Source organism: Novosphingobium sp. GW821-FHT09E05, from assembly GCF_059416165.1.
The window spans coordinates 1,746,443-1,802,086 of record NZ_JBWKOQ010000001.1; the positions used below are offsets into that span (position 1 = coordinate 1,746,443).

Consider the following 55,644-nt stretch of genomic DNA (forward strand, 5'->3'; position numbering starts at 1 on the left):
AAGCAGGCGGTCGCCGAGACCTACCGCAACATCAGCGCGGTCGGCGGGCTGCCGCTGGCGATCACCAACTGCCTCAACTTCGCCAACCCGCAGCGCCCCGAGATCATGGCGCAGATCGTCGGCTGCCTGAACGGCATGGGCGACGCCTGCCGGGCGCTCGACTACCCGATCGTCTCGGGCAACGTCTCGCTCTACAACGAATCGAAGGCCACCGGCGGCGGCTCGGCGATCCTGCCGACCCCGGCGATCGGCGGCGTCGGCCTGCTGCTCGACCACGACCAGATGGCGACGATCGCCTTCAAGGCCGAAGGCGAGGATATCTATCTCTTCGGCGGCGAAGGCACCCACTTGGGCCAGTCGCTGTGGCTCAAGGACATCGCCGGGCGCGAGGCCGGTGATGCGCCGGTGGTCGACCTCAAGGCCGAATGCGCCAACGGCGGCTTCGTGCGCGGCTGGATCGGCGAAGGCAAGGTAACCGCCGTCCACGACGTGAGCGACGGCGGCCTCATCGTCGCGCTCGCCGAAATGGCGCTGGCGAGCGGCCTCGGCTGCGCGCTGGACGCCGACCTCACCACCGCTCAGGCCTTCGGCGAAGACCAGTCGCGCTACGTGCTGACGGCTCCCGCCGGAACCGAACTGCCGGGCGCGGTGAAGATCGGCACTGTGGGCGGCACCACCGTCGCCGGCGTCGAGATTGCAGCGCTGCGCGAGGCCAACGAAGCCTTCTTCAAGGACTGGATGGAGGCCTGACGGCTCGATCCTCCCTGTTTCGCGAAACGGAATGGGGAGGTGGCAGGCCGCAGGGCTGACGGAGGGGTTTCTACCCCTCCACCACTGACTGCGTCGGCGGTCCCCCTCCCCATCGCTGCGCGACAGGGAGGATTTTCAGCTCGACCCGCCCGCCAGCACGTTCACGCTCAGCGCCAAGATCCCGAGGTTGAACGCGAAGGCGAACAGCCCGTGGAACGTCGTCACCCGCCGCATCGCGGTCTTGGTGATGGTGATGTCGGCGGTCTGGCAGGTCATGCCGATGACGAAGGCGAAGTTCACGAAGTCCGAGAAATCGGGCACGCACTCGCCCGGGTAGTCGAGCCCTTCGTGGTCCCCGCCCTCGTGCGGCGCATAGTAGAGCCGGGCGTAGTGAAAGGCGAAGATCAGGTTGGCGAAAGTCCAGCTCGCCAGCAGCGTCAGCACCAGCAGGGTGATCCCGCCCGCGCCGAGCGAACCGCCGTCGAGGATCAGCAGGCTGAGCGCGACCAGCACCACCACGCTGATCAGTCCGCTCATGAACAGCAGCAGGAACTGTCCCGCATCGTCGCGCCGCGCCTGCATGCGCATGACTTCGGGCGTGCTCGAACGCCACAGCGGGATACAAGACGCCGCGAAGACGAAGACCGCGAGGTCGAACCCGGCGATGATCGCCTCGCCCCGGTGCAGGGGCAGCAGCGTGAACGCAGGCCCCGCCAGCGCGAACACGGCGAGGAACAGCAGGTAACGCGGATGGCTGACCTTGACCGACATATGCGCTCCCTGCGGTGCTCCTTGCGGGCTTAAAGCATGAAGCGCGGTCCGGTTCGACAGCACATTGTTTAGGGCGTGTTTGGGGCGGTTACGGGAAGGCGCCGCTCCCGGTCCCGTCAGCCACCCCTCGTCGCCCCCGCGTAGGCGGGGGTCCCGCTTTCTTGCGCACAAGAACAACAAGCGGGGTCCCCGCCTATGCGGGGACGACGAGTCTCGGGGGTTGGGCGAGGATTACCCCGCCACTGGTGGGCAGACCGAAGCAATCCATCGTTACTGGACCCAGTCGCTCTGCGGAATACCCAGCAGGCGCAGGACGCTGGTGAGGTCGCCGCGGTCGATCCAGCCGTTGGCGGCGGCGCGGGCCTTGGGCTTGGCGTGGTAGGCGATGCCGTAGGTCGCCGCTTCCAGCATCGGGATGTCGTTGGCGCCGTCGCCGGTGGCAAGGCTGGTGGCGCCCTCGGCGAGGTTAGCCATCTCGGCGAGCAAGGTTGCTTTCTTGACCGCCGAATCGACGATGGGGCCCGCCAGCCCTCCGATCAGCTTGCCATCCGCGACCTCGAGGCGGTTGCCGACGACATGCTCGAAGCCGAGCTGCTCGGCCACGGGATCGGCGAAGTGGTGGAAGCCGCCGGTGACGAGCACGGTACGGCAGCCCAGCTTCTTCAGCGTCTCGACGAGCACCTTGGCGCCGGGCATCGGCCTGATGCGCGTGGCGAGGCATTCGGCGATGGCGTCGGTGGAGAGGCCCGCCAGCAGGCCGACGCGCTCGCGCAGGGCCTGCTCGAAGTCGAGCTCGCCCTGCATGGCGCGCTCGGTGATCGCGGCGATGCGGTCCTTGAGGCCCGCGAAGTCGCCGAGTTCGTCGATGCATTCCTGCCCGATCATGGTCGAGTCCATGTCCGAGATGAACAGGCGCGGCACGATCGGCTCGTCGGCGGTGACGAGGCCGTCGGTGGGCGAGAAATGCCCGTCCAGCGCCGTGCGCAGCGCCGCCGCGTCATCGTCGGGCGAGTCGATCTGCAGGGTCTGGCCGCAGAAATCGAGCATCGAGGCATCGGCGATGCGCACCCCCGCCTGCTCCATCTGCGCCCTGGCGGCTTCGAGTCTTGCCGAAAGGTGGTCCGGTTCTGCTATCAGCCGGGCAATGAGCACTGCGAATTCCCTCAATACACCATACGATATCGCCGCCGGAGACCGGCCGCCGCTGGCGCTCATCGCAGGGCCGACCGCCAGCGGCAAGAGCGATTGTGCGGTGGCGCTGGCGCAGGAACTGGAACGGCGCGGCCGCCGCGCGGTGGTCGTCAACGCCGACAGCTCGCAGGTCTACGCCGATCTCACCGTGCTCAGCGCCCGCCCCACGGCCGAGGAAATGGGCGGCATCGAGCACCGCCTGTTCGGCGCCTGGGATGGTGCGCAGAGCTGCTCCGCCGCCGACTGGGCCCGCGCCGCCGCCGCCACGATCGCGCAGGTTCATGCCGAGGGCGCGGTGCCGATCCTCGTCGGCGGCACCGGCCTCTATATACGCACGCTGCTGGACGGCATCGCCCCCGTCCCGCCGATCGACCCCGAGGTGCGCGAGGCCGTGCGCGCCCTGCCCGTGGCCGAGGCCTACGCCGCACTGCTGGTCGAAGACCCGGAGCGCGCCGCCCGCCTCGCCCCTGCCGACAGCGCCCGCGTCGCCCGCGCGCTGGAAGTCGTGCGCTCGACCGGCCTCGGCCTCGCGCACTGGCAGGCGCAGACCAGCGGCGGCATCGGCGGCGAGGTCACCGTCCACGCAGCGATCCTCCTGCCCGAGCGCCAGACCCTCTACGCCCGCTGCGACATGCGGTTCCAGCGCATGGTCGAGCGCGGTGCCCTTGCCGAAGTCGAGGCCCTGCTGACGCGCCGACTGGACCCCGCCCTCCCCGTCATGCGCGCCATTGGCGTGCCCGAACTCGCCGGAGTCGCGCGCGGCGAAGGGACGCTCGACGAGGCGATCGCGCGCGGATCGCAGGCCACGCGCAATTACGCCAAGCGCCAGTTCACCTGGCTGCAGCACCAGCCCCCGGCGGAATGGCCGCGCATATCGTTTCAAAATTACAATGCTGACACCCTGAATGACATTTTATTTCGCCAAATGGGGTTGACCTGACATATCGCTCTGCCTAGAGGCCGTCTCACCTTGCTGATTGGAAGTGATGCAGGGAGGAGAGGACGGCCCGGTACGGCATTGTCGTGCCGGGTCAGTTTCATTAGAGAGCGCGCGGTGCTTGCCGCACGCTAAAGTCCGTGGGAACGGCCGTTCCGAACGGACGGGCGCTCTCGGGGACAACGGCCGTCACTGCTTCGTATAAAGGCACGTCTCGGTGAGGCCGCGGAATTGAGAAGGAATGTGTTGTGAGTGAAGAGCGCAGCGGCGCGAACATCCTAGTCGAAAGCCTGGTCCGACAGGGGGTCGAATTCGTATTCGGCTATCCCGGCGGCGCCGTGCTCCCGATCTACGATGCCCTGTTCGGTGACGAGCGCCTGCGCCATATCCTCGTGCGCCACGAAGCCGGTGCCGGCCACGCCGCCGAAGGCTACGCGCGTTCGACCGGCAAGCCCGGCGTCGTGCTCGTCACTTCGGGCCCGGGGGCGACCAACGTCGTCACCGCGATCGCCGACGCGTTCCTCGATTCGATCCCGCTCGTCGTCATCAGCGGCCAGGTCCCGACCGGTCTGATCGGCTCGGACGCGTTCCAGGAAGCCGACACCGTCGGCATCTCGCGCCACTGCACCAAGCACAACTACCTCGTGAAGGACCCGGCTGACCTGGCTGCGGTCGTCGACGAGGCGTTCCAGATCGCCACCACCGGCCGCCCCGGCCCGGTCCTGATCGACATCCCCAAGGACGTGCAGATCGCCTCGGCCGCGTGGTCCGACGCGCCGATCCAGCGCCGCCAGCGCTACGCGCCGCGCACCGAAGGCTCGGCGCAGGAGATCGCGCAGGCGGTCGAGATGATCGCGGCCGCCAGGGCGCCTGTCTTCTACACCGGCGGCGGCGTCATCAACGCAGGGCCGCGCGCCAGCGAACTGCTGCGCGCGCTGCAGGCGAAGACCGGCGCGCCGGTCACCTCGACGCTGATGGGCCTCGGCGCCTTCCCGGCCGACCATGCCGACTGGCTGGGCATGCTGGGCATGCACGGGACCTACGAGGCCAACCTGGCGATGAACCAGTCGGACCTCATCATCTGCGTCGGCGCCCGCTTCGACGACCGCGTGACCGGCCGCCTCGACGCCTTCGCGCCGAACTCGAAGAAGATCCACATCGACATCGACCGCTCCTCGATCAACAAGATCGTGCGCGTCGACCTGCCGATCGTGGGCGACTGCGCGACCGTGCTCGACCAGATCCTGACCGAGTGGGGCAGCCGCAAGGGCCAGGACCTGACCGCCTGGAAGGCCCGCGTCGACACCTGGCGCGAGAGGAAGAGCCTGTCGTTCCCGGCCAATGCCGATGCGATCATGCCGCAGCTGGCGATCCAGCGGCTGTACGAGCTGACCAAGGACCGCGATCCCGTGATCTCGACCGAAGTCGGCCAGCACCAGATGTGGGCGGCGCAGCACTTCCCGTTCTTCAGCCCCAACAAGTGGCTGACCTCGGGCGGCCTGGGCACCATGGGCTACGGCCTGCCCGCCGCCATCGGCGCGCAGTGCGGCAACCCGGACAGCCTCGTCATCGACATCGCCGGCGACGCCTCGATCCAGATGAACATCCAGGAACTGGGCACCGCCACGCAGTACCGCCTGCCGGTCAAGGTGTTCATCCTCAACAACGAATGGATGGGCATGGTCCGCCAGTGGCAGGAGCTGACCTACGAGAGCCGCTTCTCGAACTCGTACTCGGACAGCCTGCCCGACTTCGTGAAGCTGGCCGAGGCCTATGGCTGGAAGGGCATCCGCATCGAGGACGAAAGCCAGCTCGACGCCGGCATCCAGGCCATGATCGACCATCCCGGCCCGGTCATCGTCGACTGCCTCGTCCACAAGGAATCGAACTGCTTCCCGATGATCCCCTCGGGCGCATCGCATGTCGACATGATCCTCTATGGCGACAACGTCGCCGGGACCATGGACGACGAAGCCAAGGCGCTGGTCTGAGGGACGGAACGGAACAATGATGCACATGCACCCCGAAGCCGAGGAACGGCACGTCCTGACCGTCACGGTCGACAACGAGGCGGGTATCCTCGCCAAGATCGCCGGCCTCTTCACCGCGCGCGGCTACAACATCGACAGCCTGACCGTGGCCGACATCACCGACAACCACGAAGTGAGCCGGATCACCATCGTGACGCACGGCCCCCCGAGCCAGATCGACCAGATCCACGCCCAGCTCGAACGGCTGGTGCCGGTCCACAAGGTCGTCGATCTGACCGAGCTGGGCCCGCACGTCGCGCGTGAACTGGCGCTGGTGAAGGTCGCAGGGGTCGGCGAAAAGCGCGTCGAGGCGCTGCGCATCGCCGACGTGTTCCGGGCGCGCCCGGTCGACACGACGACCGAGAGCTTCATCTTCGAGATGACCGGCGCGCCGGACAAGATCGACAGCTTCGTGGCGCTGATGCGCGATCTCGGCCTCGTGGAGGTCGGCCGCACCGGCATCGTCGCCATGGCCCGCGGGCCCGAGGAAGCCTGACAATTCTCTTCGCTGCTTTCGCGCTCGCGGAAGCCCAATGACCGCGCGCCAGAGCGCACACACATCTGGCCATGCCGCGCGCAGGCCGCCGAAAAGGGTACTGAAATGAAGGTCTATTACGACGCCGACAGCGACATCAACCTGATCACCGACAAGAAGATCGTCGTGCTCGGTTACGGCAGCCAGGGCCACGCCCATGCCCAGAACCTGCGCGATTCGGGCGTCAAGGAAGTCGCCATCGCGCTGCGCGAAGGGTCGGCCACCGCGAAGAAGGCCGAAGGCGCCGGTTTCAAGGTGCTCTCGAACGTCGAGGCGGCCAAGTGGGCCGACATCATCATGATCCTGGCTCCCGACGAGCACCAGGCCGCGATCTACGCCGAGGACCTGCACGCCAACCTGAAGCCCGGCGCGGCGCTCGCCTTCGCCCACGGCCTCAACGTCCACTTCGGCCTGATCGAGCCGCGCGCCGACATCGACGTCATCATGATCGCGCCCAAGGGCCCGGGCCACACCGTGCGCTCCGAATACCAGCGCGGCGGCGGCGTGCCCTGCCTCGTCGCGATCCACCAGGACGTGACCGGCAACGCCCACGACATCGCCCTCGCCTACGCTTCGGGCGTCGGTGGCGGCCGTTCGGGCATCATCGAGACCAACTTCCGCGAGGAATGCGAAACCGACCTGTTCGGCGAGCAGGCCGTGCTCTGCGGCGGCGCCACCGCGCTGGTCCAGGCCGGCTTCGAGACGCTGGTGGAAGCCGGCTACGCGCCCGAGATGGCCTACTTCGAGTGCCTCCACGAGCTGAAGCTGATCGTCGACCTGATGTATGAGGGCGGCATCGCCAACATGCGCTATTCGATCTCCAACACCGCCGAATACGGCGACATCAAGACCGGTCCGCGCATCATCACCGAAGAGACCAAGAAGGAAATGAAGCGCGTTCTGGAGGACATCCAGTCGGGCCGTTTCGTCAAGGACTTCGTGATGGACAACCGCGCCGGCCAGCCCGAGCTGAAGGCCTCGCGCCTCGCCGCCAAGCGTCACCCGATCGAGGAAACCGGCGCCAAGCTGCGCGCCATGATGCCCTGGATCGGCGCCAACGCCCTGGTCGACAAGTCGAAGAACTGATCCTTCGGGGCAGTGAACCGGAAAGCGGGCGGGTGGTCGAAGGACCGCCCGCCCGTTTGCGTTTTGGGGTTCTCCTGCCGGAGCGTGATCGTCGCGACCATATCTCCGTCATCCCCGCGAAGGCGGGGACCCATCTGGTGATGCCTCGTGTCGCACCGTCGTCAGCTGGGTTCCGACAAGGGTTCCTATCCCGCACTGGGTCCGCTCGAAGCCCCCTCACCGCCGCGTCCTTGTCGGCGCATGAAAGTCCGGTGGCTTGCCCGCGACCCAGCGCACGAAGCGCGCGATCTCTTCCACCTGCAACAAGGGCGGTGCATCAGGCCCCAGCTTGGCCAGCTGCGCATTGCTGAGCGCCGCGTGGATCGTGCGGTGGCAGATGGGATGGACCGGCACCGTCTCGCGCCCGCCCCGGCTCTTCGGGACGGGGTGATGCCACTCGACGCGCCGCCCGAGCGGACGCGCACAGAGCCAGCACGCCTGCGCTTCGCCGTTCATGCCTTCACCGCTCGTTGCATCGTCGTGGCACCCTGCCCCGCCATTAGTAAGTTATCAAAGTTTCAACCTTAATCAGGCCTTCATTAACGTTGGTTCACGCCCGCAGTTCGCCGGGCGGCTGAAGGGTTTTGGGTTCATGACGGCATTCGGTCGGCGTAACGGTGTAGGCGGCATGGGCCAGGGCGCGCGTCCCGCGTTCGGTGTGGCCAAGCCTCTCAAAGGCACCGCCGACAAGACTCCGACGACGCCCGGCGCTCCGATTCCCGGCGGCGACCAGTTCCCGCCCATCCCCGGCGACGCCCCCGTGCAGACCACGGCTCAGGCCATGCGCGAGGATGCGCTCTCCCGCCTCGCCGACCGCGCCAACGCGGTGCACGAGCCCTCGGAGCAGAACGGCTTCGAAGCCTCGATCCACAAGATCAAGGAACAGGTGCTCCCGCGCCTGCTCGAGCGGGTCGACCCCGAGGCGGCCGCGACGCTGACCAAGGACGAGCTGTCCGAGGAATTCCGCCCGATCATCATCGAGGTCCTGGCCGAGCTCAAGATCACCTTCAACCGCCGCGAGCAGTTCGCGCTGGAGAAGGTGCTGATCGACGAGCTGCTCGGCTTCGGACCTCTGGAGGAACTGCTCAACGACCCCGACATCTCGGACATCATGGTCAACGGGCCGAATCAGACCTACATCGAAAAGAAGGGCAAACTCCAGCTCGCCCCCACCAAGTTCCGCGACGAGCAGCACCTGTTCCAGATCGCCCAGCGCATCGTCAATCAGGTCGGTCGCCGCGTCGACCAGACCACGCCGCTGGCCGACGCCCGCCTCAAGGACGGCAGCCGCGTCAACGTGATCGTGCCGCCGCTCAGCTTGCGCGGCACCGCGATCTCGATCCGTAAGTTCTCCGAGAAGCCGATCACCATCGACATGCTCAAGGACTTCGGTTCGATGAGCGAGAAGATGGCCACCGCCCTCAAGATCGCCGGCGCCAGCCGCATGAACATCGTCATCTCGGGCGGCACCGGCTCGGGCAAGACGACCATGCTCAACGCCCTGTCGAAGATGATCGACCCGGGCGAGCGCGTGCTGACGATCGAGGATGCGGCGGAACTGCGCCTGCAGCAGCCGCACTGGCTGCCGCTCGAGACCCGCCCCCCGAACCTCGAGGGCCAGGGCGCCATCACCATCGGCGACCTCGTGAAGAACGCCCTGCGTATGCGCCCGGACCGCATCATCCTCGGCGAAATCCGCGGCGCCGAATGCTTCGACCTGCTCGCCGCCATGAACACCGGCCACGACGGCTCGATGTGCACGCTTCACGCCAACTCCCCGCGCGAATGCCTGGGGCGCATGGAAAACATGATCCTGATGGGCGACATCAAGATCCCCAAGGAAGCCATCAGCCGCCAGATCGCGGAGTCGGTCGACCTGATCGTACAGGTCAAGCGCCTGCGCGACGGCTCGCGCCGCACCACCAACATCACCGAGGTGATCGGCATGGAAGGCGACGTCATCGTCACCCAGGAACTCTTCAAGTTCGAGTACCTGGACGAAAGCGACGACGGCAAGATCATCGGCGAGTTCCGCCCCTCGGGCCTGCGCCCCTATACGCTGGAAAAGGCGCGCCAGTACGGCTTCGACCAGGCGTTCCTGGAAGCCTGCCTCTAAGCGCGGCGCGCACGGCCCGGCGCGCGCTTCAGGGCGCGCCCGTGCCCCACACCTTGTCCTCGCGCACGAAGCCCTTGTGGCCGGCGGTGTCGAAGGGGCACCAGCCGTCCTTGCAAGGGCCCAGCAGGCCCACCACGCCAGGCTCCACCCGCCACAGCATCGGCGAGCCGCTGCTTGGCTCGGCGTGCATCTCGATCAGGGCGCCGTCCTTGACCATCCCGGCGCGCTGGCGCGAGAGCAGCAGGTCGCGCATCCAGCCCTTTTCGCCGTCCGGGTCCTGGATCAGGCGCCACGAGCCTTCGCGGCGCAGGACCTTCACCGGCAGGTGCGGGCGGCGATAGACCCAGTCGATCCGGTACGAATCGCCCGGTCCCACCCTGAGGTTAGCGATGTCGGCATCGACCGACGCCCAGTAGGGCACCTTGTCGTCGTCGGCGGCCCGGGCGGGCGTCGTGGCGATCAGGCCGAGCGCGCTCAGCGCGGCGAGCGGCAGCAGGAAAAGGCGGCGGTTCATCATCCGGTGCATACCGCGCGGGCGGACCCTGCTTCAAGGCTTCTTGACCCCGACCCTGTGGACGGCATAGCCCATTGCCTCATGGTCCAGCCCAGCGACACCGCCCGCCCCATTCCGCCGCGCCCCCGCGTGATCGTGACGCGGCGCCTGTTGCCCTCGGTCGAGGCGCGCATGGCGGAGCTTTTCGACGTCGTGCTCAATCCCGGCGACGTGCCGATGAGCCGCGCCGAACTGGAAGCGGCGATGCGCGACTGCGACGTGCTGGTCCCCACCGTCACCGACACCATCGACGCGGCGATGATCGCGCAGGCCGGGGAACGCCTCGGCATGATCGCCAGCTTCGGTGCGGGCACCGAGCACATCGACATCGCCGCCGCCCGCGCCCACCGGATCATGGTGACCAATACGCCCGGCGTCTTCACCGACGACACCGCCGACCTGACGCTGGCCCTCATCATCCTCGTCTCGCGCCGCTTCAGCGACAATGTGAAGACCCTGCGCGAAGGGCGCTGGGCCGGCTGGGGGCCATCGGTGATGCTGGGCCATGCGCTGGGCGGCAGGACGCTGGGCATCGTCGGCATGGGACGCATCGGACAGGCCGTGGCCCACCGCGCCCGCGCCTTCGGCATGGATATCCGCTACCACAACCGCCACCGCCTGCCCTCCGCGGTCGAAAACATGTTCTCCGCCCGCTACGAGGCCGAGCTCGACACGCTCGTGTCTCAGGCGGACATCCTGACATTCCACTGCCCCGCCGGCCCGGAAACCACGCACCTCATGGACGCGCGCCGCATCGCGCTGATGAAGCCGGGGGCCTGCCTGGTGAACACCGGGCGCGGGCAGCTGATCGACGAGGAGGCGCTGATCGCCGCCCTCTCCGAAGACCGCATCGGCGGCGCCGGGCTCGACGTCTTCGCGCGCGAGCCGCAGGTCGATCCGCGCTTGCTCGACCTGCCTGGCCTCGTGGCCATGCCGCACCTCGGCAGCGCCACTTACGAAGGACGCGGCGCGGCGGGCGAGCGGGTCATCGCCAACATCCGCTTCTGGGTGGACGGCCACCGCCCGCACGACATGGTCCTGCCCTGACCTCCCCCGCGTTGTCCCCGCATCGGTGCGGCAATCGCTTGTCTCGGGTTAATTTCCTGATCTAACTCCCCGTAAAGAGGTTGCCCGGTATTCGGCGTGCGACCTCAAGGGGATACCGCCTGATGACCAAGCAGCGCCTGCTGCCGATTGCCGCCATGATTGCCTTGCTGCCGACCGCCGCGTTTGCGCAGGACGGCCGGCTCGACGTGGCCGACGGCGGCGACACCGCATGGCTCATGGCATCGGGCCTGCTGGCCATGCTGGCCCTGCCGGGACTGGCGCTTTTCCATGCCGGGCGGGTGCGGGGCCGGAATGCGCTGTCGGTGCTCGTGCAGTGCGGAGCGATCTTCGCGGCCGTCTCGATGCTGTGGATCATGGTCGGCTACACCCTGGCCTTCGGTGAGGTCGGCAGCGGCTGGCTGGGCCAGGGCAATGCCTGGATGCTCCTGAACCTCGGCAACGTGCGCGTGGGCACCGCCGTGCCCGAGAGCGCTTTCGCGCTGTTCCAGATGGTCTTTGCCGCCCTCGCCCCCGCGCTCATGGTCGGCGCCTGGGCCGAGCGCGCGCGGCTGGGCTGGGTTCTCTCGTTCGCCGCGTTGTGGAGCCTCGTCGTCTACGCGCCGGTCGCGCACTGGATCTGGGGCGGCGGCTGGCTGGCGCAGGGCGTGGGAACGCTCGACTGGGGCGGCGGCATCGTCCTGCATACGAGTGCAGGCGTCTCCGCGCTGGTGATCGCAGTGATGCTGGGGCGGCGCAGAGGCGTCGTGTCGGGACAGGTGACCCCGCACGGCCCGGTCCTGACGGTCGCGGGCGGCGCCCTGCTGTGGGTCGGCTGGCTGGCGCTGAGCGGCGGCTCCGCGCTCGCCGCCAGCGACGACGCGGCGGCGGCGATCATCTCCATGCACGTCAGCGCCGCAGCCGCCGCGCTGACGTGGCTGCTGACCGAGCGCATCGCGAGCGGGAAAGCCAGCGCCAGGAGCTTCGCGATCGGCGCGCTCGCCGGTATCGCCACGGTGAGCCCGGCCGCCGGCTACATCTCGCCGGGCGCGGCCTTGCTGTTCGGGGTTTCCGGCGCGCTGGCCTGCCATGTTGCGATGCGCTTCGTGCACCGCACTCTCAGGATCGACGATGCACTGGGCGTCTTCGCGATCCACGGCGTCGGCGGCATGCTCGGGTCGCTGCTGCTCGCGGTGTTCCTGTCGGAGACAGCGGGCGGCGTCGGATACGGCGAGGGCATGAACCCGATCGCGCAGTTCGTGGCGCAGGGTGTGGGCATCGCGGTGGTGGCGGTGTGGTCGCTCGCAGGCACCGTCATCCTCGCGCTCATGGCCTCGCTGGCCTTCCCGATGCGCGTGTCCGAGGATGCCGAGCGCGAGGGCCTCGATGCCACCACCCACGGCGAAAGGGCCTGGAATTTCGATTGACAGCGATGGGCCGGAGCCGGGACATGGCGCCATGAAGGCATACTTGCGGCATATCGGGCAGACTCTTGCGAAGACCGTCGATTTCCGCGGGCGATCGCGGCGAGGAGAGGTGATCGACTACATCGTCATCTCGGCAGCGGTGCTCATCATCGTCAATGGCCTCGCCGGGGAACTGGCGCCCGTTGCGGTCAGCCGGTGGACCGCCTTCGCCGTCCAGTATCTCATCCTCGTCCCCGCCGCCGCGCTGATGGTGCGCCGCTTCCACGATTTGGGATGGAGCGGCCGCTGGAGCCTCGTGCTGCTGGCGGTCGCGGTGCGGAACCTGATCCTCGACCTGCTGGCGCTGATCGGCGGCTGGGACGCCCGCCGCGTGGTGGAAGGCGCCCTCGCCTACATCGACTGGGTGCTCTTCCTGCCGTTCGCATTGCTGTACCTGCTGCTGCTGGTCGTGCCCGGCAAAAAGGGTCCGAACCGCTACGGTCCGAACCCTCGTGACATTGCTGCCGTTGACGCTCGAGAAGTTGCCCCCGCGCAGACGGGGACATCTTCCTGATCAGTCGCCCGTCAGGATGCGATCGACCAGTTCCTTGACGGTGGGCGTGAAGCCGTTGGAATAGAACGGATCCTGCTTGAACTTGTAGGCCGCATGGCCGGCGAACATCAGGTTCTCGTCGACCGGCTGGCCGTGCGCGATGTCCTGCAGGGTCTTCTGGATGCAGAAGCTGCGCGGGTCGGCGAGGCGGCCGGTGGTATAGTCGTCATGGTCCTTCCACGACGAGAACCCGCAGTGCGACAGGCAGCCCATGCAGTCGGCCTGGTCCTGGCGGATGACGTCGCGCTCCTCCGGGCTGACGAAGACGATGGTGTCGTCGGGCGTGCGCAGGCCGTCGGTGTGGCCCTGGCCCGACCAGGCGCGCGCACGGTCGAGGTCCTTGGGGGCGACCCAGAAGTTCTTGCCCTTGACGCCGACGTCGAGGCGCACGGTATGCTCGCCCGCCTCGACCTTGGAATAAGGGATCTGGCGCTCGGAGCGCGCTTCGAGATTGCGCAGGAACGGGTTGCGCACGGCCGACGAGTAGAAGCCGGTGGGCGAGAAGCGGTGGAGCAGCACGTCGCCGGGCTCGAGTTCGCGCAGGGCGTCCTTCCACTCCTGCGGGATCGGGCTCTCGGTGGTGAGCAGCGGGCGGGTGCCGTACTGGAAGGCGATCGAGCCCAGTTCCGGGTTGTCGATCCAGTTCTCCCAGTCGCGCAGGAACCAGACGCCGCCGGCCATGACGATCGGCAGGCTGTCGGGGATACCCTCGCCGCGCATGGTGTCGCGCAGCGCCTTGACGCGGGGGTACGGGTCCTCGGGCCTCAGCGGGTCCTCGGCGTTCGACAGGCCGTTATGGCCGCCGGCCAGCCACGGGTCCTCGTAGACCACCGCGCCGAGCAGCTGCGGCACCTTGTGATAGGCGCGCTTCCACAGCGCCCGGAAGGCGCGCGCGGAGCTGACGATCGGCAGGTAGTTGACGTTGTAGCGGGCCGCGATCTCGGACAGCTTGTAAGGCATGCCCGCGCCGCAGGTGACGCCCGCGACCATGCCGCGGGTCTGCTCCAGCACGCCTTCGAGGATCGGCTGGGCGCCGCCCATCTCCCACAGGACGTTGATGTTGATCGCGCCCTTGCCGCCGGAAATCTCCCAGGCGCGGCGCACCTGCTCGACCGCGCCGTCGATGGCGTAGTCGATCAGTTCCTTGTGCCGCTCCTTGCGCGTGAGCGCGTGGTAGACCTGGGGCACGATCTTGCCTTCGGCGTCGTAGCTGTCGGCATTGACCGCGCTGACCGTGCCGATGCCGCCCGCCGCAGCCCATGCGCCCGAGCTCATGTGGTTGCTGGCGGAAACACCCTTGCCGCCTTCGACCAGAGGCCAGACTTCGCGACCGCCGTACAGAATCGGCTTGAGACCCTTGAAACTCATCTTCTCTTTCGTCTTTCCCAGGCGTTGCGCGTCAGCCCTGCGATCCATCGGTCTTCGGCGGCGCTTCGCCTGTCATGCGGCAGGGCTTGATATCCGCCGGCTCCGGCCGCGATCCCGCGACCTCGAACTGCGCATAATAGCCCCGCAATTCCGGCTTGCGAACAAATTCCGTCAACCGCAATCCCACTGACGCGAATTCGCAGAACAGCAGCGGCGGTGCAATCCCGTGTGCGTCCGTAGGGCGATCTACGTCGACCACGACCACCCGGCCGCCCTTGCGCAGCGCCGGACGCAGGCGCCACAGGAAGGCGTAAGGCTCGGAAACCTCGTGATACATGTGGACCAGCAGGATCCGGTCGAAGCTGGCGGGCGGCAGGCGCGGATCGTCCGGGGTTCCCAGAGTGATCGAGACGTTGCCGATCCCCTCGCGCATGACGCGCGCGGCCAGCCGCTCGTTGGAGGCGGCGTCGATGTCCTCGGCCAGGACGCGGCCACGGCGGCCGACGCGCTGCGCGAGACGGGTGGTGTAGTAGCCCTCGCCCGCGCCGAGGTCGGCGACGCTCATTCCCGGCGCGATCTTCGCAAGGTCCATGACGACCTGCGCCTCGTGCGCCTGGTCGCGCTGGGCTTCCGAAGCGAAAGCGATGCCTCCAGCCTTCGAGACCGGCCGGTCAGGCGTGGGAAACGCGCGCGCCGTGCCCGCCCGGCCGTCATCGGCAGGCGGCTGCTGGCAGGCGGCGAGCACCAGCACCAGTGCAGCGGAAATGAGGAGAGCGGCGCGGAACATGCGGCCCCTTAGCGACTCGAGGCCGCGTTGGCAAAACCCTTGAAAAGGCAGGAAGGGGCGCGGCGTCCCTCAGGGAGACGACTGCGCCCCGAACCGGCCCCCGTTACGAAGCGCCCTCAGTCGGCATCCTCGACGTCGACCTTCTCGCCGGTCACGCGCTGCGAAAGCGCGGCCGCCATGAAGGGATCGAGGTCGCCGTCGAGCACGTCGTCGGGCGAAGTCGAGACATAGCCGGTGCGCAGGTCCTTCACCTGCTGGTAGGGCTGCAGCACGTAGGAGCGGATCTGGTGGCCCCAGCCGATGTCGCTCTTGCTGGCGTGCTCGGCGCTGGCGGCTTCCTCGCGGCGGCGCATCTCGGCCTCGAACATGCGCGCCTTGAGCATGCCCATGGCGATCTCGCGGTTCTTGTGCTGCGAGCGGTCGATCTGGCTGGCGACGATGATGCCGGACGGCTGGTGGGTGATGCGCACCGCCGAATCGGTGGTGTTGACGTGCTGACCGCCCGCACCCGATGCGCGGTAGGTGTCGATCTTCAGGTCCGAGGGATTGATCTCGATCTCGAAGGTGTCGTCGATCACCGGGTAGACCCAGACCGACGAGAAGCTAGTGTGGCGCCGCGCCGCACTGTCGTAGGGGCTGATGCGGACGAGACGGTGGACGCCGCTCTCGGTCTTGGCATAACCGTAGGCGTTCTCGCCCTTGATGAGCAGGGTGCAGCTCTTGATGCCGGCGGCTTCGCCCGCATGGTAGTCGACCAGTTCGACCTTGTAGCCGCGCCGTTCCGCCCAGCGCGTGTACATGCGCTGGAGGATTTCGGCCCAGTCCTGGCTTTCGGTGCCGCCCGCGCCCGCGTGGACTTCGAGGTAGGTGTCGTTGGCGTCGGCCTCGCCGCCCAGCAGCGCCTGGATCTTGTCGGCATCGGCGCGGTCGGCCAGCGCCTTCAGCGTGGCCAGACCCTCGGCGATGGTGTCCTCGTCGCCTTCCATCTCGCCCAGTTCGACGAACTCGGCGGCGTCGGCCATCTCGGCGCTGATCTGGTTGACAGTGCCGATCGAGGCCTCGAGCCGGCGGCGCTCCTTCATGACCGCCTCGGCCTCCTTGGGCTTGTCCCAGAGAGTCGGGTCCTCGACCCGCGCGTTCAGCTCGTCGAACCGGCGCAGCGCGCGGTCCCAGTCGAGGAACTTGCGGACCAGTGCGAGGGCCTTCTCGATACGAACAATGTGGGCCTGCCCCTCGGCACGCATGATAGGAACTCCAACGAAACGCCAGCGGCCGCGCATAACGCAGCGACGCCGGATGTAAAGCGCGCGCGAATTCACGCGCGGAAAGGCGGCGCTATTACCCGCAGGTGGGGGTGGTGTTCAAGCGGGTTGGTCGGCGGGGACGGGATTGCCCTCGGTGAGGACGGCAATCCGCGGCCATGGCGTCCGGCAATCGAGAGCTTCCCCTCCCGCCAAACCGCCAGCTAGTCCCCGTCGCCCCCGCGAAAACAGGGGCCCCGCTCGTTGGCTTCGGGCGGGAGGCTGAAAAAGTAAGCGGGATCCCCGCCTTCGCGAGGATGACGGGGATGGAACTGACCTGCGGGCTTCGAGGCGCCGTACGAGGATGCGTGCCCTTACTTGCTCAGCTTGCGCACCGCTTCCAGCGTCAGCTTCACATGGTCGCGGTAGTCGAGCTCCGAGTGGACCATGGTGATCTTGCCATCGCGCGCGATCACGTAGCTGGTCCGGTCGGTCATGCCCGCCGGCATGCCATCACGCTTGAGCGCGACGTCGTATTCCTTGATGATCGCCGGCGTGGCGACAGCGACGGTGAACTTGTCGCGGCAGGCTTCGGTCGAGAACTTCTGCAGCGTCGGCAGGTCGTCCGCCGACATGCCGACCACCATGGCGCCGGCCTTGGCGAAGTCGTCGCTGGCCTCGGCGAAGGCGTGGGCCTCCAGCGTGCAGCCCTGCGTGAACGCCTTGGGGTAGAAGTACAGCACCACCGGCCCGCGCTTGAGCGCCTGCTTCAGGTCGAACGAGAGGACCTTGCCCCCCTTCGCGCCCTTGGTGGCGAAGGCCGGAGCCTTCGCGCCCACGGGCAGGCTGGCGTGGGCAGTGCCGGTCGCGAACAGCAGGGTCGCGATGGCGAGCGAAGCAAGGAGGGTCTTGTGCATCGCCGCAGTCTGGCCGGACAGCGCACGGCTGTCCAGCGGGATGCGCGCGGCGCTTACTCGATGTAGCCGAGCACCGTGCCGACTTCGTAGGTCTCGCCGACCTGGGCGACGATCTTGAGCGTCCCGCTGGCGGGGGCCTCGACCTCGTTGGTCGACTTGTCAGCCTCGAGCGAGAACAGCGGCTGGCCTTCGCTTACCGCGTCCCCGTCCTTGGCGAGCCATTCGGCGATCTGCCCCTCTTGCATCGAGAAGCCGATCTTCGGGAGCAGGATTTCAACGGCCATGGGTTTAAAGTTCCTCGTTCGGAGCCCGCGCGGTGTGGTCCCGCACGCAGCAAGCATTTGCGTGATGGGTAGCGCACTGTCCGGGGCAGGCAAGCATGCGCGCCACATATCCGTCTCGGCGATGGGTTGCGTAAGCCGGGACGGATATGACTCAGCCCTCCCCGCGCCCATCCTCATGCGCCATCCAGTGGACGAAGCGGTGCAGAGGATACATCGCATCGTGCGGGTTGCCGATGGTCGAGGGGCCGGCCTCGCCCAGATGCACCACGCGCTGGGCACCGCCCGCCGCCAGCCGATCGCGGTAGTCGGCCATGCGGTGGAACGGGTAGAAGCCGACCGTCTGGGTGGCGACGTTGATCCACTTCACCGCATCATCGAGACGCTCGACCCGCACGACGTTGGCGGTCTTGTTGATAGGGTGGAAATCGACCGGCTCGTCGGAGCGCACGACGAGGCCCTTGCCGTCGGTCCTACCCCAAACGCCGTATTCGTCGTCCATCAGGATCATCATCTCGACCGCCTCGCGCATGTCCATGTCGAGCGGGCGCACGTCCCCGCTCTCGGCGGCGCGGCGGGCGATGTGGAACTGAAGGCGCTCGCAGAAGCGGTCCACCTGATCCTGTTCGCCCTCGACGAACTGGAACCGGCTGGCGACGCAGGCCTCCTGATTAAGCGTCATCACGTCCGCCGAGCACAGGTCCGCCACCCGGTCGATGGTCGCATCATCGACCAGCCCTTCGCGCCCGACCATCGAGATCGAGGTCTTGGGATCGAAGGAAACGAGTTGAAATCCCGGTCCCAGGTACTTGATAACATTGTTGATCGCGTCCCCGCCGCCCCAGGCGACGATCTTGTCGAAGTACTGCGGGCGGTAGAGCACGCGCTCGGTCGCATCGTCGCCGCCGCGCCAGTAGACCGCCGACATCGACTTCACGATCGGATGCTCCGGGTCGATGTCCGCCATCGTCCGCAGGATCGCAACCATGGTGAAGGGATCGGCGCTGCTCATCTTGAACAGGTTGATCGCCTTGACCATCGCGCCTTGCGCCACCGACTTCACCGCGACGCCCGGCGAATTGCCCGGCAGCACATGGATCAGGCGCGGTGCGAAGGCGCGCACGAAGCTGCGGCGACCGGTGAAGTCCTGCTTGGGCACCCATTCGTCGAGCGCGCGCGGGTCGGGGAAGTTCTGCGCCACCTCGGCCATGAGAATGCGCTTGTCGAGATAGGCGGCGGCATGGCGCGCGGTGTTCTCGACCACGGCGCGCGGGAGGATGTGCGTGCGGCACATCCGCTCGATGCATTCCTGCATGTGGTCGTTGCCTGGGGCGACCAGCCGTTGGCCGGTTTCGACGAGGAAATCGATGATCTCGGCAAGCGGCACGTTGAGCAGCGGCGGCACCTCGGTGCGCGGCGGCACCGCGCGGTCGAAGGGTATCCGCGGTGTCGCGAAGGTCACGCCGAGGTCGCGCGACTTCTGGATCACCTCGGTGCCATGCAGCACCTCGCCGCGCAGGAAGAACGGTGCCGAGACAAGTTCTTCGGAATCAAGCGATTGGATCACGGAGTTCATGCCACACCTCGCACATAGGCGTCGACCGTGCCCGCACAGCCGATCTTGTCGTCGCCTTCCAGGTCCGCGTAGCGGGCAATGTCGTCGCGGATCGAGGGACCATGATTGCCGCAGGCGCAGGGGCTGCGGTCGAGCCTGATCCTGTCGCCGGTGATGACCCCGCCCCAGCGTCCGTCGAGCGAGAGGTCGAAGAACGCAGCGCGCCCTTCCATCTCGCCTTCGGTGTGATCCAGCGCAGCGTCGCCCGCCTTGTCGAGCAGGATCGGCACGATCCACGGCGGCACGTGATAGCGCCCGCCCTCGCGGCACTTGGGCATGCCAGAGTTCAGCTCCTGCATCGAGTAATTCTGGAAGTGGCGATCCTCGGGAATGTTGAAGGTATCGAAGACATATTCCTGATAATCCACGGGAAGCTGCGCGCGCTTGAGCCCGCCGCCGACGTAGATCGAGTTGTCGGGATCGAAGTCCTCGCGCCCGTACCCGGCATCGCGCACGGCCTTGGCGACCGCCCAAAGCCCGCTCCACAGGCCCGAGAGCTGGAGCTTGAGGTGGCGGTTCTCGATGATGAACTGCGCGGTTTTCGGGATCGCCTCCTCCACAAGCCGGGCGCGCTGCGCCGAGGTTTCCTCGAACGCCGCGATCTCGTCGGGGCGGGCGGTGCCCTCGGCGATCTTCTTGCGCATGACGACCATCGAGGTCAGCGAACCCACCGTGATCGGCGGCACCGGATAGTTCCAGCGCGGCCACTCGGGATTGGCGAAGGCGTCGTACTGCGCCTTGGCTATCGTCGCGTTCTTGGGAACCGTGGCGACCGGCGCACAGCCGACAATGAGACGGTCCTGCGCCGGCATTACGCCCGAACCCCAAGAGAACACGTTGACGGTGTCGATCGTCGACCAGTCCATGTCCTTCTGCGAGGCGATCAGCATGGCGGACTTGCCGGTCGTGCCACTGGAGCACGAGATGAAGTAGCCCTTCTCCGCCAACCGCGCGATCCAGTCGTCAATGCCCTCGATACCGTCGAGATCGACGCCCTCGATCGGGTACGGCGACACGGTGCCGAGCCATTTGGTCAGCCGGTCCCAACGCTCGTCCATGAGGTAGCTTTCGGGATATGACTTGTACGCAGTGTGCGGGAACAGGACCGGCACGATGTCGGCGATCGCCTCGATCTTTTCGATCCCTGCATCCCGCGCCCGCAGCGCGAGCAGCTTGATCGCACCGCGGCGTTCCTGAAACCGCTCGTCGAGCGCGGCCACCTGCGTCTCGCGCAGTTCTCCGGCCGAGAACGTGAAGCGCTCGGGGTCGGCCACAAGGGCCATGAGTTTGTCGGCAGCGGCGCCCATCGGCTCGTCTCCTCTCCATGTGACCGCCTGCCCTTTCACTGGACAGTCCGGCCCGACTCGATTAATAGCATCTGATGCGTTTCATTATTCACGAGTCACTTGGCGACGCAAGCCAAATCGGGTCCACTGGCCCCATGCTCGACGACACGCCTTCCGAAACCCCCATCCGCGCCGGCCGCCCCACCCGCGAGCAGGCGCAGGCCCGTCACGTTGCGCTGCTGGACGCCGCGCTCGAGCATTTCCTCGACAAAGGGTACGAAGGCGCCACGATCGAGGCGATCGCCGCCGACGTGAACATGACCAAGCGCACGGTTTATGCGCGCTACCCGGACAAGACCGCCTTGTTCCGCGCCGTCATCCGCCACGGCACCGAGCGACGCGCGGTCGGCTTCGGGGTCATCGAAGCCACGCGCGGCGGGACGCTGGAGGAGACGCTCGTCGCGATCGCCATGCTGCGCATCGATCTCGTCAGGGAGGCCGACGGAGCCAAGCTGCAACGGATCATCAACACCGAAAGCTACCGGTTTCCGGACATCTTCCAGATCTATTACGACATCGCCGCCCTGCCGACGGTGCGCTTCCTGGCCGAAATCCTCGCCGAGGAGACTCGCGCCGGGCGCCTCGCCATCGACGACCCGATGCTTGCGGCCAAAGTGTTCATGAGCATGGTGGTCGGCGGCCCGGTGCGTTTCATCCTTTCGGGCAACGAACTTGGACGCGAGGACATCGACCGGCGCGTCCGCTTCGCGATACGGCTGTTCCTCAAGGGCGCTGAGCCGCGATGATGTAGGTTTGTCCAATAGCGGCACGGCAAACGGGCGCAGGATGGGAGAGAGCCGAAGTGACCTATTTCCGCGAATTCCGGGTGAACGGGACGACGCTCCTCGGCGCGATGCTGGGGCTCGCGCTCGGCTCGGCGATGAACCATTATATGACCAACCTCTTCGCGCCGGAGCTTATCGCCGAGTTCGGGTGGGACAAGGCGCAGTTCGCGCTGGTCGGCACACTGGGGCTGGCGAGCATGTTCGTGGTGCCGTTCTGGGGCCGCTTCGCCGACCGCCACGGCGCGCGCCTGTCGGCCGCGATCGGCTTCGTGGCGGTGCCGCTAAGCTTCCTCGCCTTCAGCCTGATGCGCGGCAACATCTACGAGTTCTTCGCCATCACCGTGTTCCAGCACCTGTTCGGCGTCTTGACCACGACGCTGGTATTCAGCCGCGTCATCGTCCAGCGCTTCGACCTCGCGCGCGGCATGGCGCTTTCCGTGCTGATGAGCGGCGCGCCGCTGGTGGGCGCCATCGTCGTGCCCCTGGTGGGCGAAGTGATCGACGCGCAGGGGTGGCGCGCGGGCTACCGCCTGCTCGCGCTGATCTCGGCGATCGGCGGCATCGTGGCGGTGACGCTGGTGGGCCGGCGACCGCGAGGCACCGCCGCGGCGCCCGAGCGCACCGCCCAGCGCCTCACCCGCGCCCAGTTCGGTGCGCTGCTGCGCCACCCCGCCTTCATCCTGATCGTGGCGGGCATGTTCTTCTGCAACGTGCCGACCGTCATCGTCTCCTCGCAGTTCAAGCTGGTGCTCATCGAGAGCGGCGCGCCGGGCAAGCTGGCGACCTGGCTCGTCTCGCTCTACGCGGTGGGCGTGGTCGTCGGCCGGTTCCTCAGCGGCCTCGCGCTCGACAAGGTTTCGGCCCAGACGGTGGCGCTGGCAGCATTGGGACTGCCCGCGATCGGGTTCCTCATCCTCGCCTCCCCGGCCGAGCATCCCTGGCTGCTGGCGGGCGCGGTGCTGCTGGTCGGGCTGGCGCAGGGCGCGGAGGGCGATATCGGCGCCTATCTCACCTCGCGCACGTTCGACATTGCCAACTTCAGCCTGATCTACAGCTTCCTGATCGCCGCGATGGGGCTTGCCGGAGCGGTCGGATCGGTGCTGCTGAGCATGACGCTGGGCGCGACCGAGCGCTTCGACCTGTTCCTCGTCATCGCTGCCGCCCTGACGATCGTGGGCGCACTCTGCTTCTTCATGACCGGACGCGGCGGCAGGCCGCAGATTGTTGATACAATGCCTGAGATGACCGTCCCTTCCCTCTGATATAGCGAGATATCCCCAAATGACCAAACCCGTCTCCAGCCAACGCTGCGTCGTCGTCACCGGCGCCAGTTCCGGCATCGGCAGGGCCAGCGCCGAGGCCTTCGCCCGGATGGGCTGGCACGTTATCGGCACCGGCCGCGATCCCGCGCGCTGCGCCGCTGCCGAGACCGAACTGCGCGCCGTCGCCGCGCCGGGAGGGCGCGTGGACTTCCTGCGCGGGGACTTCGCCGAAATGGCCGACGTGCGCCGCGTCGCCGCCGAAATCGACACGCTGACGGACCGCGTCCACGTCCTCGTCAACAACGCCGGCGGCGTGCGCGACGGGCTCTACATGTCGTCCGAGGGGCTGGAGTGGACGTTCGCGGCCAATCACCTTGCGCCGTTCCTGCTCACCCGCGAACTCCTGCCGCTGCTCGAACGCGCCGCGCTGGACAGTGCGGCCGGAACCGTCAGGGTCATCGCCGTCTCGTCGCTCGGGCACATGCAATGCGCGGCGATGCGCTGGGACGACCTGATGATGCTGGAGGACTTCAGCGCCGGCCCGGCCTATTGCCAGGCGAAGCTCGCCAACCTGCTGTTCACGCGCGAGTTGAACCGCCGCGCCCGGGGCAAGGGCATCGTCGCGCAGGCGATGCATCCGGGCAAGGTCGGCTCCAATTTCTCCAGCCACGGCGAAGCCTCGCTCCAGGCGTATATGGCGACGCAGGACCTCATCCCGCCGCAGCAGCCCGCCCGCACGATCGTCTGGCTGGCGACCGCGCCCGAAGCCGGGCAGGACGGCGGCCGCTACTTCCACGACATGGCCGAGGCGGAGCCCGGTCCGCAAGGGCTCGACGACGCGGCGGCCGCCCGGCTGTGGCTGGAAAGCGAGCGCATCCTCGATACGGTCTGACCATCGAAGCAATATGTCGCCCCGCGCCTGCTCGTTGCGGAAAAAGGCAGGCACGGGGCGACAAGTGCGACCCATAAGGGCTGTCGCCGGGGCATGGAGCGGAGGAGGGATGGCTCTCCACGCCGTGACCGCGATGCGCTGGCGGTCATGTGCGACAGGTCAGGTATAGGGCGTGAGCAAACGATTGTAACCTATACTTTCTGCTTAGCGGAGTTCCGCGCCGCCCCGGCAATCCCTCGTCAACCATGTCGCCCGCGCTTGACCGTGCGCCCTCGCCCGCCCCAAGGGCTTGGAACATCCTCGACCACGGGAACCGCCATGACACTCCCCAGCTCCATCGACCGCCCCCGCCGCAGCGCGCTCTATCTTCCGGCCTCGAACGCCAAGGCCATCGCCAAGGCCCGCACCCTGCCCTGCGACGTGGTGATCCTCGACCTCGAGGACGCGGTTGCGCCGGAGGCCAAGGAAGAGGCCCGCGCGGCCGCCATCTCCGCGGTGGCGGAAGGCGGCTTCGGCCACCGCGAAGTCGCCATCCGCGCCAACGGCATCGACACCGAATGGGGCGCCGCCGACCTTGCCGCCATCGCCGGATCGAAGGCGGACGCGGTGCTGGTCCCGAAGGTGGACGGCCCGGCGGACATCGCCCGCTACCAGGCGGCTCTGGCCGAGGCGCCCGCCTCGCTCCAGCTCTGGGCGATGATCGAGACCTGCGCGAGCGTGTTCGCGCTGGAGCCGATCGCCGCCATGGCCAAATCGACCCGCCTGTCGCTGTGGATCATGGGCACCAACGACCTCGCCAAGGAAATGCGCGCCCAGCTCACCCCGGAGCGCACGCCGTTCCTGCCGTTCCTGTCGATGGCGGTGGCCGCCGCGCGGGCGCACGGCGTCGCGATCCTCGACGGCGTCTGCAACGAATTCCGCGACCTCGGCGCCTTCGAGGCCGAAGCGCGGCAGGGTCTGCTGTTCGGCTTCGACGGCAAGAGCCTGATCCACCCGGCGCAGATCGAGCCGTGCAACGCGGTGTTCTCGCCGGGCGAAGCGGACCTCGCCTGGGCGCACGGGGTGATCGCAGCGTTCGCCCTGCCCGAGAACCAGGGCAAGGGCGCCATCCGCGTCGACGGCAGGATGACCGAGCTGCTGCACCTCGAACAGGCGCGGCGCATGGTCGCCGTGGCGGAGCGGATCGCGGCGGCGGGGTGACGGTTTCGTACTCGCCCTCCCCGGCCTGACCGGCGGCCGCTGGCCGAGCCGCGCCGATCTTTCGGCAAGGCGGCCGGTGACAGGGCTACGGACGAATCCGAACCGCCTGAATGCCATTTCCCTCGCCCCCGCGTAGGCGGGGTCCCGCTTCCTTGCTCCGCGCCAGAAAGAACAAGGGGGGTCCCCGCTTTCGCGGAGACGACGTTTTTGGTTCGGATTCGATTCCGAGCTCCGGCTTTGGGTCGAAGCGCTTAACGCCCCCTCGAACCCCTTACTTCGCCTCGCGCTCGACCTTGCCGATCGGTCCCGCCTCGTTGGCGACGACCTTGAGCACCGCCGCCCAGGCATCGACGTTCTGCTGGAGCGCCGCCGGATCGACCTTGTCGAGCGTGTCGTCGGGGGTGTGGTGCAGGTCGAAGTAATGCGTGCCGTCCTGGCCGAGGTCGATCACCGCCAGCTTCTGCGCGGCGATGATCGCCTCCACGTCGGCGCCGCCATCGGCCGCGCCCTTGTGGGGGACGATGCCCATCGGCCAGAGCGCCGCATTGACCTTGTCCGCCAGCGCCTTGTCTTCGGGAGCGTGGCTGAACAGGACCTGCCACACCCGGTCGGCGCCGAAGTCGCTTTCCATGGCGAGGGCGTGCGCTTCGCTGCCGTGGCGGCGGGCGTAATCGTCGCCGCCGCCGCCGGCGATGCCGGTTTCCTCGTTGCCCGACCACAGCACGCGGATGGTGCGCAGCGGCTGGCCGCCCTGCTGTGCCGCCAGCGCCGCCGCGCTGATGATCGCGCAGCCCGAGGCATCATCGACCGCGCCGGTGCCGAGGTCCCACGAATCGAGATGACAGGCGAGCACGATGATCGGCAGCGAGGGATCGCGGCCCGGCAGGTCGGCGATCACGTTGCCCGAAGTCGCGTCGGGGAACGGCTTGCCCATGAGAGTGAGGTCGATGGCCATCGGCTTGCCGCGCGCGGCGGTGCGCGCGATCAGGTCGGCGTCGGGGTTCGAGACCGCGCCCGCCGGGATCGGCTTCACGTCCTTGGCGAAGATCGTGACGCCCGTGTGCGGGTTGCGGTGGCTGTCGGTTCCGGCCGAGCGGATGACCACGCCCGCCGCGCCCTTGCGCGAGGCGATCGTCGGCCCCTCGCGCCGCACATTGCCGTAAGGGCCGTAGCCCGAGCCGTCCTGCGCCGCGCGCATGGCATGGTCGATGAAGGCAACCTTGCCCTTGAGCGAACCGTCGGGTGCGGCTTCCAGCGCGGCGAGCGTGGGGAAGTAGACCAGTTCCGCCCTGAGGCCGCCCTTGGGCGTGGGCACCGAATAGCCGAGCGCCGTGATCGCCAGCGGCTGGGCGAACGGCGCCGTCAGGCTCGCGCTTTCGGGGCCGCGCTGCCAACCGAGGGTCTTGAACTCCTCGACCCGCACGTTCTGGAAACCGAGCGCCCTGAGCTTCTGCGCGCCCCAGTCGCGCGCGCGGTCTTCCGCCGACGAGCCAGCGGGCCGCGGGCCGATTTCCGTGGTCAGGCCCTCGACGATGTCCCATGCCGTGCCCGAGCTGTTTGTCGGCGTGGCGAGCACCGGGGCGGCGGCGGACAGGGCGGCGGCGGCAAGCGCGATGCGCAGCGTGATGGCGGTGTTCATGGTGCAAGTGCTAACCGACCGGCAACGCCGTGCCAAGGTGCGGTCAGGCACCGTTCCGGACCATGTGGAAAACCATGTCCGATGACGCTTGCGGCCGGTCTCGCGAGCGAACACAACGCCGCCCATGCTCGCCTCCCTCACCCGCCTGCAGGCGCTCGCCGTGCTTGTCGCCATCGTGCTGCTGGCGGCGCTTTCGCTGACGATCCGGCCGGAGGAAAGCGGCCCCGCGATCACGGGCGACGGGACCTACTCGGACGTCCGGCTCTACAAGGACATCGCCGGAGCCGTCGCGGGGGGCGAAGGCTATTACCACGCCGCCACCCGCCTCCACCGCGCGCACGGGTTCCCCACCCGTCCCTTCGTCACCGTCCGCCTGCCGACGCTCGCCTGGATCGAGGCGGGGCTCGGCTGGAGGGCGACGCATTGGCTCCTCGCCGCCTTGCTGGGAGGTACCGTCCTCGCCTGGTTCGCGGTGCTGCGAGCGCTGGCGAGCCCCCCCGAACGCATGGGCGCAGCGCTGCTCATCCTGGTCGGAGGCGCGATGGCCGGAAGCGCCGATCTTGTCGTGACGCACGAACTCTGGGCAGGCGTGCTCGTCGCGCTGGCGGCCGCGCTGCTGGCGCGCGGGTTGTGGGTTCCGGCGCTCGCGGCAGCCGCCTGCGCGCTGGCGATCCGCGAACTGGCGCTGCCTTTCGTGCTGGTCGCCGGGTTCTGGGCTCTGCGAGACGGGCGGCGGCGCGAAGCGGGATGCTGGGCGGCCCTGCTCGCCGCCTATGCGCTGGCGCTGTTCCTGCATCGCGCCGCCGTCGCCCCGCTGTCGCTGCCGAGCGATGCTCTGTCGCAGGGTTGGGGCGGCATGCGCGGTCTCGCCGCGCCCCTGCGGGACATCGCCGAGGTGACGCTCATCAACCTCCTGCCCCCGCCGGTATCGTACCTGGCGGCGCTGCTCGCGCTGTTGGGCTTCCTCGGAGCGCCCCTGCCGATTGCGCGGCTGACCGCGCCCTATCTGGTCGCTATTGCGGTGCTATCGGCAGCTTTCGCGCGCCCGGTGAACTTCTACTGGGCGATCCTAACGGTGCCCACGGTCATGGCCGGGCTCGCCTTCCTGCCCCGCCTCGCGCAAGACCTCGTCCGCGCCCTGCGCCGCCCCGCCTGACTTGATACCCCGCCAGCCGCGCCCATCTTGCGGGCGCAACGCCGGGCCTGTAAGGGCCGGTCCAGGAAATTACCGTATCGCATCTTAAATCCGAAGGACGCCCATGGCCGCCCAGTACGCCTATGTCATGAAGGGCATGACCAAGACTTTCACCGGCGCTCCCAAGCCGGTGCTCAGCGACATCTCGCTCCAATTCTACCAGGGTGCCAAGATCGGCATCGTCGGCCCCAACGGCGCGGGTAAATCCACGCTTATCAAGATCATGGCCGGCATCGACACCGACTACACCGGCGAAGCCTGGGCCGGCGAGAACATCACCGTCGGCTATCTCGAGCAGGAGCCGGAACTCGACCCGACCAAGTCGGTGCTGGAGAACGTCAAGGACGGCGCGCGCGAGACCGCCGACCTCGTCGACCGCTTCAACGAAATCTCGAACATCATGGGCGACCCGCCGGAAGACGTCGATTTCGACGCGCTCATGGAGGAAATGGGCGACCTGCAGGGCAAGATCGACGCCGTCGATGGCTGGACGCTCGACAACCAGCTCGAGATCGCCATGGAAGCGCTACGCTGCCCTCCCGGCGACTGGCCGGTGGCCAGCCTCTCGGGCGGTGAAAAGCGCCGCGTCGCGCTGACCCGCCTGCTGATCCAGAAGCCCTCGATCCTGCTGCTCGACGAACCGACCAACCATCTCGACGCCGAATCCGTCGAGTGGCTGGAGCACCACCTCAAGGAATACGCGGGCGCGGTGCTGATGATCACCCACGATCGCTACTTCCTCGACAACGTGGTGGACTGGATTCTCGAACTCGATCGCGGGAAGTACTTCCCCTACGAGGGCAACTACTCGACCTATCTTGAGAAGAAGGCCAAGCGCCTCGACCAGGAGGACCGCGAGGAATCCGGCCGCGCCAAGGCGCTCAAGGAAGAACTCGAGTGGATCCGCCAGACCCCGGCCGCGCGCCAGACCAAGTCCAAGGCGCGTATCCGCAAGTTCGAGCAGCTCCAGGAAGCCCAGTCCGGCCGCAAGCCCGGCAAGGCCCAGATCGTCATCCAGGTGCCCGAGCGCCTCGGCGGCAAGGTCATCGAGGTCAAGGACGTGTCCAAGGCTTACGGCGACAAGCTGCTGTTCGAGAACCTCTCGTTCATCCTGCCGCCGGGCGGCATCGTCGGCGTCATCGGGCCCAACGGCGCGGGCAAGTCGACGCTGTTCAAGCTGATCACCGGCAAGGAAACCCCGGACACCGGCTCGATCGAAATGGGCTCGACCGTGCACCTGGGCTTCGTCGACCAGAGCCGCGACCACCTCGATCCCAAGAACAACGTCTGGCAGGAAATCTCGGAAGGTCATGACTACATGACCGTCAACAAGCACGAGATGTCGACCCGGGCCTACGTCGGCGCCTTCAACTTCAAGGGCGCGGACCAGCAGAAGAACGTCGGCAAGCTCTCGGGCGGTGAACGCAACCGCGTCCACATGGCCAAGATGCTCAAGCTCGGCGGCAACGTCCTGCTGCTCGACGAACCGACCAACGATCTCGACGTGGAAACGCTGGGCGCGCTGGAAGAGGCGATCGAGAACTTCGCAGGCTGCGCCGTGGTCATCAGCCACGACCGCTTCTTCCTCGATCGTCTAGCCACCCACATCCTCGCCTTCGAGGGCAACAGCCACGTCGAATGGTTCGAAGGCAACTTCGCCGCATACGAGGAAGACAAGCGCCGCCGCCTCGGCGACGCTGCCGACCGTCCGACCGCGCTGGCTTACAAGAAGCTCACGCGCTGACCTGAGCCGTCACGGCTGGCCGATTCAACAAGCCGTCGTTCCGGAACCGGGACGGCGGCTTGTTCATTTTCGTATAAATAAACCTGAACGAACAGCCTCTCTGCGGTTCACCTGCGCGACAGCGCGTATCGTTTAACAAGGGTTTACGAAGAGAGCCGCGATCGCCGTCCGGTGAATTCGGTTTGGAGACCGGAACAATGGCTGCAATGAAAAACATGAAATCGGGTGTGCTGCTCACCGTTGGAACGCTTGCAATGGCGGCCACCAGCATCTCGACACCAGGCATGGCCGCGCCCAACGACGACCGTGGCCGTGCCGAGCGCCCCGAACGCGGCGCTCCCCAGCAGCAGCGTCAACAGCCCCCCCAGGCGCGGCCACAGAGGGAAGCGCCCCGCGCCAACGATGCTCCGCGTGGCAACTGGCAGGGTGGAAACGCCCGGCCGCAGCAGGCGCCTGCGCAGGCACGTCCGCAACAGGCACGCCCCGTTGCGCAGCAGGGCGGCGCCAACGAAACCCGGCGCAACCTGCCGGGCTGGGCTGGAGGTACGCGCAACGGCGAACCGGTCAGCCGCACCAACCCCGCGCAAGGTGGCAACTATCGTCCCAATGACCGGAATGACAACCGCGGCAACGACCGCAACAACGATCGTGACCGCGACCGTGGGCAAGGTTGGCAAGGCAACGACCGCGGCAACGGCGGTTGGCAGGGTAACAACGGTCGCAACAACAACGAAAGCTGGCGCGGCAACGGCCGGGGCAACGGCAACGAGAGCTGGCGCGGCAACGGCAATCAGAGCCGCAACTGGGATCGGAGCGGCTGGCGGCGTGACAACCGTTACGACTGGCAAGGCTACCGCGACCGCAACCGCTCGACTTACCGGATCGGTCGTTATTACGCGCCCTACCAGAACTATTCGTACCGCCGCCTGGGCCTCGGCTTCTCGCTGAATTCGATGTTCTACGGCAATCGCTACTGGATCAACGACCCGTGGCAGTACCGCCTGCCCGCCGTCTATGGCCCCTACCGCTGGGTTCGCTACTACGACGACGTCCTGCTGGTCGATACATACAGCGGCGAAGTAGTGGACGTGATCTACGACTTCTTCTGGTAAACAGGAAAACGGAAAACCCCCGGGTTCGTGGAACCTGGGGGTTTTTTCTTTACCACCGGTTTCCTTGACCTCCCGCCCGCCCGCCAATTGATCTGTTCGCGCGGACAGGTACTCTGTCACATAGATGACAACTCCCGCCCATCCCGATCGCAAGGCCCTCGCGAGCATCGGCGCCGCCGTACGGGAACGCCTTGCCGGGGATCCGTCGGCAAGGCGTTTTCCCGAGGATCGGGCGGAAGTCTACGTGATCGACGATTTCCTGCCGCTCCCGGACTGCGGGCGCCTGATGGAACTGATCGATGCGGTCGCGTGCCCCTCAAGCCTCATCGACGGGGGGGATTGGCCGGATTACCGCACCAGCTACTCCGGCGACATCGACGCCATGGACGTCTGCGTGCAGGACCTCGAGGCCCGCATCGCCATGGTCACCGGCATGGCCTCGGGTCTGGGCGAAACCCCGCAGGGGCAGCGCTATCGGCGCGGGGAGTTCTTCCGCGAGCACTGCGACTGGTTCGACACGGCGTCGAGCTACTGGCCGCACGAAAGGCGCTGCGGCGGGCAGCGCAGCTGGACCGCAATGCTGTACCTGAACGCCGTGGACGAAGGCGGGATAACCGACTTCACCCGCGTCGCACTCAGCATTCCGCCTCGCGCGGGCGCCCTGCTGCTGTGGAACAATGCCTTGCCGGACGGCACCCCCAACCCCTGGACGATGCATGCCGCCCGGCCTGTGGTTCGCGGGGTCAAGTACGTCGTCACCCAGTGGTTCCGAACGCGCGCCTGGCAGTAGCCCGTCAGGCTTCCCCGCCCCGCGCAGCGTCGTCGCGGCGGACGAGGTATTCGAACAGGTGGTCCATGCGCTTGTGCAGGCGCAGGATCTCCAGTTGGGTGCGCAGGTTGACCTCGTAGTCGTGGCGTGCGGCGATGCGGTCCTTGTCGGACTGGCGGTTCTGGCTCATCATGATGACGGGCGCCTGGATCGCCGCCAGCGTCGACAGCATCAGGTTCAGGAAGATGTACGGATAGGCATCGAAGGGATGCAGCCCGAAGGCCTCAAGCACCTCGCTGTTGATGAGCATCCAGCCGAACAGCACCGCGCCGAACGCGATGATGAAAGCCCACGAACCGCCGACCGCAGCGACCCTGTCGGCCAGCCGGTCGGGGAAGGTCGCGTGGAGCGAGGCTTCCTCCTGCGCGTCGAGGCCCATGACCGTGCCCGAGGCAATGCGTTCGAGCACGCGGCGCTCCTCGGCATCGACGTCCCCCAGCTTGCGGCCGAGGAGTTCCTCGCAGAGTTCGCCGGCCGTGCGGGGAACGCCGTTCATCAGGCGGATGCCAGCGCTTCTGCGATCAGCTTGCGCGTCTCGGGCACGCCGTAAAGCGCGATGAAGCTGCCCATGCGCGGGCCCTGCGGGCTGCCCAGCAGCGTCTCGTACAGCGCCTTGAACCAGTCGCGCAGGGTCTCGAAGCCGTAGGCCTCGTCCTTGCCGATCTCGTAGACCATGTTCTGCAGTTCCTCGGCCGAGACGTCCGGTCCGGCAGCCTCGAGCTGCGCGTCCAGCGCCTTCAGCGCCTTGGCCTCGGCGGCGGACGGCGCGCGGCGCTGGAGGGTCGGGGCGATGAAGTCGCGGTTGGTGGCGAGCGCGGCGCGGACCATGTCGGCCAGCGCCGGGTGCGCCTCGGACGTGGCGTCGGCCACGTAGTTGCCGAGGTACGACCACACCTGCTCCGCCGTCGCGTCCGCGCCGAGCACGCCCACGAGGTTGAGCAGCAGCGAGAACGTCACTGGCACGGTATCGCCCGCGCCCTCCCGCTCGCCGTTGGTGCGCAGCAGGTGCCACACCGGGTTGCCCAGCTGCTTGTCGAGCGCCTGCCCTTCAAGGTTGCCGCGGAACTGCCAGTATTCATCGACCGCCTTGGGGATGACGCCGACGTGCAGCTGCTTCGCGCTCTTGGGTTCGCGGAACAGGTAGAAGCCGAGCGATTCCTCGGTGCCGTAGGTCAGCCACTGCTCGATGGTCAGGCCGTTGCCCTTGGACTTGGAAATCTTCTCGCCGTTCTCGTCGAGGAACAGTTCGTAGATCAGTCCCTCGGGGCGCCTGCCACCGAGGACCTGGACGATCTTGCCCGACTGGGTGACCGAGTCGGTCAGGTCCTTGCCGCACATCTCGTAGTCGACGCCGAGCGCATACCAGCGCATCGCCCAGTCGACCTTCCACTGCAGCTTCGACCGGCCGCCGAATGCCGACTGCTCGACGACCGTGCCATCCTCGTCGGTAAAACGGATCATGCCGGTGGCCGGCTCGAGCACCTCGACCGGCACCTGCAGCACCGCGCCGGTGGTGGGCGACACCGGCAGTACCGGCGAATAGGTCCTGCGGCGCTCCTCGCGCAGGGTCGGCAGCATGACGTCGAGGATCGCCTGGTTGCACTCCAGCACCCGCGTCAGCGCGGCGTCAAAGCCGCCGGAGTTATAACGGTCGCTCGCCGAGACGAATTCGTAATCGAAACCGAACCGGTCGAGGAATTCGCGCAGCATCGCGTTGTTATGGTGCGCGAAGCTCTCGTGCGTACCGAACGGATCGGGAATGCGGCTCAGCGGCTTGCCGAGATTGGCGGTGAGAAGCTCGGCGTTCGGAATATTGTCTGGCACCTTGCGCAGCCCGTCCATGTCGTCCGAGAACGCGACCAGCCGCGTCGGCGCGCCGCCCGTCAGCGCCTCGTAGGCGCGGCGCACCAGCGTGGTGCGCAGGACTTCCTGGAACGTGCCGATATGCGGCAAGCCCGAGGGGCCGTAGCCGGTCTCGAACAGCACCGGCTCGCCGCCTGGCTTGCCCTGCGGAAAGCGCTTCAGGAGCTTCTGGGCCTCCTGGAAGGGCCAGGCCTTGGACACGCGGGCGGCTTCGATCAGGGCATTTTCAGTCATGGCGCGCTCATTGGCGAAAAGCGCGATTTTCGCAAGTGTGGAGTGGGTACGGTCGTCGTCCCCGGCTTGACCGGGGGCCGCTGGCAAGGCCGCACCCACCTCGCGGGAAGCTCGGGCAGCTGCCGGCGACGTCTCGCCTCAAGGGTGCCCGGCGGTCCCCGCTTTCGCGGGGACGACGCGATAATCAGCCCCGCCAGGACCACTCATACGCCAGCGGTGCTTCGCGGAACGCGAAACGGTCGATGTGGCTGGCGATCACGCCAGTGAGCCGCTCGACGTCGGCGCGGTCCTGGCCGGTGATGGCGATGGCGATGCCGGTCTCGTCCGCCGCCATCGTCGCGACGGCGGTGGGGAAGGTCACCGTACCGGTATCCCCCTCCACCTGCGTCTCCAGCTTGTGGCTCCAGTGCTTGCAGAGCTGGCGCACGTACTTGCCGCCGCTGTCGGTCTTCACCGTGGCTTCGATGGTGTTCAAGCCTCGATCCTTTCGATCTTGCGGGTGGCCTCGTCGATGATGTCGGCCACCTTGAGGATCAGGTCGCGGTCGGCCCCGTCGTGCGACAGGCGGTCGAACACCGAGGTCTTGAGCGCATGGAAAGCGCGGCGGACCGGAGCGGGATCGACCTTGTCGCGCCGTGCGGCCAAGGCAGTCAGGCGCTCCTTGAGTTCGGCGATCTTCTCGGCATCCGCCTCGACCTTGGCGCGGCCCTCGTCGGTGACGCCGAAAGCCTTGCGTGCCGTCTCTTCGGCGACCGGCGCGATCAGGCCCGATTCTTCCATGTAAGTTAGCGCCGGGTAGACCACGCCCGGGCTCGGCGCATAGTCGCCGCCCGAAAGCGCCTCGATTTCGCGGATCAGGTCGTAGCCATGGCGCGAAGCCTCGGCGATCAGCGCTAGCAGCAGGGTCTGAAGTTCGGACTGATCGAACAGGCGCTTGCGCCGTCCGCCACCGGGGCCGCGACCACCGCCGCCGCCGCGCGGACCCCCGGGAAAGTCTTCCCCGAACCCGCGACCGCCGAAGCCACCGCCAAATCCGCCGCCGAATGGACCCGAGCCGAAGTGCTCACGCTCCATTCCGTGCCTGCCACGGCGACCGAACATCGCGCGGACTTCCTCTACGCCCTGCATTGCCGCGGCCATCATGGCCTCGCGATCGCGGCCATGGCCAAATCGGCCGCCTCTGCACCCACGGCCATGGCCGCGTTCGTCGTTCATATTTCTCATCTGGGTTTTCCTGTCTTGCATGATGGCTCTAAGATATATCTAGAACAGTCCAACGCAAGAACAAAAAGTGTAACCGGACGTAATTATTGCGTGCGCATCGCCCGCCCCGCCGTTTTCAATCCCCGCGCTCGTCCCTAAGACGGAGGCCATGGCCGCCCTGTTCCTTCCCGCGCTTCACGCCAGCCACGGCGGCTGCTGGCTGCGCGAAAGCGGCGGACCGCGCACGATCTCCAAGGGTGAAGCGGTGATGGCGGCGGCGGACACCCCGCAGCTGATCCTCAACGCACCGCTGCTGGCGACCCGGCTGGGCTACCCGGACCTCTCTGGCCTCGACCTGCTCGAACTCTACGCCTTCGTGCATCCCGCACGCTTTGTGGTGCCCACGCCCAAGGGCCTTGCCCATGCGCTGGGCCTCGCGGAGCCTGCCGGCGACCCCGACGTGCCCCGCCTCCTCCAGGAAGCCGCCGGCGCCCTGCTGGAGATGTGCGAGAGCCCTACCTGGCCCGAGCGCGAAGGCGCCTGGACCTCGCTCCAGTCGCTGATCCGCATGCGCTGGCCCTGGGCCACCTTGCTCACGCCGCGCATCGCCCGCCCGCATCAGGCCGAGCGCTGGCTGTTCACCAGGCTGCCCGAGTGGGAGGAAAGCCCCGAGCCCGCGCAGCCCCGCCAGGTCGTGCTCGACGAGACCGAAGTACTGGCCCGCCTCGCCCACCTCACCGGCTCGACCGCCGAACAGCGCCCCGGCCAGCGCGCCTATGCCGCAGAGGCCGCCCACGCCTTCGCCCCGCGCGAGCGTTCGGGACGGCCGCACGTCCTGCTCGCACAGGCCGGCACCGGCATCGGCAAGACCTTGGGCTATCTCGCACCCACCTCGCTGTGGACCGAGCAGTCCGGCGGCACCGTCTGGGTCTCCACCTACACCAAGGCACTACAACGCCAGCTGCGCCACGAAAGCCGCCGCGCCTGGCCCGAGCGACGTGCCGATGGCACCCGCCCGGTCGTGGTGCGCAAGGGCCGTGAGAACTACCTATGCCTCCTCAACCTCGAGGACGCGTTGCAGGGCGGCTTCTCCGGCCGCGCGGCGATCCTCGCGCAGTTGGTGGCGCGCTGGGCCGCCTACACCCGCGACGGCGACATGATCGGGGGCGACCTGCCCGGCTGGCTCGGCACCCTGTTCCGCCAGCGCGGCATCGCGGCGCTGACCGACCGGCGGGGCGAGTGCGTCTACGCGGGCTGCCCGCATTACCGCAAATGCTTCATCGAGCGCGCCACCCGCGCCAGCGTCGGCGCCGACCTCGTGATCGGCAACCATGCGCTCGTCATGGTCAACGCCGCTCGGGGGCGAGACCCGGCCTCCCGTCCCACCCGCATCGTCTTCGACGAGGGCCATCACGTCTTCGACGCCGCCGATTCGACGTTCGCCGCCGCGCTCACCGGAGCCGAGGCGATCGAGCTGCGCCGCTGGGTGATCGGCCCGGAAAAAGCCGCCAAGGGACGCCGCCGGGGCCTCGCCGCACGCCTCGCCGACATCGCCAGCTACGACGAGGCCGGCGGCAAGGCGATCACCGACGCGCGCGCCGCCGCCGAAGCCCTTCCCGGCGACGGCTGGCTCCAGCGCATCGGCGAGAACGCCGCCTCCGGCCCGCTCGAGGAACTGCTCGCCGCCGTGCGCGCCACCGTCTACGCCCGCGACGAGAGCGGCGGGCAGGACGCCGGCTATGCGCTGGAAACCGAGGCGGCCGGCCTCGAAGGCGCCTTCGTCGAAATCTCGCAGGCCGCGCGCATGGCCCTCGCCGACCTGCGCCAGCCCCTGATCCGCCTCGGCATGCGGCTGGAAGCGCTGCTGGAGGAGCCGCCCGACTGGCTCGATGGCCCCGGCCGTGCCCGCATCGAGGGCGCACGCCATTCGCTCACCTGGCGCGTCGATACGCTGGCGGCGTGGGAATCGCTGCTGAACCGCCTCGGCGGCGCGGCCGACCCCGAGTTCGTGGACTGGCTCGCGGTCGACCGCTCCGATTCGCGCGAGTTCGACATCGGCATCCACCGCCGCTGGCTCGACCCCATGAAGCCTTTCGCCAAAGTCGTGCTCGAACCGGCGCACGGCGTCGTGCTCACCTCGGCGACCCTGCGCGACGGCGACGACTGGACCAAGGCCGTGGCCCGCTCGGGCGCCGCGCAGATCGACGTCGCCCCTCGACTTTCCACGCACCAGAGCCCGTTCGACTACGCCGCGCAGGCCGAAGTCCTGATCGTCACCGATGTGCCCAAGGGCGATATCCCGTCGCTAGCAGCGGCTTATGGCCGCCTTATCGAGGCGTCGGGCGGCGGCGCGCTCGGCCTGTTCACCGCCATCCGCCGCCTGCGCGCGGTCCACGGCCGCATCGCCGACCGCCTCGCCCGCGGCGGATTGCCGCTCTACGCCCAGCATGTCGACCCCATAGACACCGGCACGCTGGTCGACATCTTCCGCGACGATCCCGCCGCCTCGCTGCTCGGCACCGACGCCCTGCGCGACGGGGTGGACGTGCCCGGCCATTCGCTGCGGCTGGTGGTGATGGAGCAGGTCCCCTGGCCGCGCCCCTCGATCCTGCACCGCGCGCGGCGGCTGGCGAACGGCGGCGGCGCCTACGACGACACGATCATCCGCGCCCGGCTGGCGCAGGCGTTCGGCCGCCTCATCCGCAGCCGCGAGGACCGCGGGCATTTCGTCGTCCTGTCCCCCGCCTTCCCCTCACGCCTGCTCTCCGCCTTCCCGGCGGGCACGCCGATCCGGCGGGTCTCGCTGGAAGAGGCTTTACAGCGCGTGGCCGGCCATGCTTCAGGAGCCACGGCGGGCGCGCCCGGAGAGTCGGCTGAAGACTCGCGTCCGCTTATCTGATCCGCTCCCACGAGATTGGCCAAATCCTGATGAAGACCCTGGGCATTTTCCGCCACGCCAAATCGGACTGGAACGATGCGCGCCTGCGTGATTTCGACCGTCCGCTCAACAAGCGAGGCCGCGTGGGCGCCGGCGTCATGGGCAAGCACATCAAGGACTACGGGCTTGAGAACCACGTGGGCTGGAAGCGCATCCTGGCCTCGCCCGCAGTGCGCGTCACGCAAACCATCGAACTGGCCGGGGAAGCCGCCGGCGAGACCCCGCCGGTCACATGGGACCGCCGCATCTATCTCGCCAATTCGGCAACGCTGCTGGAAGTGCTGCGCGAGCAGGACGAACATGGCGCGCCCGGCTCGATCCTGCTGGTGGGCCACAATCCGGGGCTTGAGGACCTGATCTTCGACCTCGTCCCCGATGACGGCAGCAACCCCTTGCGCGACGTGGTCGAGGACAAGTTCCCCACCGCCGCGTTCGCCGTCCTGCGGCTCGACATCGCGCACTGGGCGGAACTTGCCGAAGGCTGCGCCCGCCTCGTCCATCTCGTCCGTCCGCGAGATCTCGACCCCTCGCTCGGTCCGAACATCGAGGACTGACGGCGCCAGCCAGGGCCGCTTGCGAACAGCCGCGACGGCACGCCTCCGCCCCACTCGCCTGTCGCACCGGGGGCCAACGAGCGTTGCGCTGATCGCTCCTGCGGTTTGCCCCGGCCCCCAGCCCGGCCTAGCTCAATTGCAGCCAGGATACCGCGGGAGAAGTCATGGATTTCCAGTTGCAGGGCAAAGTCGCCGTCGTCACCGGAGCGACCGCCAACATCGGCCGTGCCATCGCGCTCGACCTTGCCACCGAAGGTGCCATCCTGATCCTCGTGGGCCGCGATGCGAAGGCCGGCGCGAGGCTGGTCGAAGATTGCCGGCAGCGCGGCGCCGCCGATGCGACATTCGTGGAAGCCGACCTGCTGGACCCTGCCTCGCCCGACAAGGTGCTCCGAGCGGCCGAGCAGTTTGGTCCGGTCGCGGTGCTGGTCAACAACGTGGGCGGCAATGTCGACCAGGGCCTGTTCGTGAACAGCGACCCCGCCAAGTGGATGGCCGACATCGACCTGAACTTCGGCACCGTGCTGCGCATGACCCACGCGGTGCTGCCCGGCATGATCGCGCGCGAGGCCGGCGCCATCGTCAACGTCGGGTCGACTGCGGCGATTGTGGGCGACTACATGTTGCCGGTTTACTCCGCCGCCAAGGGCGCGGTGCACAGCTTCACCGTGGTGCTCGCCAAGGAAGTCGGCCAGCACGGCATCCGCGTCAACGCCATCGCGCCTTACGCGACGATCCCCACCGACCCGGCGAGCCTCAGCGCCGGGAGCCGCTTCAATCCTGAAACCGGGTTGTTCTCCAAGGGCGCCGCCAGCGTCAGCGAGGAAGACCGCGCCTTGCGCCAGCGCCGCACCTTCGTGGGCAAGCCCTTCGCCGCGCCTGAGGAGATGGCCGCGATGGCTACCTTCCTCGCGTCGGGCCGCGCCAGCTTCATCACCGGGCAGGTATATCCCGTCGACGGGGGCGCGCTGTTGTAACGACATACCTCCTCCGTTCGTGTCGAGCGAAGTCGAGACACGAACGGAATGGGGCAGGATAACAACGGGAGAGAACGAGATGGCCATCGACGAAACCGCACTCCAGTCGCTGCTCGACAAGGAGGCGATCCGCGAACTCGTGCTGCTCTATTCGCGCGCGATCGACCGGCAGGACATCGCCCTGCTGCGCGACCTCTACACCGAGGACGCCACCGACAGTCACGGCGATACCTTCGACGGCCCTGCGGATGGCTACTGCCGCTTTATTGAGGGCGCGTTTCCCTACATGCCCTATTCGGGCCATCACGTATGCAACCACCTCATCGCGGTCGAGGGCGACGAGGGCGACGGCGAGGTCTATGCGCTGGCCTACCACCTCATCCCCGGCCGCGACGGCGGGCGCGAGGAGGACTTCATGGCAGTCCGATACATCGACAACTACCGCCGCTGCATAGACGGCCGCTGGCGCTTTGCGAAGCGCGTGGTGACCTACGACTTGAAGCTGCGCCGCCCGTTCGACGGCGGCGGGTTGCTAGGCCTTCGCGAGCGCGACCCCAGCTACGAAGTCTGCACCCAGCCGCTGTTCGCGCGGGGGCCGAGGGCCTGACGCCGTCTTTTGGCAACCAGCCCCCTACGCAATGACAGAGTGACGTGGGGGAGGAGGGTGCACGTCGGCACCGCCTCCTTTCCCCCGGACGATGCAGCCTTTTCCCCTCTGGCTCATTGTCAGGGCCGACGGGACAGGCGCCAGCAATCGTGCGCGCCTGCCGTCTCCGGGGAGGAACTGCGTGCCAGCAAGCGGGTCAAAGACGGTGAAGGTCGGCATTCTCAACGACATGGCCGACTTCTCCGAACCGGATGATGGCGGCCCCATCCCCGGCGACGTCACCGGTTGGCTCGAGCGGGAAATCGGCGTGCTGCGCGACGCGGGACGGATCACCGCCCCGGTCGAGTTCGTCCATGCGTATGGCCTCGGCCTCCCCTCGGGCACCGCCGAAGCGGTCGAGCGCGCCTATCGCCAGCTGGCCGAGGCAGGGGTCGCGCTGATCGTGGGCCCGGCGATCGGCGACAACGCACTCATCGCCACACCGCTCGCCGAACAGCTGCGCATTCCCACGATCAACTGGGCCGGCGCCGAGCGCGCGCGCGGGCGCTACATGTTCCACCACCAGGTCGGCAGCCACGAGGACGAATCGCTGGTCATGGCGCGGCACATGGCGACGCTGGGATGCAAGCGCCTCGCCGTCGCCTACGACATCTCCCCGATCGGCACGCGGCACCTCAAGTACCTCGAGGATGAGGCCAAAGTGCTGGGCATCGCAATCGTCGCCAAGCACGGCCTTTCCCCGCTCGCCGACGATGCGGCCGAGACGGTCGACGCCTTGCTCGAAAGCGGCCCGGACGGGTTCGTCTACCTCGGGCTCGGCGTATCGGCGCCAGCGGTGGCGCGCGAGCTGTCGAGCGATGGCTGGGACGGACCGAACATCATGAACACCGCTGGCCTGCGCGGCTATCATGGCGACTTCGCGCGCGACTGCGAGGGCTGGTTCTACATCGACATGCATTCGGACACGAACGCGACCTTGCAGGCGCAGATGGCGCTGCTGGATGCACCGAGGCAGCAGGCTCTCGCCGTCGCCAAGGGCCACGACATCGGCCGTCTCGTCGCCGAGGGCCTCGCCCGCGCCACCGACCTCTCGCGCGAAGGCGTTCGCGTCGGGCTGGAGCAGGTGAAGTGGCTCCCCGCCGCCGAGGGCCACGAAGGCACCCTGCTCGGCTTCGGCATCCAGGACCGCGGCGCGCTCCACGGGCGCTACCTCGTCGTGCGCCAGTGGCTCGGCGGCGAGACGCGCGAAGTGGTCGCCTGATCAGGTCCTGACGTGGGGCGCGGTGCCCTGCGTGCCGACGATTACGCGCTGCAGGACCCGCCGGCTCACGCTGCCGATATTTCCCCGCGCGTGCTGGAGGGCGATGTTATCCCAGAAGATCACGTCTCCTCCGCGCCACGTATGCTCCAGCGTCCGCGCGGGATCGTAGAGCACCGCGAAGACCGCATGGAGCGTGCGGCGGCTGTCGTCCCGGTCCATGCCCTGCAACCGCGCAGTCTGCAACTCGCTCACCCAGAGCACGTCGCGCCCATTGTGCGGGTTGCGCAGCACCGCCGGACGCACGCCTTGCCGCAGCGCCTCAGGTCCGTCGCTGTCACAGGCGGCGACGTCGAGCACGGTGTAGTGCGGCGAGATCATGTCCTGCTCGCGCGCCTCCAGCGCCCCGCGCAGATCGACGGGCAAGGCCACCAGCCCGGCCTCGGCGCTGGCGAAGCGGGTGGAGGACGCATCGTCCACCACGTCCAGCGCATGGAGCGAGAGCGCATCGAAGGGATGCTCGGTATAGGCCGCATCGGAATGCCAGGCGAGCGGCGAGGCGCTGGGTCCGCCTGCCTCGTTGGACATCGTGCCGTCCTCGCCCTCGCGCAGCAGGATCGGCCCGAGCAGCGCGCAAAGCTCGCGCTGGCGCGCCATCGTCAACGCCTGCCCCCGCGCGAGGACGAGCGCATGGTCGCGCCACAGGTCGCGGAAATGGTCTTCCTGCGCGGCGGTCAGCGGGCGTGAGAGATCTTCCAGAACCTCGACCCCGAAGGGCTCGATGCGGCGGAAGTCCAGTCTCGCGGCCATGGCCTGCTCCCTACATGGACGGCGCGTAGCCGCCGTTGAGCGGATAAGTCTGCCCGGTGATCCACTCCGCCGCGCCCGAGCACAGGAACGTCACCAGCCCCGCCACGTCCGAAGACTTGCCGTAGCGGCGGATGGTATAGCGCGCCAACTGGGTCTTGGCGTGGTCGCTGGCCATGACTTCGGCCAGCTTCTCCTCGGGCATGTCGGGCATCAGCGAGGACAGCGAGACCGCATTGCTGGTCACGCCGTAGCGCCCCAGTTCCTTGGCCAGCGAGCGCACGAAGCCCTGCGCGCCCGCCTTGGCCGAGGCGTAGACCGCCAACTTGGGCTCACCGACGCGGCCCGAGTCCGAAACGATGGTGACGATCCGCCCACGCTTCGCCGCGACCATGTTGGGCACGAAGGCGAAGCAGGCGTTGTATACCCCGTAGAGATTGGTGCGCAGGTAACGATCCCAGGCGGAGGGGTCCTCCTCCCAGAAATTGAGCGTCGGGCGTAGCGAACCGCCCGGCCCCGCCATGCCGGCATTGTTGACGAGGATCGTCGCAGGCCCGAGCTTTTCCTTGATCGCAGCGTCCGCGGCCTTGATCGCGTCGAGGTCGCCCACGTCGAACGGCACCGCGAGCGCGGGTACGCCCATCGCGCGGATCTCCTCGGCCACCGCCTCGGCACGCTCGGGCACGAAGTCGTTCACCGCGATGCCGCCCGCATTGTGGCGTGCCAGTTCCAGCGCGATGCCGCGCCCGGCGTTCTGCCCGGCGCCGGTGACCACGGCGACCTGTCCGTTGAGGTCGAGAAGATCATGCGTGCTCATGTTCGTACCGCTCCCAATGCCCATTGCAGGCCTTTTAGATAGTATATACTCTCTAGTTATAGCGAGTCCCGGCGAGGGCCCGCGCAGGAGAGGATCACCCGGACGATGCAGCCATCACAGCCCGGTCCGCTCTCGGAGTATCTGGCCGATCTTGAAGAAGCCGTGGCGCAGATTGCCAAGACCTGGCGGCCCGACGATCCCGAATATCGCGCCGACGTTTACCGGCAGATCGTGATGCAGTTCTCCTACGCCTACTTCGCGTTCTTCCACGCCAGCGCCGAGCATCCGGACTGGGCCCCGCTGTGGAACCCGGTCTACACGCTGCAGCCCAACCCCGACGACATCTACCTCCAGAGCCCGGTCAGCCCCGCCTGCCGCTACCGCGTCAGCGGCACGCGCGGGACGGTGAAGATGATTACCTTCAACACCCAGATGAACAACGCCGGCTACCCCGGCCCGGTCGACATGACCGGTGAGCATTACGCCGACCTCGACGACCGGCAGCTGGCGATCGAGGCAGACGGCAGCTTCGAGATCCTGCTCTCGGCCGAGCGCCCGGAAGGCTACGCGGGCAACTGGCTGCAGATCAAGCCCGGCGCCACGCTGCTGATGGCGCGCAAGCGCGCCTACGACTGGGCGGGCGAGGTGGACCCGGTGCTCTCGATCGAGAACCTCGATGCGGTCGGCCCCAAGCCGCGCCTGTCGGTGGACGATATCCTCGATCGCATTCGTCACATGGCGGCGATGCCCGGCCGCGCGCAGCAGCTGTTCTTCGGGATGCAGAACCAGATCCGCTCGAGCGCCGGTATCAACGTGTTCCAGCCCGCCCCGATCGGCGGCGCCCTGTCGCGCCAGATCTACGTGCCTGCGGTGTTCGAGTTCGACCCGGGCGAGGCGCTGGTGCTGGAAACGGAGCTGCCGGCCACACGCCCCTACTGGAACTTCCAGCTCAACGACCCGTACTACAACGCGGTCGAATACGTATACCGCACCAGCAGCACCAACGGCCACTTCGCGCATATCGACAGCGACGGCAAATTCCGCGCGGTGATCGCGCTCGACGATCCCGGCGTGCCCAACTGGCTAGACCCGGCGGGCTTCCTGCAGGGCACGATCTACGGACGCTGGTACGACTGCGACAGTTGCCCGACGCCCACCCTCACCCGAGTGCCGCTGGACAAGCTGCGCGACCACTTGCCGCCCGATACGCCCTGGTTCTCGCCCGAGCAGCGCGCGGCACAGATCAACGAGCGCGTGCGCGGAGCGCAGCGCCGAAGGAGATGGTAATGCTCGAAGGATACGATCTCGCCGGCCGCGTGGCCCTCGTGACCGGCGGCGGTACCGGAATCGGCAAGGCCATCGCCACATTGCTGGCCCAGCGCGGCGCCGATATCGTGATCGCCGCGCGCCGGGTGGACGCCCTGGAAGCCGCCGCTGCGCAGATCGGTGCAGAGACGGGGCGGCGCGTGGAATACCTCCCCGCTGACGTTACCGACGCCGATGCGGCGCAGGCGCTGATCGACAGCGTGGTGGAGCGGTTCGGCCGGCTCGACATCCTGATCAACAATGCCGGCAAGTCGAGCTTCTCGGCCTTCTCGAAGATGCCGGCGGCGATGTGGGACAAGGACATCGCGCTCAACCTCAACGCCGCCTTCTACTGTGCGCATGCCGCCTTCCCGCACCTCAAGGCCAGCGGCAACGGCGCGGTGGTGAACATCTCCTCGCAGGCCGGTATCAGCGGCACGGCGGGCTGCGGGGCCTATTCGGCGGCGAAGGCGGGGCTGCAGATGTTCACCCGGGTCGCGGCGACCGAGTGGGGCGGCGCGGGCGTGCGGGTCAACTGCGTGGCGCCGGGCATGATCGCCACCGACCTCGCGCAGAAGGGCTGGGCGAAGACCGGCTTCGACGCCTTGGGAGCCGCCACCACCGCCTTCGCCCTGCGCCGCCCCGGCAAGCCCGAAGAGATCGCGCAAGCCGTCGCGTTCCTCGCCAGCGATGCGGCCAGCTACATTACCGGCGAGACCTTGGCGGTGAGCGGTGGGCCCGGACAGAAGGGCATGATCGACACGGACTGAGGGTCCGGCCGTCACCGCCCGAGCCCAAAAAAAGGCCCGCTACCCCCGCGAAGGCGAGGCCCTGCCTCCGTGGGAACGACGGGTTTACCAGTCTAGCCCCTCCCTCGGGGTCTAGAGTCCTACCCCCACAACGCTTCCGCCGCCGCCAGGCCCTGCTCCCCGCGCCCGCCCAGCTCAGCCGTCAGCAGCTTGAGCCGATAGGTCCACAGGTGCAGCGGATGCTCGAGCGTCATGCCCATGCCACCGAGGAACTGGTGGTAGTCGTAGCACACCCGCTTGGCCGCCTCCTGCGCATGGAGCAGCGCCATGGCGGCATCCCCCGCATCGCCGGTCCCGGCGGCACGCAGGGCGAGCCAGTAGACGCTGTTGGTGATGACCTGGTCCTCGGAAAGGCGGTGCCGCATGCCCTGGAAGGTCGCGAGCGGGCGGCCGAACTGCTTGCGCTCGGACACGTAGGTTACCGTGCTTGCCAGCGCCGCACCGAGCAGGCCCGCCGCCTCAGCCGCCACGGCGACGCGCCAGGCGCGCAGCACTTCGGCGGGGGCGACGTCGTGCGTGGTCATGGCCTCTGGCAAGCCGGTCAGCATGGCGACCGGGTAGGCGTAGAGCGTATGCTCCTGTGCGGGTGCGATCAGGCTAGCGTCCGCCGCGAAGCTGCGCACCCCGGACGGCCCCACGACCACCACCGTGGCGCCGGGCCGCAAGAAGCGCACTGGGTCGCCGATGCGCCCTTCCTCGACGAGGCAGAGCGGGCGCGGCAGGTCGGGATCGATCAGCGGGCGGACCAAAGCCGAAGCCGCCGCCTCCACCGCGAAAGGCAGGCGCGCCAATTTCTCCACCACCAGTGCGGCGGTGACGGGGCCGAGTTCCTCGACCGCCATGACGTCGAGGAAGCCGTTCTCGACGAGCGCGGCGTCCAGCTCGGCGCTCTCCAGCGCCAGCGACACATCGTGCATCGGCAAAGTCGAGTAAGGCCGCGCGAGGGCGTCGATGAAGTCGAGGACCTGGGTCTGGTCCTCGCTGAGGGCAAGCTGCATCAGCGCGGTTCCCGGGGCAGTTCCAGCACTTCGCTGGCGATGATGTTGAGCTGGATCTCGGCCGACCCGGCAGCGACGCCGGCGACGATGCCGCGCTGGTGATGCATCTTGAGGTAGGGCGAGGCACCGGCCAGCGCCTCGGGCACGAACTCGATGACGAATTCGCACACCGCTCGCTCGGCCATGACCGTGGCGTAGCGCGCCGAACTCGATTCCGCGCCGATGGCAAGACCATCGACGCGCTTCTGGACGACGGCGTAGTTGGCCGTCCCCGCCGCCTCGCACAGCGCCGCGCATCGCGCTGCCTCGATCCGAACGTAGTCGCGGGCGAAGCGGCCCTGCGCCTGAAGCATCGCAACCGCACGGTCGAGCGCGGCGCGGGCCAGCGTGAAGCGCGGGATGCCCAGGCGCTCGTTGCGGAGCGAATAGGCGACGATCTCCCAGGCTTGGCCTTCCTCGCCGAAGCGAGCGGTCTCGGGTACGGTCACATCGTCGAAGAAGACTTCGTGGATGTCGCCCTCGCCGATCAACGAGGGGATCTGGCGCACGGTGATACCGGGCGTATCCATCGGCACCAGGATGATGGTGATGCCCTTCTTGCGGTCGTCGCTGGTGCGCGTCAGCAGGAAGCAGGTGTCGGCAAGGCCCGCGTAACTGGTCCAGATCTTCTGGCCGTTGATGACGTAGTTACCGTCAGTCAAAGTGGCCCGCGTCCGCAGCGAGGCGAGGTCGGAGCCGGCGTCGGGCTCGGAAAAGCCCTGGCACCACAGCGACTGGCCCCTGGTGATCGGCTCGAGGTAGCGCGCCTTCTGCTCCTCGGTGCCGTACTTCTGGAGGGTCGGGCCGATCCAGTTGACGTTCATGTACTGGCCGCCGCGCGGCTCGCCCGCGATCCACATCTCCTCGGCGAGGATCTGCTGCTCCCAAGGGCCCAGCCCTTCGCCGCCCATCTCGACCGGCCAGTGCGGGAACAGGATGCCGGCATCGGCGAGCTTCACGCAGAACTCGCGCGCGAAGGCGGTCAGCGCGGGGGACGCGGGGCCATGCTCGGAGAACTTCTCCCAGTCTTCCGGCAGGTTGTCGTGCAGGAAGTCCCGGATCTTGTGCCGGAAGGCGTCCTGCTCGGGGGTCCATTCGAATTGCATCGGCGCGGCGCTCTCCAGTCCTCTGGCGGTGGGTTAGACCCAGCCTGCCTGCGCGAACAAGGGTGCGCCCCCGTTTACCGCCCCGACGAATGTCCTACCGCGCCAGCGCCGCCGGAGAGAGGTAGCGGGTGGTCGAAATGCCGCCGTCGACCGCGATGGTCTGGCCGTTGACGAACCCCGCCTCGTCGGAGGCGAGGAAGGCGACCATGTTGCCGATGTCCGCTGCAGAGCAGTCGCGCTGGAGCGGGGTCAGTTCGTGGTTGGTGCGGCGGAAGAAGTCGAGGTCCCAGAAGGCGTCGGTCATCTCGGTGCGTACCACGGTCGGCGCGACGTAGTTGGCACGCACGCCGCGCGGCCCGTATTCGGCGGCGAGGGTCTGCATGAGGCCGATCTGGCCCGCCTTCACCGTGGAATAGGCGCCTCCGCCCGGCGTGCCGTAGAGGCCCCAGGTTGAGCCGATGAACAGGATCGAGGCGCCCTCGCCCATCGTCCCCAGCGCCTCGCGGCAGAGGCGGAAGGGCGCGCGAAGCGAGATGTTCAGCACTTCGTCGAGCATGTCGTCGGTGGTCTGGTCCACCGGGCCGAAGTTGAATGAGCCGGCGTTGTTGACCAGCACATCGAGGCGGCCGAACTTTTCCACCGCGCCGCCGACGATCCGTGTGGGGGCATCGGCGGCGGTGGCGTCGACGGCGACGAAATCGAACTCTACGCTGCCGGCCAGCTTGTCCTTGAGGTTGCCGAGCTTGCCCGCGTTGCGTCCGGTGCCGAGCACCTTCACGCCCTTGGCTCCCAGCGTCCGCACGATCGCCTCGCCGATCCCCCCCGCCGCGCCGGTGATGATCGCTACCTTGCCTTGCATTCATTCGCTCCGTTCATTGCTGGTGGGCCTTTGCGTTTTGGCGCCAGAAAAGCGGGATCCCCGCCTTCGCGCGTCTCAAACCGCCGCCGCTTCGCGCACACCCGCCGCCGCCCGCTGGTTACCCGAACGCTCGGCGATGTCGTTGGCGGCGATGTAGCCGAAGGTCATGCCCGGCCCGATCGTCGCCCCCGCTCCGGGGTAGGTGTCCCCGAACGGCGTGCCCGCATTGTTGCCCGCCGCATAGAGACCCGGGATCGGCGTGCCCGAATGGTCTAGCACCCGCGCCCGCGCGTCACACCTCAGGCCGCCCTTGGTGCCGAGATCGCCGTTGTTGATCGGGACCGCATAGTATGGCGCGGTATCGATGGGGCCGAGGTTGGGATTGGGCTTGGAACTGGGGTCGCCGAACATCTGGTCGTAGGGGTTCATGCCGCGCCCGAATTCGGGGTCGATGCCGGTGGCGGCATAGGCATTCATCTTCGCGACGGTCTGGCGCACGGCGTCGACCGGGACGTGGATCTTGCGGGCAAGTTCCTCGATCGTGTCGGCCCGGAAGACGTAATGATCCCACCAGTCGGCGGGGACTTTCTTCTCGGGCGTGTGGACCGTGGGCATGAGCCCCCCCGCGCTGAACTTGCGGCGGAACTTGGCGTCAAAGATCAGCCAGCACGGCATGTTGGCGCCGCTGGCCTCCTGATCGCGGACCATCGCCTGCCCGAACTGGTCGTATCCGCACGCCTCGTCAACGAAGCGCAGCCCCTTGCGATTGACGACCACGCTCCATGGGCGGCCGACGTCGAAGGCGGCCTGATGGATCTCGTGGAAGTTCGCGGCGCCCTTCATCGGCAGCGTCATGGTGGGAATCCACCAGCCCTGCTCGGTATGCTCGGTGCTGGCCCCGACCGCTTCGGCGGCGATCAGGGCCTCTCCCCGGTTGCCGTCCTCGGGCGTGGAGGAGTGCCGGGTCAGGCCGGGGACCGGGAAGAAGCGGTCGCGCAGTTCCTGGTTCCACTCGAACCCGCCCGCGGCTAGGACCACGCCGTGCCGCGCCTCGACCGCGTAACTGCGCCCGAAGCTGGAGACTTCGACCCCGGTGATCCGCCCACCTTCGTCGACGGTCAGACGGTCGAGCTTCGTCTCCAGCCGCAGTTCCACGCCTCGCCTGAAAACCTGCTCGTACGTCGCGCCCATCAGCGCCGCGCCTTGCGTAAAACGCTTGTCGCGGTGCGAGACCTTGCGGGTGCCCCGGTCCATCCAGTAGCGCCCGATCATCTTGCCCGCGACGGTGCGCCAGCCCTTCGACTGCATCATCAAAGCGAAGGTCTCGGTGAGATCCATGGCGTAGCGGCCAAACAGCTTGAAGCGGTTGTACTGCTCGCGCATCAGGGCATAGCGCCCGTCGCCCAGTCTGCGCCCGTCGAAGGTCGGCACGATCACCGAGCGGTCGGCGCGGGCGCCGGGACGGCCCGGAAAATAGTCGGGCCACGCCGCCGCCAAGACCGCAACGCCGGTAGATTTCAGGTACTGCAGCATCTTCGGGGCTTCATCGACGAAAGCCTCCAGTCGTTCGCGGTTCACCGGCTTACCGATCGTCGCGTCAAGGTATTCGAGCGCCGAGGCGCGGCTGTCGCCCACTTCGCCGTCGAGCCCATGGTTGGGTATCCACATCACTCCGCCCGAAGTCGCCGAGGTACCGCCGAACTTGTGCGCCTTCTCCACGATCAGCACTTTCATGCCCAGGTCCGCGCTGCGCAGCGCCGCCATCGCCCCGGCCGCGCCCGACCCGACCACGACGACATCGAAGGTTTCCGCAAAGGCCACCGGCTCACTCTCCCTGACGGGGCGTTGATGCCCTCGTGCGCTCCTTATCGCGTCCACGGCTTGCCCTAGAAATGACCGCCGGGGTACTGCGAGTTGCTTGGCCCTGCTCTGGCGTCCGCGGCGCGCTTGCGCCATGAGGTCGTGCGAAGCAGGGACGAACGATGCAGAAAGTCGAAACAGCACAATGAGCGAAAAGGCATTCGTCGCCGTGGCGAAGCTGGACGAGATTCCGGCAGGCGGCAAGAAAGTGGTCGAAGTAAACGGCGTCGGCGTGATTCTGGTCAACACCAAAGACCGCATCTTCGCGGTACGCAACTTGTGCAGTCACGCCTACGAGACGCTTGAATGCGGCCGCGTCCGCGCTGGCTGGATCTCCTGCCCCGTACACGGCGCCCGCTTCGACCTCGAGACCGGCAAGCCGCTCAATCCGCCCGCCTCGATGCCGATCGAGACCTACGAGGTGCGGATCGACGGCGATGTCATCGAGATCGCCGTCTAGCCCCGCGATATCGCCCGCGCGTACCGCCCGTTCTGGACGCGCGTCCGGCCGCCGTGCTTGGACGTAATCCATGACCGATACGCCCGATCTCGCCGCGCTGCGTTCCGAAGTGCGCGCCTTCCTCCAAGCCGAGGCCCCGACCGGCTGGCGCGACGCCAGCCGTACGCAGGACGATTTCGTCGCCACTCAGCAGGGCTGGTTCGCGAAACTGGTGAAGGCCGGCTACGCGATCCCGCACTGGCCGGCACGCTTCCCCGGCGGCGGCCGCAGCCTGGCCGAGCAGAAGGTCATCTACGAGGAACTCGCCAAGGCTGACTGCCCTCGGCTGCTGCTTTCGTTCGTCTCCACCTATCACGCCTTCGCGACACTCCACGAATGTGCCAGCGAGGAGCAGCAGGCGCGTTACCTTCCCCGTATTCTTGAGGGGGAGACATGGTGCCAGGGCTTCTCCGAGCCGGGGGCGGGATCAGACCTTGCCGCGATCAAGACCAAGGCGGTGCGAGAGACGCGCGATGGCCGCGAGGTCTATGTCGTCAACGGCCAGAAGGTCTGGTCGACGATGGCCCAGTTCGCGCAGAAGTGCCTGCTGCTGGTGCGCACCTCGTCGGACGGGGTGAAGCAGGCCGGCATCACCTACCTGCTGATGGACATGGACGCGCCCGGCGTCTCGGTGCGCCCGATCCACCAGATCCAGGGCGACGAGGAGTTCGCCGAGATCTTCCTCGACAACGTCGAAATCCCCGTATCCGAGCGTGTCGGTGAGGAGGGCAAGGGCTGGGCAGTGGCGCAGGCGACGCTCGCCTCCGAGCGCGGCCTCACGCTGATGGAACTCAGCTACCGCATGCGCGGCGCGCTGGGCCGCGTCGCCGCGCTGGTGCGCGACTACGGCCACGGCGAGGACCGCGGCGTGCTGCGCGACTTCGGCGAACTGGTCACGCAAGTAGACGCCGTCTGCGCCATCGCCGACCAGTTCCTCGACAACCGCATCAGGGGCATCGAGCGTATCGGCGACGCCTCGATCGTCAAGAACAGCTACAGCCGGGCGCTGCGGGCCTACTCCAAGCTCGGCCTGCGCCTTGGCGGCATCGACGAGCAGTACATCGCGCCGATCACCTTCGGCGACCTCAACACCGGCAACTGGATGGCGGACTTCATGAACTCCTACGCCTGGACCATCGCCGGGGGCAGTGAGGAAGTGCAGCGCAACATCATCGCCGAACGCATGCTCGACATGCCGCGCGAGCCGAAGGGCTGGGTCCTCTGACATGATCGAACTCAACGAACTCACCGACGCCGCGCAGAAGGCCTTCCCCGCCGACGCACTCTCCCCCTCGCGCGACGAGAGCTGGCAGCTGGTCGCCGAGATGGGCTGGCTGATGGTCCGCCTGCCCGAGGACGACGGCGGGCTTGGGCTGGGGCGCGAAGCCTCGACCGCGATCCACTTCGAGATGGGCCGGGTTCTGGCGACCACGCCGCTGATCCCCGCGCAGCTTGGCCTGCAGGCGGTACTCGCGAGCGAAGTCCTGCAGGACCGCGCCGAGTGGATCGAACGCCTCGCTGGCGGCGATTACGCCCCGCTGCACCTCCTGCCCGCCCGGCTGGAAACGGCGGCGGACGGCACGATGGCCGGCACCATCGGCGGCGTGTTCGACGCAGACATGGCCGTCGCAATCGTGGCGAAACTGCCCGCCGGCTACGCGCTGGTCCCCACCGACGCGCCCGGCGTGAGCGTGGTCGAGCGCCCGATCTGGGACCCGAGCCGCCGCCTGTTCGACGTCGTCCTGGATGGGTACGCTTCAGACCCCTCCCTCGCCCTGACCGATGCGGCGGGCGCCGCCGCGCTGCACGACGCGCTGTCGCCGGAGGCGCACCTCGCCATCGCCGCCGACTGCCTCGGTGCTGCGAACGCGGCGCTCGATCTCACCATCGAATACATGAAGATGCGCCGCCAGTTCGACCGGCCGATCGCCATGTTCCAGGCGCTCAAGCACCGCGCCGCGGACATGAAGACGCGCATCGTCATCGCCGAGGCCCTGCTGTGGAACCGCGTCCGCGACGAGGAAGCGACCCTAACCCAGCTCGGCGCCGCCAAGACGCTTGCGGCGGAGGCGCTCGCCTTTGTCACCGAGGAGGCGATCCAGCTTCACGGCGGCATCGGCCTGACGGAGGAACACCCCATCCACCGCTTCATGAAGCGCGCGATGCTCAACCTGCAGCTCTGCGGCCCGTCCGACCTTTGGAACGAGCGCAGCGGGCGCGAGGCGCTGGCCGCGCTAGCCTGATCCGTCGTCCCCGCGAAGGCGGGGACGACGTGAAGCCCCCCCCACGCAACGCAACTCCTCGCCGCACGTTGTCGCCCGCATGGCCACACCATCCGAGCCCGGCGCATCCGGGCATATCCGCGACAACATCGTCCTCTACGGCGCGCTAGCCGCCAACGTCGGGATCGCCATTGCCAAGTTCGCGGCGGCGGGCATCGGCGGCTCGTCCGCCATGGCGACCGAGGGCGTCCACTCGCTGGTCGACAGCGGCAACCAGGTGCTACTGCTCTACGGCCAGCGCCGCGCGAAGAAGGTGCCCGACGCCGCCCACCCGTTCGGCTACGGGCGCGAGCTTTATTTCTGGGCCTTCGTCGTCGCCATCCTGATCTTCGCGGGCGGCGCGGGCATCTCGATCTACGAGGGCATCGTCCATATCCAGGACCCGCACCCGATCGCCGACCCGACGCTCAGCTATATCGTGCTGGGCGTGGCCTTCGCGATGGAGGGCACGTCATGGGCGCTGGCGGTGCGCGAATTCAACGCCGGGCGCGCGGGACAGGGCTGGTGGCAGGCGGTCCGCCGCTCGAAGGACCCGCCGGGCTTCATCGTCCTGTTCGAGGACAGTGCGGCGCTGGTCGGCCTCGTCGTCGCCGCGCTGGGGATCTGGGCGAGCGGCTATTTCAACGACGCGCGCCTCGACGGCGCGGCGTCGGTGCTCATCGGCCTGGTGCTTGCAGGCGTCGCGGTGCTGCTGGCACGCGAATCGAAGGGACTGCTCATCGGCGAGGCCGCGGACCCGTTGCTGATCGAGCAACTGCGCGCGGTGATGGACGGCAACGCCTGCATCACCTCGGTCAATCACGTCCGCACCGTCCACACCGGCCCAGACGCGGTCTTCGTCGCCATCAGCGCCGACTTCGCTGACGATCTCCCGATGGGCGAGGCGGAGACGTTGATCGAGGACCTGGAGACGCGGATGAAGGCGCTGTCGCCGAAGATCACCTCGATCTACATCCGTCCCGAAAAGCGCGAGCAGGCGTTCGTGAACTGACGCTTCTGTTCTTCGTCATGCCCCCGCAGGCAGGAACCCTCCGGACATCGCCTAAGGAAGTTACGTCAAATGGCCCCGCCTTCGCGGGGATGACGAATCACGCATGGCGGCAAATGACAAACCCCTCCCCCGAGTAACCGGGAGAGGGGCATGTCGTACCGTCCTGCTACGCGCCGGTCAGTCGTATTCGCAGAGCGCCTTGGCGGCGGCGGCGATGTCGGCCGGCTGCACGAGGAAGGCGTCTTCCAGCACCTTGGCGAACGGCACCGGGCTGTACGGCGCGCCGAGGCGGCGGACCGGCGCCTTGAGCTTGCGGAACAGCACTTCCTGGATGGTCGAGGCGATTTCGCCGCCCGGACCGAAGTGGCGCACCGCCTCGTGGACGACGATGGCGCGGCCGGTCTTTTCGGCGGAAGCGAGGACGGCGTCCTTGTCCCAGGGCGAGACCGTGCGCAGGTCGATCACCTCGGCGGAGATGCCCTGCGTTTCGAGTTCGGCCGCCGCGGCGAGGCAGTTGGCGACCATGCCCGAGTAGGTGATCAGCGAGATGTGCGTGCCTTCGCGGGCGACGCGCGCCTTGCCGAGCGGGATCGGGCCCTGGTCGGCCGCGACGTCGCCGGGGACGAACATGGTGCGGCTGTTCTCGATGAACAGGACCGGATCGGGATCCTGGATCGCCGAGAGCAGCAGGCCCTTGTAGTCCGCCGGGGTGGCGGGGGCGACGACCTTGATGCCCGCCGTGTGCGCGAACCAGCCCTCGTAGTGGTCCGAGTGCTGGCCGGCGGTCTGCCAGCCGGCGCCGGTCAGGGTGCGGATCACCAGCGGAACCTGACTCTGCCCGCCCGACATGAAGCGCAGCTTCGCGGCGTGGTTGACCACCATGTCCATGGCCACGGTGATGAAGTTCATCAGCATGATCTCGGCCACCGGCTTGTAGCCGGCCATCGCCGCGCCGACGGCGGCGCCGATGATCGACTGCTCGGCAATCGGGGTCGAGCGCACGCGCATGTCGCCGAACTTGGCCGACAGCCCGCGCGTGGTGCCCATCACGCCGCCGCCTTCGCGGTCGGCCACGTCCTCGCCGAAGACGAGGACCTTGGGGTCTTCCTCCATGGCCTGGAACAGCGCCGCGCTCACGGCGGCCTGTCCGGTCATCTTCAGCATTTCGGTCGTCTGTGCTGCGGTTTCGGTGCTCATGCCGGAATCTCCTCGGCAAAGACGTCGCGGCGCAGTTCGTCCACCGACGCATATCCACTCTCGAAGGCGAAATCGATCGCATCCTGGACTTCCGCCTCGGCCGCGGTCTTGATCGCTTCCAGCTCGTCCTCGGTGGCGACGCCGGTGTCGATCAGCAGCTGGCGGAACAGGACCAGCGGGTCCTTGGCGAGCGCCGCGTCCTTTTCTTCCTTGGTCATGTACGTGTCGGCGTCGCCGAAGACGTGACCCATGAAGCGGAAGGTCTTGCACTCGAGCAGGGTCGGGCCTTCACCGGCACGCGCCCGCTCGATCGCGGCGTGGGCGTGGGCGTACATGTCGAACGGATCGTTGCCGTCGACGGTATAACCCGGCATGCCGTAGCCGATCGCGCGCTTCGAAATGAAGTCCACCGAAGTGCCGTTCTCGTAGCGGGTATGCTCGGCGAAACCGTTGTTGGAGCAGACGAAGATGACCGGCAGCTTCCACACCGAGGCCAGGTTCAGCGATTCGTGGAACGCGCCGATGTTGCTGGCGCCGTCGCCGAAGTAGGCGATCGTCACGCGCTTCGAACCGTCGAGCAGCGAGGCCCAGGCGAAGCCGTTGGCGATCGGCATCGAGGAGCCGACGATGCCCGTGGTCACCATCACGCCGGTTTCCGGGTGGGTGAGGTGCATCGGGCCGCCCTTGCCCTTGCAGGTGCCGTCGACGCGGCCGCAGATCTCGGCCCAGAGCGGGCGGAGCGGCATGCCCTTGGCGACCATGTCGTGGATGCCGCGATAGATCGTGCAGATCACGTCGTCGTCGGTCATCAGGTTCGACAGGGTGGAGGGGATCACTTCCTGGCCGCGCGCCGAATAGTAGGGCGCGGTGATGCGGCCACGGCGGATCTGGGTCCGGGTGAATTCGTCGTTCCGCTCGATCCGCACCATGCGGCGATAGATGTCGAGCTGGGTGGCGGCATCGGGGCTCGCCCTGTTTTCTAGCGTCTGGCTCATGAGTCCTCTCTCGAACGGCTTGGCCTTGTAGCCCCGGCGGGAATTGGGGCTGAACAGAGGTTCAGTACCTGTCACGCCGGACCTTGCAAGGGCGAGCGAAACGCCTCGGCGGTATCGCCCGCGAGGCGGCGCACGGCGAGCTTGCGAACCTGGCTTGACTTG

53 protein-coding genes (2 of these 53 only partly in view) are annotated in these 55,644 nt (G+C 67.8%); 28 read left to right on the forward strand and 25 right to left on the reverse strand.

Annotated features, from left to right (window positions below; genetic code table 11):
* On the forward strand, positions 1-750 hold the final stretch of the coding sequence (gene purL / locus AC07M9_RS08225; RefSeq protein ID WP_494882861.1) for a phosphoribosylformylglycinamidine synthase subunit PurL. It extends 1,410 nt beyond the left edge of the window; only the last 750 of its 2,160 coding nucleotides appear in the window; the start codon falls outside the window, past its left edge; the stop codon is at positions 748-750.
* A gap of 135 nt (positions 751-885) precedes the next feature.
* Here the strand turns inward: purL and AC07M9_RS08230 are convergent, their stop codons facing one another.
* Complete coding sequence (locus AC07M9_RS08230) at positions 886-1,521, reverse strand: DUF1345 domain-containing protein (protein ID WP_494882863.1); 636 nt, start codon at positions 1,519-1,521, stop codon at positions 886-888.
* A 270-nt stretch (positions 1,522-1,791) separates the two neighbouring features.
* Positions 1,792-2,673, reverse strand: coding sequence for a phosphoserine phosphatase SerB (gene serB / locus AC07M9_RS08235; protein ID WP_494882864.1), 882 nt, complete (start codon positions 2,671-2,673; stop codon positions 1,792-1,794).
* Between serB and miaA the strand changes: the two genes are divergently transcribed.
* The 4 genes from miaA (at position 2,666) to ilvC (ending at position 7,300) form a co-directional block, all read left to right on the forward strand.
* Positions 2,666-3,652 (forward strand): tRNA (adenosine(37)-N6)-dimethylallyltransferase MiaA, encoded by a 987-nt coding sequence (gene miaA, locus AC07M9_RS08240; RefSeq protein ID WP_494882866.1) that lies wholly within the window; start codon positions 2,666-2,668, stop codon positions 3,650-3,652. The genes serB and miaA overlap by 8 nt on opposite strands.
* A 245-nt stretch (positions 3,653-3,897) precedes the next feature.
* Positions 3,898-5,640: a biosynthetic-type acetolactate synthase large subunit gene (ilvB, locus tag AC07M9_RS08245; RefSeq protein WP_494882867.1), complete on the forward strand. Its 1,743-nt coding sequence runs from the start codon at positions 3,898-3,900 to the stop codon at positions 5,638-5,640.
* A 16-nt stretch (positions 5,641-5,656) separates the two neighbouring features.
* Positions 5,657-6,175 carry an acetolactate synthase small subunit gene (gene ilvN, locus AC07M9_RS08250; protein ID WP_007679908.1) on the forward strand — a complete coding sequence of 173 codons (519 nt, stop codon included), beginning with the start codon at positions 5,657-5,659 and terminating at the stop codon, positions 6,173-6,175.
* 105 nt (positions 6,176-6,280) lie between these two features.
* Complete coding sequence (gene ilvC / locus AC07M9_RS08255; protein WP_494882869.1) at positions 6,281-7,300, forward strand: ketol-acid reductoisomerase; 1,020 nt, start codon at positions 6,281-6,283, stop codon at positions 7,298-7,300.
* 216 nt (positions 7,301-7,516) lie between these two features.
* Here ilvC and AC07M9_RS08260 read toward each other — a convergent pair whose 3' ends face one another.
* Entirely contained in the window at positions 7,517-7,795 is a 279-nt protein-coding gene (locus AC07M9_RS08260) for an HNH endonuclease (protein WP_494882870.1), read from the reverse strand.
* A gap of 136 nt (positions 7,796-7,931) precedes the next feature.
* On the opposite strand from AC07M9_RS08260, the gene AC07M9_RS08265 reads away from it, so the two are divergent.
* Positions 7,932-9,455 carry a TadA family conjugal transfer-associated ATPase gene (locus AC07M9_RS08265; RefSeq protein WP_494882872.1) on the forward strand — a complete coding sequence of 508 codons (1,524 nt, stop codon included), beginning with the start codon at positions 7,932-7,934 and terminating at the stop codon, positions 9,453-9,455.
* 28 nt (positions 9,456-9,483) lie between these two features.
* Here the strand turns inward: AC07M9_RS08265 and AC07M9_RS08270 are convergent, their stop codons facing one another.
* Entirely contained in the window at positions 9,484-9,969 is a 486-nt protein-coding gene (locus AC07M9_RS08270) for an SH3 domain-containing protein (protein WP_494882873.1), read from the reverse strand.
* Positions 9,970-10,050: 81 nt separating this feature from the next.
* Between AC07M9_RS08270 and AC07M9_RS08275 the strand changes: the two genes are divergently transcribed.
* The 3 genes from AC07M9_RS08275 (at position 10,051) to AC07M9_RS08285 (ending at position 13,032) form a co-directional block, all read left to right on the forward strand.
* A complete protein-coding gene (locus AC07M9_RS08275) occupies positions 10,051-11,055 on the forward strand; it encodes a 2-hydroxyacid dehydrogenase (RefSeq protein ID WP_494882875.1) in 1,005 nt (334 codons plus the stop codon).
* 122 nt (positions 11,056-11,177) lie between these two features.
* On the forward strand, positions 11,178-12,479 hold the full coding sequence (locus AC07M9_RS08280; RefSeq protein WP_494882877.1) for an ammonium transporter: 1,302 nt from the start codon (positions 11,178-11,180) through the stop codon (positions 12,477-12,479).
* Positions 12,480-12,510: 31 nt separating this feature from the next.
* Positions 12,511-13,032 (forward strand): DUF805 domain-containing protein, encoded by a 522-nt coding sequence (locus AC07M9_RS08285; protein WP_494882878.1) that lies wholly within the window; start codon positions 12,511-12,513, stop codon positions 13,030-13,032.
* Here the strand turns inward: AC07M9_RS08285 and AC07M9_RS08290 are convergent, their stop codons facing one another.
* The 7 genes from AC07M9_RS08290 to AC07M9_RS08320 form a co-directional block, all read right to left on the reverse strand.
* Positions 13,033-14,439, reverse strand: coding sequence for an NAD(P)H-dependent flavin oxidoreductase (locus AC07M9_RS08290; RefSeq protein WP_494882879.1), 1,407 nt, complete (start codon positions 14,437-14,439; stop codon positions 13,033-13,035).
* Between the two features lie 31 nt (positions 14,440-14,470).
* Positions 14,471-15,226, reverse strand: a complete 756-nt coding sequence (locus AC07M9_RS08295) for a methyltransferase domain-containing protein (protein WP_494882881.1) — start codon at positions 15,224-15,226, stop codon at positions 14,471-14,473.
* A gap of 116 nt (positions 15,227-15,342) precedes the next feature.
* Positions 15,343-16,470, reverse strand: coding sequence for a peptide chain release factor 2 (gene prfB, locus AC07M9_RS08300; protein WP_494882883.1), 1,128 nt, complete (start codon positions 16,468-16,470; stop codon positions 15,343-15,345).
* A gap of 371 nt (positions 16,471-16,841) precedes the next feature.
* Positions 16,842-17,384 carry a peroxiredoxin gene (locus tag AC07M9_RS08305; protein WP_494882885.1) on the reverse strand — a complete coding sequence of 181 codons (543 nt, stop codon included), beginning with the start codon at positions 17,382-17,384 and terminating at the stop codon, positions 16,842-16,844.
* Positions 17,385-17,437: 53 nt separating this feature from the next.
* A complete protein-coding gene (locus AC07M9_RS08310) occupies positions 17,438-17,668 on the reverse strand; it encodes a biotin/lipoyl-containing protein (protein WP_494882887.1) in 231 nt (76 codons plus the stop codon).
* 151 nt (positions 17,669-17,819) lie between these two features.
* On the reverse strand, positions 17,820-19,241 hold the full coding sequence (locus tag AC07M9_RS08315; RefSeq protein ID WP_494882889.1) for an acyl-CoA reductase: 1,422 nt from the start codon (positions 19,239-19,241) through the stop codon (positions 17,820-17,822).
* Positions 19,238-20,587 (reverse strand): hypothetical protein, encoded by a 1,350-nt coding sequence (locus tag AC07M9_RS08320; RefSeq protein ID WP_494882891.1) that lies wholly within the window; start codon positions 20,585-20,587, stop codon positions 19,238-19,240. The genes AC07M9_RS08315 and AC07M9_RS08320 overlap by 4 nt, the downstream gene beginning before the upstream one ends.
* 134 nt (positions 20,588-20,721) lie before the next feature.
* Here AC07M9_RS08320 and AC07M9_RS08325 point away from each other — a divergent pair, with 134 nt between their 5' ends.
* The 4 genes from AC07M9_RS08325 (at position 20,722) to AC07M9_RS08340 (ending at position 24,765) form a co-directional block, all read left to right on the forward strand.
* Complete coding sequence (locus AC07M9_RS08325; protein WP_494882893.1) at positions 20,722-21,372, forward strand: TetR/AcrR family transcriptional regulator; 651 nt, start codon at positions 20,722-20,724, stop codon at positions 21,370-21,372.
* A gap of 56 nt (positions 21,373-21,428) precedes the next feature.
* Entirely contained in the window at positions 21,429-22,673 is a 1,245-nt protein-coding gene (locus AC07M9_RS08330) for an MFS transporter (protein ID WP_494882895.1), read from the forward strand.
* A 19-nt stretch (positions 22,674-22,692) separates the two neighbouring features.
* Positions 22,693-23,565 carry an SDR family NAD(P)-dependent oxidoreductase gene (locus AC07M9_RS08335; protein ID WP_494882897.1) on the forward strand — a complete coding sequence of 291 codons (873 nt, stop codon included), beginning with the start codon at positions 22,693-22,695 and terminating at the stop codon, positions 23,563-23,565.
* 318 nt (positions 23,566-23,883) lie between these two features.
* Entirely contained in the window at positions 23,884-24,765 is an 882-nt protein-coding gene (locus AC07M9_RS08340) for an HpcH/HpaI aldolase/citrate lyase family protein (RefSeq protein WP_494882899.1), read from the forward strand.
* A 271-nt stretch (positions 24,766-25,036) separates the two neighbouring features.
* Here AC07M9_RS08340 and AC07M9_RS08345 read toward each other — a convergent pair whose 3' ends face one another.
* The gene (locus tag AC07M9_RS08345) at positions 25,037-26,404 is read right to left on the reverse strand and encodes a M28 family peptidase (protein WP_494882901.1); all 1,368 of its coding nucleotides are present in this window, start codon (positions 26,402-26,404) and stop codon (positions 25,037-25,039) included.
* Positions 26,405-26,528: 124 nt separating this feature from the next.
* Between AC07M9_RS08345 and AC07M9_RS08350 the strand changes: the two genes are divergently transcribed.
* The 4 genes from AC07M9_RS08350 (at position 26,529) to AC07M9_RS08365 (ending at position 31,245) form a co-directional block, all read left to right on the forward strand.
* On the forward strand, positions 26,529-27,560 hold the full coding sequence (locus tag AC07M9_RS08350) for a hypothetical protein (protein ID WP_494882903.1): 1,032 nt from the start codon (positions 26,529-26,531) through the stop codon (positions 27,558-27,560).
* A gap of 103 nt (positions 27,561-27,663) precedes the next feature.
* Entirely contained in the window at positions 27,664-29,343 is a 1,680-nt protein-coding gene (gene ettA, locus AC07M9_RS08355; RefSeq protein ID WP_494882905.1) for an energy-dependent translational throttle protein EttA, read from the forward strand.
* 197 nt (positions 29,344-29,540) lie between these two features.
* Positions 29,541-30,455, forward strand: coding sequence for an RcnB family protein (locus tag AC07M9_RS08360; protein ID WP_494882907.1), 915 nt, complete (start codon positions 29,541-29,543; stop codon positions 30,453-30,455).
* A 124-nt stretch (positions 30,456-30,579) separates the two neighbouring features.
* Positions 30,580-31,245 carry a prolyl hydroxylase family protein gene (locus AC07M9_RS08365; RefSeq protein ID WP_494882908.1) on the forward strand — a complete coding sequence of 222 codons (666 nt, stop codon included), beginning with the start codon at positions 30,580-30,582 and terminating at the stop codon, positions 31,243-31,245.
* Positions 31,246-31,249: 4 nt separating this feature from the next.
* On the opposite strand, the gene AC07M9_RS08370 is transcribed toward AC07M9_RS08365, so the two are convergent.
* The 4 genes from AC07M9_RS08370 to AC07M9_RS08385 all read right to left on the reverse strand — a co-directional run bounded on the left by AC07M9_RS08370 (position 31,250) and on the right by AC07M9_RS08385 (position 34,605).
* The gene (locus AC07M9_RS08370) at positions 31,250-31,780 is read right to left on the reverse strand and encodes a DUF1003 domain-containing protein (RefSeq protein ID WP_494882910.1); all 531 of its coding nucleotides are present in this window, start codon (positions 31,778-31,780) and stop codon (positions 31,250-31,252) included.
* A complete protein-coding gene (locus AC07M9_RS08375) occupies positions 31,780-33,381 on the reverse strand; it encodes a lysine--tRNA ligase (RefSeq protein ID WP_494882911.1) in 1,602 nt (533 codons plus the stop codon). The genes AC07M9_RS08370 and AC07M9_RS08375 overlap by 1 nt, the downstream gene beginning before the upstream one ends.
* A gap of 184 nt (positions 33,382-33,565) precedes the next feature.
* Positions 33,566-33,856: a DUF2218 domain-containing protein gene (locus AC07M9_RS08380; RefSeq protein WP_494882913.1), complete on the reverse strand. Its 291-nt coding sequence runs from the start codon at positions 33,854-33,856 to the stop codon at positions 33,566-33,568.
* The gene (locus AC07M9_RS08385; RefSeq protein WP_494882914.1) at positions 33,853-34,605 is read right to left on the reverse strand and encodes a PadR family transcriptional regulator; all 753 of its coding nucleotides are present in this window, start codon (positions 34,603-34,605) and stop codon (positions 33,853-33,855) included. The genes AC07M9_RS08380 and AC07M9_RS08385 overlap by 4 nt, the downstream gene beginning before the upstream one ends.
* Positions 34,606-34,753: 148 nt before the next feature.
* On the opposite strand from AC07M9_RS08385, the gene AC07M9_RS08390 reads away from it, so the two are divergent.
* From AC07M9_RS08390 to AC07M9_RS08410, 5 genes are all read left to right on the forward strand, one after another.
* Complete coding sequence (locus AC07M9_RS08390) at positions 34,754-37,483, forward strand: ATP-dependent DNA helicase (RefSeq protein WP_494882916.1); 2,730 nt, start codon at positions 34,754-34,756, stop codon at positions 37,481-37,483.
* 29 nt (positions 37,484-37,512) lie between these two features.
* Positions 37,513-38,076, forward strand: a complete 564-nt coding sequence (locus AC07M9_RS08395; RefSeq protein ID WP_494882918.1) for a SixA phosphatase family protein — start codon at positions 37,513-37,515, stop codon at positions 38,074-38,076.
* A gap of 164 nt (positions 38,077-38,240) precedes the next feature.
* Positions 38,241-39,053 carry an SDR family NAD(P)-dependent oxidoreductase gene (locus AC07M9_RS08400; protein WP_494882920.1) on the forward strand — a complete coding sequence of 271 codons (813 nt, stop codon included), beginning with the start codon at positions 38,241-38,243 and terminating at the stop codon, positions 39,051-39,053.
* Positions 39,054-39,132: 79 nt separating this feature from the next.
* Positions 39,133-39,660: a nuclear transport factor 2 family protein gene (locus AC07M9_RS08405; protein ID WP_494882921.1), complete on the forward strand. Its 528-nt coding sequence runs from the start codon at positions 39,133-39,135 to the stop codon at positions 39,658-39,660.
* Positions 39,661-39,841: 181 nt separating this feature from the next.
* Positions 39,842-40,921, forward strand: coding sequence for an ABC transporter substrate-binding protein (locus AC07M9_RS08410; protein WP_494882923.1), 1,080 nt, complete (start codon positions 39,842-39,844; stop codon positions 40,919-40,921).
* On the opposite strand, the gene AC07M9_RS08415 is transcribed toward AC07M9_RS08410, so the two are convergent.
* Complete coding sequence (locus AC07M9_RS08415; RefSeq protein WP_494882925.1) at positions 40,922-41,728, reverse strand: TauD/TfdA dioxygenase family protein; 807 nt, start codon at positions 41,726-41,728, stop codon at positions 40,922-40,924.
* A 10-nt stretch (positions 41,729-41,738) separates the two neighbouring features.
* Entirely contained in the window at positions 41,739-42,542 is an 804-nt protein-coding gene (locus AC07M9_RS08420) for an SDR family NAD(P)-dependent oxidoreductase (RefSeq protein WP_494882927.1), read from the reverse strand.
* Between the two features lie 105 nt (positions 42,543-42,647).
* On the opposite strand from AC07M9_RS08420, the gene AC07M9_RS08425 reads away from it, so the two are divergent.
* Both AC07M9_RS08425 and AC07M9_RS08430 read left to right on the forward strand, forming a co-directional pair.
* On the forward strand, positions 42,648-43,829 hold the full coding sequence (locus tag AC07M9_RS08425) for a DUF1214 domain-containing protein (protein WP_494882929.1): 1,182 nt from the start codon (positions 42,648-42,650) through the stop codon (positions 43,827-43,829).
* Positions 43,829-44,617 (forward strand): SDR family NAD(P)-dependent oxidoreductase, encoded by a 789-nt coding sequence (locus AC07M9_RS08430; RefSeq protein WP_494882930.1) that lies wholly within the window; start codon positions 43,829-43,831, stop codon positions 44,615-44,617. Before AC07M9_RS08425 ends, AC07M9_RS08430 begins: the two co-directional genes overlap by 1 nt.
* A gap of 119 nt (positions 44,618-44,736) precedes the next feature.
* Here AC07M9_RS08430 and AC07M9_RS08435 read toward each other — a convergent pair whose 3' ends face one another.
* From AC07M9_RS08435 to AC07M9_RS08450, 4 genes are all read right to left on the reverse strand, one after another.
* Positions 44,737-45,654, reverse strand: a complete 918-nt coding sequence (locus AC07M9_RS08435; protein WP_494882932.1) for an acyl-CoA dehydrogenase family protein — start codon at positions 45,652-45,654, stop codon at positions 44,737-44,739.
* Positions 45,654-46,799, reverse strand: coding sequence for an acyl-CoA dehydrogenase family protein (locus tag AC07M9_RS08440; RefSeq protein ID WP_494882934.1), 1,146 nt, complete (start codon positions 46,797-46,799; stop codon positions 45,654-45,656). The genes AC07M9_RS08435 and AC07M9_RS08440 overlap by 1 nt, the downstream gene beginning before the upstream one ends.
* A 94-nt stretch (positions 46,800-46,893) precedes the next feature.
* Positions 46,894-47,658, reverse strand: a complete 765-nt coding sequence (locus tag AC07M9_RS08445) for an SDR family NAD(P)-dependent oxidoreductase (protein WP_494882936.1) — start codon at positions 47,656-47,658, stop codon at positions 46,894-46,896.
* 75 nt (positions 47,659-47,733) lie between these two features.
* Entirely contained in the window at positions 47,734-49,422 is a 1,689-nt protein-coding gene (locus AC07M9_RS08450) for an FAD-binding protein (protein WP_494883906.1), read from the reverse strand.
* Positions 49,423-49,663: 241 nt separating this feature from the next.
* On the opposite strand from AC07M9_RS08450, the gene AC07M9_RS08455 reads away from it, so the two are divergent.
* From AC07M9_RS08455 to AC07M9_RS08470, 4 genes are all read left to right on the forward strand, one after another.
* Positions 49,664-49,978 (forward strand): Rieske (2Fe-2S) protein, encoded by a 315-nt coding sequence (locus tag AC07M9_RS08455; RefSeq protein WP_494882938.1) that lies wholly within the window; start codon positions 49,664-49,666, stop codon positions 49,976-49,978.
* 70 nt (positions 49,979-50,048) lie between these two features.
* A complete protein-coding gene (locus AC07M9_RS08460; RefSeq protein WP_494882940.1) occupies positions 50,049-51,242 on the forward strand; it encodes an acyl-CoA dehydrogenase family protein in 1,194 nt (397 codons plus the stop codon).
* A 1-nt stretch (position 51,243) separates the two neighbouring features.
* Positions 51,244-52,260 carry an acyl-CoA dehydrogenase family protein gene (locus tag AC07M9_RS08465; RefSeq protein ID WP_494882942.1) on the forward strand — a complete coding sequence of 339 codons (1,017 nt, stop codon included), beginning with the start codon at positions 51,244-51,246 and terminating at the stop codon, positions 52,258-52,260.
* A gap of 79 nt (positions 52,261-52,339) precedes the next feature.
* Positions 52,340-53,290, forward strand: a complete 951-nt coding sequence (locus AC07M9_RS08470) for a cation diffusion facilitator family transporter (RefSeq protein ID WP_494882944.1) — start codon at positions 52,340-52,342, stop codon at positions 53,288-53,290.
* A 177-nt stretch (positions 53,291-53,467) separates the two neighbouring features.
* On the opposite strand, the gene AC07M9_RS08475 is transcribed toward AC07M9_RS08470, so the two are convergent.
* From AC07M9_RS08475 to AC07M9_RS08485, 3 genes are all read right to left on the reverse strand, one after another.
* A complete protein-coding gene (locus AC07M9_RS08475) occupies positions 53,468-54,487 on the reverse strand; it encodes an alpha-ketoacid dehydrogenase subunit beta (protein ID WP_494882946.1) in 1,020 nt (339 codons plus the stop codon).
* Positions 54,484-55,482, reverse strand: a complete 999-nt coding sequence (locus AC07M9_RS08480; RefSeq protein WP_494882948.1) for a thiamine pyrophosphate-dependent dehydrogenase E1 component subunit alpha — start codon at positions 55,480-55,482, stop codon at positions 54,484-54,486. The genes AC07M9_RS08475 and AC07M9_RS08480 overlap by 4 nt, the downstream gene beginning before the upstream one ends.
* 71 nt (positions 55,483-55,553) lie before the next feature.
* Positions 55,554-55,644, reverse strand: the end of a protein-coding gene (locus tag AC07M9_RS08485) for a class I adenylate-forming enzyme family protein (protein ID WP_494882950.1). It continues 1,673 nt past the right edge of the window; 91 of the gene's 1,764 nt are visible here — the last part of the coding sequence; its start codon lies beyond the right edge, outside the window; the stop codon is at positions 55,554-55,556.

What these genes read in the sequence shown, in the direction of transcription:
- AC07M9_RS08465 (WP_494882942.1), top strand. Translation starts at nt 51,244, where the DNA reads ATGATCGAACTCAACGAACTCACCGACGCCGCGCAGAAGGCCTTCCCC.
- AC07M9_RS08260 (WP_494882870.1), bottom strand. Translation starts at nt 7,795, where the DNA reads ATGAACGGCGAAGCGCAGGCGTGCTGGCTCTGTGCGCGTCCGCTCGGG.
- AC07M9_RS08470 (WP_494882944.1), top strand. Translation starts at nt 52,340, where the DNA reads ATGGCCACACCATCCGAGCCCGGCGCATCCGGGCATATCCGCGACAAC.
- AC07M9_RS08420 (WP_494882927.1), bottom strand. Translation starts at nt 42,542, where the DNA reads ATGAGCACGCATGATCTTCTCGACCTCAACGGACAGGTCGCCGTGGTC.
- AC07M9_RS08345 (WP_494882901.1), bottom strand. Translation starts at nt 26,404, where the DNA reads ATGAACACCGCCATCACGCTGCGCATCGCGCTTGCCGCCGCCGCCCTG.
- AC07M9_RS08480 (WP_494882948.1), bottom strand. Translation starts at nt 55,482, where the DNA reads ATGAGCCAGACGCTAGAAAACAGGGCGAGCCCCGATGCCGCCACCCAG.
- AC07M9_RS08335 (WP_494882897.1), top strand. Translation starts at nt 22,693, where the DNA reads ATGACCAAACCCGTCTCCAGCCAACGCTGCGTCGTCGTCACCGGCGCC.
- AC07M9_RS08350 (WP_494882903.1), top strand. Translation starts at nt 26,529, where the DNA reads ATGCTCGCCTCCCTCACCCGCCTGCAGGCGCTCGCCGTGCTTGTCGCC.
- AC07M9_RS08400 (WP_494882920.1), top strand. Translation starts at nt 38,241, where the DNA reads ATGGATTTCCAGTTGCAGGGCAAAGTCGCCGTCGTCACCGGAGCGACC.
- AC07M9_RS08375 (WP_494882911.1), bottom strand. Translation starts at nt 33,381, where the DNA reads ATGACTGAAAATGCCCTGATCGAAGCCGCCCGCGTGTCCAAGGCCTGG.
- AC07M9_RS08340 (WP_494882899.1), top strand. Translation starts at nt 23,884, where the DNA reads ATGACACTCCCCAGCTCCATCGACCGCCCCCGCCGCAGCGCGCTCTAT.
- AC07M9_RS08390 (WP_494882916.1), top strand. Translation starts at nt 34,754, where the DNA reads ATGGCCGCCCTGTTCCTTCCCGCGCTTCACGCCAGCCACGGCGGCTGC.
- prfB (WP_494882883.1), bottom strand. Translation starts at nt 16,470, where the DNA reads ATGCGTGCCGAGGGGCAGGCCCACATTGTTCGTATCGAGAAGGCCCTC.
- AC07M9_RS08395 (WP_494882918.1), top strand. Translation starts at nt 37,513, where the DNA reads ATGAAGACCCTGGGCATTTTCCGCCACGCCAAATCGGACTGGAACGAT.
- AC07M9_RS08320 (WP_494882891.1), bottom strand. Translation starts at nt 20,587, where the DNA reads ATGGGCGCCGCTGCCGACAAACTCATGGCCCTTGTGGCCGACCCCGAG.
- AC07M9_RS08305 (WP_494882885.1), bottom strand. Translation starts at nt 17,384, where the DNA reads ATGCACAAGACCCTCCTTGCTTCGCTCGCCATCGCGACCCTGCTGTTC.
- AC07M9_RS08435 (WP_494882932.1), bottom strand. Translation starts at nt 45,654, where the DNA reads ATGCAGCTTGCCCTCAGCGAGGACCAGACCCAGGTCCTCGACTTCATC.
- ettA (WP_494882905.1), top strand. Translation starts at nt 27,664, where the DNA reads ATGGCCGCCCAGTACGCCTATGTCATGAAGGGCATGACCAAGACTTTC.
- AC07M9_RS08290 (WP_494882879.1), bottom strand. Translation starts at nt 14,439, where the DNA reads ATGAGTTTCAAGGGTCTCAAGCCGATTCTGTACGGCGGTCGCGAAGTC.
- AC07M9_RS08430 (WP_494882930.1), top strand. Translation starts at nt 43,829, where the DNA reads ATGCTCGAAGGATACGATCTCGCCGGCCGCGTGGCCCTCGTGACCGGC.
- AC07M9_RS08385 (WP_494882914.1), bottom strand. Translation starts at nt 34,605, where the DNA reads ATGAGAAATATGAACGACGAACGCGGCCATGGCCGTGGGTGCAGAGGC.
- AC07M9_RS08415 (WP_494882925.1), bottom strand. Translation starts at nt 41,728, where the DNA reads ATGGCCGCGAGACTGGACTTCCGCCGCATCGAGCCCTTCGGGGTCGAG.
- AC07M9_RS08365 (WP_494882908.1), top strand. Translation starts at nt 30,580, where the DNA reads ATGACAACTCCCGCCCATCCCGATCGCAAGGCCCTCGCGAGCATCGGC.
- AC07M9_RS08445 (WP_494882936.1), bottom strand. Translation starts at nt 47,658, where the DNA reads ATGCAAGGCAAGGTAGCGATCATCACCGGCGCGGCGGGGGGGATCGGC.
- AC07M9_RS08310 (WP_494882887.1), bottom strand. Translation starts at nt 17,668, where the DNA reads ATGGCCGTTGAAATCCTGCTCCCGAAGATCGGCTTCTCGATGCAAGAG.
- miaA (WP_494882866.1), top strand. Translation starts at nt 2,666, where the DNA reads ATGAGCACTGCGAATTCCCTCAATACACCATACGATATCGCCGCCGGA.
- AC07M9_RS08265 (WP_494882872.1), top strand. Translation starts at nt 7,932, where the DNA reads ATGACGGCATTCGGTCGGCGTAACGGTGTAGGCGGCATGGGCCAGGGC.
- AC07M9_RS08440 (WP_494882934.1), bottom strand. Translation starts at nt 46,799, where the DNA reads ATGCAATTCGAATGGACCCCCGAGCAGGACGCCTTCCGGCACAAGATC.
- AC07M9_RS08275 (WP_494882875.1), top strand. Translation starts at nt 10,051, where the DNA reads ATGGTCCAGCCCAGCGACACCGCCCGCCCCATTCCGCCGCGCCCCCGC.
- AC07M9_RS08280 (WP_494882877.1), top strand. Translation starts at nt 11,178, where the DNA reads ATGACCAAGCAGCGCCTGCTGCCGATTGCCGCCATGATTGCCTTGCTG.
- ilvC (WP_494882869.1), top strand. Translation starts at nt 6,281, where the DNA reads ATGAAGGTCTATTACGACGCCGACAGCGACATCAACCTGATCACCGAC.
- AC07M9_RS08325 (WP_494882893.1), top strand. Translation starts at nt 20,722, where the DNA reads ATGCTCGACGACACGCCTTCCGAAACCCCCATCCGCGCCGGCCGCCCC.
- AC07M9_RS08425 (WP_494882929.1), top strand. Translation starts at nt 42,648, where the DNA reads ATGCAGCCATCACAGCCCGGTCCGCTCTCGGAGTATCTGGCCGATCTT.
- AC07M9_RS08455 (WP_494882938.1), top strand. Translation starts at nt 49,664, where the DNA reads ATGAGCGAAAAGGCATTCGTCGCCGTGGCGAAGCTGGACGAGATTCCG.
- ilvN (WP_007679908.1), top strand. Translation starts at nt 5,657, where the DNA reads ATGATGCACATGCACCCCGAAGCCGAGGAACGGCACGTCCTGACCGTC.
- AC07M9_RS08285 (WP_494882878.1), top strand. Translation starts at nt 12,511, where the DNA reads ATGAAGGCATACTTGCGGCATATCGGGCAGACTCTTGCGAAGACCGTC.
- AC07M9_RS08405 (WP_494882921.1), top strand. Translation starts at nt 39,133, where the DNA reads ATGGCCATCGACGAAACCGCACTCCAGTCGCTGCTCGACAAGGAGGCG.
- AC07M9_RS08370 (WP_494882910.1), bottom strand. Translation starts at nt 31,780, where the DNA reads ATGAACGGCGTTCCCCGCACGGCCGGCGAACTCTGCGAGGAACTCCTC.
- AC07M9_RS08360 (WP_494882907.1), top strand. Translation starts at nt 29,541, where the DNA reads ATGGCTGCAATGAAAAACATGAAATCGGGTGTGCTGCTCACCGTTGGA.
- AC07M9_RS08295 (WP_494882881.1), bottom strand. Translation starts at nt 15,226, where the DNA reads ATGTTCCGCGCCGCTCTCCTCATTTCCGCTGCACTGGTGCTGGTGCTC.
- AC07M9_RS08475 (WP_494882946.1), bottom strand. Translation starts at nt 54,487, where the DNA reads ATGAGCACCGAAACCGCAGCACAGACGACCGAAATGCTGAAGATGACC.
- AC07M9_RS08315 (WP_494882889.1), bottom strand. Translation starts at nt 19,241, where the DNA reads ATGAACTCCGTGATCCAATCGCTTGATTCCGAAGAACTTGTCTCGGCA.
- AC07M9_RS08230 (WP_494882863.1), bottom strand. Translation starts at nt 1,521, where the DNA reads ATGTCGGTCAAGGTCAGCCATCCGCGTTACCTGCTGTTCCTCGCCGTG.
- AC07M9_RS08450 (WP_494883906.1), bottom strand. Translation starts at nt 49,422, where the DNA reads ATGGCGGCGCTGCGCAGCGCGGACCTGGGCATGAAAGTGCTGATCGTG.
- AC07M9_RS08270 (WP_494882873.1), bottom strand. Translation starts at nt 9,969, where the DNA reads ATGAACCGCCGCCTTTTCCTGCTGCCGCTCGCCGCGCTGAGCGCGCTC.
- AC07M9_RS08460 (WP_494882940.1), top strand. Translation starts at nt 50,049, where the DNA reads ATGACCGATACGCCCGATCTCGCCGCGCTGCGTTCCGAAGTGCGCGCC.